The following is a 57,671-nucleotide window of genomic DNA, read 5'->3' as shown; positions in this document are numbered from 1 at the left end:
TATTACTATGGCCCTACATTTGAGGCCAAATATGTTTGGCCAAAGTTATACTCTCAAAATGGATCTACAGGGGGAAAAGACAAATATAAATCTACAGTAACAACTTCTTATTCTAAATGTTTTAATTATAGCTATGAAGCTGAGATAAATTTTCAGCCACCGGTAAAAGTATCATATACAATCACAGAACCTTTAATGCCTTGCAGTGATGGAAAAGTATCTATAAATGCTGCTGGAGGTACAGGATCTGGATATACGTATAATATAAGTTCTGCCGACGGCAGATTTACTTCTGTTGGAAATACAATAAAAATACTTGCTCCGGGCACTTATAAAGTGGAAGTTGAAGATGCATTTAGTTGCTCTGCAACAGCTTCAATTGTAATTCCCCCAGTTTTAAAACCCGAATATACGATTGATAAGACCGATAATGTCTGTTATGGAAATAATACAGGTAGCATAAAAATTAATGTCACTAATGCTAATGGCTACGAATTATCCTATAGTAAAGATAATGGACAAACATTTCAGATCAGCAATACATTTTCATATTTGGCATCTGGGACTTATGATGTTGTGGTAAAATATAACATAGGAAAATCATCCTGCCAAGATTTGAAGAAAATTACGATAGATGGCCCAACTTCAGCTTTAACAGCAATAGCAAAAATAACCGGATTATCTGGTTGCGGCCCTAAGGGAAAAGAATCTCAGGGAGTTGTAACTATTGCAAATCCGCAAGGAGGAGTGCCTTTTCCTGCCCCAAATTTATATCTGTATAGTTTTGATGGAGGAAAGACCTGGCAAACCTCTAATGTGGCTTTTATTAATCCTGGAGGACCATACACATTTTATATAAAAGATGCCACTGGTTGTATTTATCCAATGTCAGAAATTTATTTGGCGCCTAAGCCTCCTGCACCAGTTGTTACTATTGATCCAGTCTACAATTGTAATGGTAATGCAACAATAACTGTAAACATACAAGGAGAGGCTCCTGACTATGTTTACAGCTATCAATATTATATAGATGGAGTACTCAATACGAATAATACAAACCCTAATGTTTTTTTAGATGTAGTACCTGGTCCGCATAAAATAACAGTTGATTATAAAGAGACTAGTGCTTTGTTTCCTGACGCGGTGTCGTGTGGAACAAAAATGGATTATTCTATTCCAATCGATGCAACAAAAGCTTTTTCAGCAACAGTAATAAATCCTATAAATGTAAAATGTAGTTTAGGCACAGATGGAGGATTTACCATTACGGCTAAGAATTTTGATGCAGTATATGGTTTCGATTATTCTTTGGATGATGGACTTACATGGATCAATAGTAAGTTATCGCCTGTTATTATCACTGATAAAAAAGAAGGGATTTATAAAATAAAAGTTCGATACAATAACGGCGCTGATGGTTGCTTATCTTCATTCACGCAAGAACTTAAAGCTCCTGCATCTTTAGAGATAAGTAAAGTAATTATAGTAACTCCTGCCACTTGTCGTACAGGGGCGACTATTCAAGTGATGACCTCTGGAGGAACTCCGGCTTACCAATATCAATTACTGGATGGAACTACTTTTACTGTAATTAAAGATTTTCAAAATTCAAATATCTTTTCAGATGTTAAACCAGGAAGCTATATAGTTGTTGTAAAGGATAAAAATGGATGTCAATCGCAAAATGCTACGATAAATATAGTTATTCCTGCTCCTGATTTACCAGTTGCAACAATAGATTCAAAGGGGACATGTTTTAATGGTACTAAAGCGACAATAACAGTAAATATTACAGGAGGAGTAGCACCCTATACATATCAGGTTAAATACAATTCAGGAGCATTGAGTCCAAGTGTTCCTATTACTGGTTCTTCATTTACTTACGATGGTACTGCAATCGGAGATTATACTTTCGTGATAACTGATTCCTACGGATGTCAAACTACGGCTGTAACCCAGACAATTAACGCCAAACTTGCTGCAACTGTAAAAACTATAACATCTTTGACCTGCGAAAGTTCATCAACTGCAACAATAGAGGTGACGATTAAAGGAGGTACGGCTCCATTTACCTACATAGTTAAAAAAGGCAGTAAAATATTGTATACAAGTGAACCAATAGCAGGTCCACAGTTTACCTACAATACAGATAGTTCAGGTACCTATACATTTGTGATAAATGATAAAAACTCATGCCCAATAACGGTGACAGGAATTGTAAATGACATTACTAATCCTATAGTTAGTGCCGCGGTAACACCAATAACATGTAATAGTTTATCGAACGGTTCAGTAGTGTTAACTGGTAGTGGAGGATCAGGTGATTATATGTTTAGTGATAATGCTGTTACAGGATTTACAAAATCTCCTAATTTTTCTAATTTAAGTTTGGGATCTCATACGTTTTATGTAAAAGATAGCAATGGTTGTATGGGACAAACAACAATCGATATAAAACAACCAGATCTTATAAAGGCTTCGGCTTCCATAAAAACACCTTATACTTGCGAGACTAATGCAGAAATTATAGCTATTGCAGATGGTGGTAATGGTAAATTTACCTATGTATTAAGTGTAACTATAAATGGAATTACGACTGTAGTAGCAACAAATGATACTGGTATATTTAGTGGCTTAACAGTTGCTGGAGAATATACTGTTTCTATAACAGATACCAAAGGATGCTCTCCTTCCCCTGCAGTAATAGATGTGGGAGCTATTTATGATCTGACAGAACCTTCGGCTATGTTGATCAAAAATACAGAACTTAAATGCCCTTCAAATTTGGTTGATGTTACTATTGAGATGGTGACAGGTGGAAAGGCACCATTAGAATATGCGATAACAGCTCCTGCGGCATTAGTGAGACCATATCAGGAATCAAATCTATTCAAAGATTTAGCTCCAGGCACTTATACTTTTATAGTTAGAGACGCGAACAAATGTACATTTACTACAGTTTATACTATTGCAAAATTGCCAGTTATTAATCTCACAAGCAGTGTAGTTAATAATGTAAAATGTATAGGAGAATCTAACGGCTCCATAAAGTTTACTATTTCCGGATTAGGGAACGATACGCCATATTCTTATATTTTTGATGGAGGAACTCCTCAGTCAGGTGTCACACCACATACAGGAACTACTTTTGATCTTATTTTTACAAACTTAAATGCGGGAGAACACTCCCTAACAATTAAAAATGAAATAACTAATTGTGAACTAACAAAAAAAGAGAATGTATTAGCACCACCTAGTGCTTTAACTATAGTTTCTACAGTTGTTAAACCAGTTACCTGTAAAGATAAAGGAAGTGCTGTAATAAATGTTAAAGGAGGATGGGGAGGTAATGTTTATACTATAATAACTCCAGGAGGTATTACGATTGAGCAGACAAATAAGACGTTTAAAAATCTCGATGCTGGTAATTATACATTTTCAGTAACAGATTTCAATGGTTGTACTAATAATACTGGTGCTTTCACAATAGACACCAATCAAACTATTGATGCGGAAATTGTACCTATAGCCAATTTGTGCTTTGATACAACTGGAGCAACAATAAATGTGATACCAAATACAAAAACAAATTATACATACAGTCTTAATGGAGGAACACCACAAGATAATGGAACTTTTACAGAATTAACTCCTGGTAAATACACTGTTAGGGTTACAGACACTTCAACTGGATGTTATAAAGATTTAGATATGCAAACTGTTATTGACCCATTAACGGCTAGCATAAATTTGCAAAGTGGACCTAAATGTACTTCTGCAAGTATTGAGATAGCTGGTAAAGTAAGTGGCGGATCTCCTAATTATAGCTATACAGTAGCCATTAATGGAGATACAAATTTAGATCCAACAATATACACTATTACAGGTAATACTTTTACTTATGTCAACGAAGTTGCTGTAACTGCAACAACAGCAACAACCTATTCATTTACTATTAAAGATGCGACTGGATGTAGTACAACTCTAACAGAAATAGTACAGCCAAAAACAGATCCAGAAATAACATCTGTACTTCCGAGCGGTACTGTTAAATGTAATGGAGGAACTACAGGTTCTATTGAGGTGGTTATTAATCCAACAAAAGGAATGGGGCCTTATGTTATTAACGTTACTAAATTAGGAATTCCAGAAGTTGATTATGGCACAAAAACAACAGGCCTTCCAGCGGGAAATTATATAGTAAAAGTTACAGATGCCAATGGTTGTTTTACTAAAGCACCAGTTGAAATTATTCAGCCAAATCCTCTCGTGATAGATTTTGATAAAAAAGATTTAAAATGCGAAGATGGAGGAGTTGCCCAAGGGCAAATTATAATTAACAGTGTAAGTGGAGGTACCAAAAACTATGATTATTATGTAACAGGACCTAATGGTTATTCGCAACATATTCCCAATGTACCAGGAACAATGAAAGTTTTTGATGTTGATTTTGGATTGTATCAAATTAAAGTCGTAGATAATAATAGCTGTGACGTGGAGGTTGCAAATGTTTTGATCGCGGCTCCTGTAAATTATTTAGATATTGATATTGTAACAACTTCAACTTGTGCAGATGGCAGCGCTACAGTTACGATTGGATCTAAATTTCCAAGTACTGGACCTTTTCATTTTAATATTTATAAAGGAACAGGACAAGTATGGACTGCTGATGGTATTGATGGCTGGCAGGGAGAATTGCCATTTGGCAGTAAAACAACGACTTTTACGTCTTTGACTCCTGGAGTAATCTATTCTTTTATTGTATACGATGAAACAACAAAATGTTATTATTATCAAACTGCTGAGATGCCGATACCATCAAAATCTTCTTTAAAATTAGATGAGATAGTAATCAAAAATATTACTTGTAAAGATTCAAATGATGGCAATGTTAGTTTTGCAATTTCTAATGGTTATGATACCTCTGTAGACGTTTCCTATCAAATTTATGAATCACTTTCGAATTTACCTATAGCAGGAACTTTGGGTACTCAAACTATTGCAGCAGGAGCAACTTTACATGTTGATAATTTAGGAATTGGCGTTTTACCAGTAGGTTCTTATTATGTTTTGGTGAGGGAAACTTCGGGACCAAATACAGGATGTGGTGTGCCAACAGCCAGTTTTAATATTAAGGAATCTGCAGTTATGTTGAGCGTTACTGCTTCAGTAACCAAAAATGCAAATTGTAATTCAGGCGCAGGTATAATTGAAGTCTTTGCACAGGGAGGAACAACAATAAGTGCCAGTCCAGGAGTAAGGGCAGTTCCATATTTATATCAAATTTTCCCGACTGGTTCTCCAGTTCCAAGCGCAGATTCATTTTTGGTGGGATCACATACAAGTAATACGTTTAATGTAGATGCTGGTAATTATATTGTTTATGTAAGAGATGCATATGGGTGTGTTAAGTCTACAAATGTGACAGTTACTTTAGATCCTGCGCCAGTAATAAAAGCAGAAGTTGGAAATCAATGTACAGCAACAGAAGGAAAGTTTTCTATTGACGTTGATTTAATAACAGCAGGTATAGGGCAGCATACTTATAGTTTTGATAATGGGGCTTTCAAGCCAATCTCAACTATGTCATTTACCATTACTAATGTGTCTTCGGGTTCACATACTGTTCGAGTAAAAGATGCTAATAATTGTGTTGATGAAGTGGCTGTTCAAATATTGACGCCATTACAAATAGTGGCAAGTTTTACAACTCTGCCAAATTGTGAAGCAAAAGATGGTATAATCACAGCAATTGCTATAGGAGGTTCTGTTACAGGGAATTACCAATTTACTTTGCAAAATAATACCGTAGTTGGTGTTCCTAATATCGTACAGGATAATGGAGTTTTTAACAATATAGCGGCAGGAAATTATACCGTTACAGTAAAAGATCTTGATACCAACTGTGAAAAATCATCGATGATTGATATTGAAGTAAGAACTGCTATTGATTTTACTTTAGAATCTACATCGCCAAGTTGTGCAATAGAACAAGGAAATGTTAGTGATGGAACAATTGAAGTAAAATTGGTAAATACAGATAATTCTTTGTATACCTACATACTTACACCGACTGAGCCTGCTGGCGCTTCAAAAACGCAGGATACGCCTTTGTTTACAGGTTTGACAGCAGGCCTTTATAGTATAAAAGTTATTTCTGACAAAGGCTGTGATGATACAAAAACGATTAGAATAGATGATGCATCACCTATTACGGCGACATTGCTTCAGGATGATTTTAAATGCAATGGAAACGATCTGAAAGCTAAAGAGATTACTATTCTTCCGAATGGAGGTAACGGTACAGGTGCAATTTCAGATTATGTATATAGCAACGACGGAGTAAAATGGGGACCAACCAATACTTTTGAGGTAATTGATAACAAAACGATTCAGGTATTAACCTACTATGTGAAAGATAGTAAAGATTGTATTGGCAGTAATACAATAACAATTGATCCATTCCCAAAATTAACCGCGCCTGAAGTAATTTTTGGTCCGTCAATAGATTGTGAGAACGGAAAACAAGAAATTAACGTCACTATAAAAGGAGGTACAAATACTCCAAACCCATTTAGCTATTTGGTGTATCAAGATGGAGAGCTTATAACAGAAAAAATACCGGTAACAGGTAATAAATTTACCTACGATGCTTTAACAGCTGGCAGCTATTATCAATTCGAAATATTTGATAATAATACGAACTGTTCGATAATGTCTGATCCGTATGAGGTTCAGTTATTTAATAAATTGAAAGTGGTTGCAACATCGACTGATGTAGGATGTAACGGAGATAGTACTGGAACAATAACTATTAATGTTAAAGGATATTCTGGAGCATATACTTATGAGGTTTTTGATGGGCTTAATTTTGTCGTGAGAGGAGAAGGCGATACTACTTTGGGGGCAACTTTAGCGAGTGAATTGCGTGCAGGAAAAAATTACACAGTTGTAGTTAAGGAAAGTGGTTATCCGCAATGTTCTCAGACTTCGAATACTGTTATTATTGCTGAACCTCTTTTACCGTTGAGTTTAAGTAATGATATTACAATTGTAAATCAAAACTGTAATACTTTAGGGACTACTGTAACAGTTCCAATAACTTCAGTTACAGGAGGAACTCCAGATTACAGTTATGCATTTGTTCAGGAAGGAACTTCGCCAAGTGGTTTGTATAGTGATAGTAATATAGCGACACTTGACCCAGAGTTAAATACGAAATGGGATGTTTGGGTTATGGATAAAAATAAATGTACCGCTAAGACAGGTATAACTATTGCCAAAGATCCAATTCCTTCTGCAATTACAGCAACACCTCATAGTCAATGTTATGATCCTGATACAGATACTTATTCGATAAGTGTTACTGCTAGTGGAGTAGAACCTTTGCAATATGGTTTAGATAAAGAGAATTTTACAACAAATAATGTTTTAACAGTAAATTCACCAGGTACATATGATGTATATGTAAAAGATGCTAACGGATGTATTAGCAAAGCAGAAGATGCCTTTACGATTCTAGATATGTTAGAATTATCTGGAGAAATTACGACTTACCCAAAATGTAATGGTAATGAAGGAGTAGTTACACTCAAAGCTTCAGGAGGAACAGTTGCGCCAACAAATTATCAATATAGCTTAGAGACGGGAGCTTTTGGCGATTCTAATGAATTTAAAAATTTAGGACCGGGAACATATAGATTCTGGGTAAAAGATGTGACTACTGGTTGTACAAAAGATTTTGATATAGAAATTCCTACAGCAAATTTGATTCCGAGTATTCTTTTAACTTATACTGCCACCTCTTGTAACGAAGCATCAGATGGAACAGTAACTGTTGCAATAGATGGCAATGCCGATAGTGCTCACTATAAATATAGTTTAACAGGAGATAAAGGGCTCCAAAGAGGACTTCAGGAAAGTGCTGTTTTTGAAAATTTGCCAGCAGACAACTATACGGTGATGGTTATTTCGGATAGAGGTTGTGAAGCCGAAGAACAAGTAAAAGTAACTGAACCAAATGCAATTAATGTAGAGGTTGTGGATATAACCCAGTTTGGCTGTGAAGGATCCAATAGTCCTAATGTTGCCACTATTAATGTAAATGCAACAGGAGGTTCGGAAAACTTTACAATTTATGAATTTACTAAAATTGGATCTCCAAATAAAATTGTTCAGGCAGATAATCGTAACAAATACATTGAAACTGATTATGATGGAGGTTCTTATCTTGTAAAAGTATATGATGATAAAAATTGTGAAGGAACTGCTGAAGTTCCGATTACCATCAACCCATATATCGGCCTAGATAAAATAGAGGTAGATGTTTTAAAGTCAATACCTTGCATGAATAATGAAGATGTTCAGGTAAAAGTAAAAACAACAGATGGAACAATTATAACAGTACCATTAACATATAGCATTACAGGTATAGATTCAACAGTATACAATGATACTAATACAGATGGCTTGTTTACAGGATTAACAATAGGAAACTATCTTGTTTCGGTTAAAAATCCCGCAACAGATTGCGTTCTTGAAACATTTTATTTTGTTAAAGACTCAAATACATTTGAGTTACAAGTAAGTAATGTAGGCAACATTCAATGTTATGGAGGTGACGATGGAAGTGTTAATCTGAATCTAACTGATCGTCAAATAATTCCAACTAATAATACATTAGAATTTACCTATTTGATTAATGATGATTTAGGAAGTCAGGTCGCATCAGGTAAAAGTAAAACTGATGGAACGGCGGCAATTACAGGTTTAAAAGCTGGTAATTATACTGTTACGGCCACACTTGTAGATAAACCATTTTGTTCCGTTGAAAACACATTCACAATTGGAGAGCCAATTGCTAAACTACAAATCGAGGAAATACATAATTTAATTACATGTAATCCAGGTAACGATGGAATCATCACGGTAAAAGGCAGTGGTGGATGGCCAGGTAATTATGAGTATGCACTAGACGGACCAATAAAGGTAGCTTATTCAGAGCAATATGAGTTTATAGGTTTAACAGCAGGAATATACACGGTGAGTGTTAAGGATAGCAGAGGATGTGTTGCGACAACAGCGGTCACATTAAAGAATCCAGATCCAATAAGTGTTGTTGCAACAGCAAGTACGTTATTATGTTTTGGTGATGAAAATGGAGAAATAGAAGTAACGGCAACGGGAGGATTAGAAAATAACTATTACTATGTTTTAAATATGTTGTCTGTCGATCCTCCAATCTCAACTATAGGACAAACAATTCCTTTTTTCAAAGGATTAAGTGCTGGGGTCTATTCAGTAACAGTGACAGATGGATTGGATTGTGTTGGAACCAGTTCTGATATTGTAATAGCTCAACCTACTGAAATTGTTGCAACATTGAAGCTGGAAACTAGAAAGACTTGTCAGACTTCAGCAACACTTACTTTAAGTGCAAAGGGAGGTACAGGAATGTATGAGTATAGTAATGATCCGACTTTTACTACTACGATAGGTTCATTTACATCATCAATAACATTTGAAGCCTCTTTAGGGGATCACCAATATTATGTTAGAGATGCTAATAGATGTGTAGCATTTGTTTCTAATACTGTTACCGTTAGTGAAGTTGCGCCCCTATCGTTGGAGTTAAATTTAAACGGAGCAATTGTGTATTGTAAGGGAGATATAAGCGCTTCCATTGATGCAATTGCACTAGGCGGTTTAGGCAATTATAAATACACTTTGATTAATGACGAAGGCGATATAGTAAGATCACCTCAAATAGATACTTATTTTGGTTCACTTTCGGCAGGTAAGTATAAGGTAAGAGTGAATAGTGGAGATTGTCAATTTGATTCGGATTTAATTACTATCAATGAGCCGATAGAAGCATTAACCGCTAGCTCAGTAGTAACAGATGCGACATGTAACAGTGAAAATGATGGCAAAATTGTAATAACGGCAAGCGGAGGAACAGGAAAAATTAAATATGCTATTTCACCAAATTTAAGTCAGTTTGAGGATAACAATACATTTAATCATTTAGCTGCGGGCGTTTACACCATTCTAGTTCAGGATCAATTTTCATGCTTCAAAATATTAGAGTGTGAGATTAAAGAGCCAGTTGTGTTGACTGCAAAAGTCATAGGTCCTATTTTGCAGGAAACCTGTGATGGTAATAACGATGGCGCATTTAGTATTGCAATTATCGGAGGCACACCTCCATACAGTGTAAGTCTTGATGACAAATTTGGAGTTTATGTACCAGTTTCAGGAGCACAACATGACTTTGTAAACCTTAAAGGAGATAATCATACTGTATACATAAAAGATGCAGGCTGTTTGATTGAAATGGTAGTTATGATGGATAAGGCGGTTATATTGCAACCTAAATCAAAAATCAATACTGAGTGTGCCAACAATGCGGTACAAAATTCTGTGACAATTACAGTTGATAAAAGTAATACCAACTTGGCAGATATTGATTATTCTCTTGACGGAGCAGCTTTTCAGATTAGTAATGTTTTTACCAATATAACTCCAGGAACACATACTGTTACGGCAAGACACACTAATGGTTGCGAACAAACAACATTGCCATTTACCATTGATGAGGTTCAGCCATTAACGCTGTCACTTACAGATGGCCATATAAACGAAATTATTGCTACTGCAACTGGTGGTGGAGGAGATTATCAGTACACATTAGACGGGGAGTCCTATGGCTCACTTAATAAATTAATTATTTATAAAACTGGTACGTATACTATTACTGTTACCGATAAGAACGGATGTACTGCAACATTGTCCAAGTATATGGAGTACATTGACATTTGTATTCCAGATAATTTTACTCCAAATGGTGATGGGATAAACGATACCTGGGGACCTGGTTGTACGATAAACTATAAAGATTTGGTTTATGAAATCTTTGACAGATATGGCCGAGTAATTGCCAAGTACAGATACGGTCAAAAATGGGATGGGAAATATAATGGAATAGACCTGCCTTCTGGTGATTACTGGTATGTGTTAAAACTTAACAATAATAAAGATAACAGAGAGTTTGTTGGGCACTTTACCCTTTACAGATAACTAATGGCAAAATATTTTGTTATCTAAAATTAAAAATGCAATGAAAAAAATTATAATATCAATTCTGCTTATGGCTGTAACATCAGGTTACAGCCAAGAATTGAATTTGCCTGTTTTTACGCAATATCTTGCAGATAATCCATTTGTAGTATCTCCAACATTTGCTGGAATTGGTGATAACCTTAGAATACGTGCCAATGGATTAACACAATGGGTAGGAATTAAAGATGCACCCGATAACCAATCAGTTTATGCTGATATGCGTATTCTAGATCGCTCAGGAGTAGGAATCTCTCTTTACAATGATAAAAATGGATATACAAAACAAATAGGAGCTAAAGTTTCTTTTGCACATCACCTGATTTTGGATTATTATTCAAGAGAATACCTGTCTTTTGGGATCTCCTATAATCTCAATAATTTTAAGATTGATGTAGATAAATTTAGTACAACATACGAAAACCCATTTCCAGATCCTGGTATTACTAATAACAGATCTATTTCTAATCATAATTTTGATGTAGGTGTTTTGTATAGAAATAAATCGTTTTATTTTAGTTTAAATGCAAGTAACATTTTGAATAAACAACTTGATAAATTTGATAGTAATGAACCTAATTTGCTTCGAAATTACCAAGTGTATACTGGATATGTTTTTAAGGGAAAAGAAAATAATAAAATCGAGTTTGAACCATCTGTTTATTATCAATTGTTTGAAGGTGATAAACGTTCTAGTACCGATTTGAACTTTAAGTTTAGACAGTACAACCGCTTTGAAGATTATTATTGGATAGGCGTTTCTTATCGTTTTCTCAATGATCAAGCATTTAAACCTTTACTGGTTGGTCCAATGGCTGGTTTTAAGAAACTTGATTTTTATTTTGGATATTCTTATCAGGCATCACTTAATCAAATTGGAGCTTACAATTCAGGTACTCATGTTGTAACTATTGGATTTGATTTTCTTCAGTCCATTAGTAATTGCCCTTGTACTCAAAATCCAGTTCGTAACTAATTCTTAAAAAAGCTAAACTGGATGATGAAAAAGATTTTAGTAATATTAAAATGTCTTACAATTGAATACTTACTCTTTTTACAAAGTCATCTGAAGGTTTTCTATTAAAGAAGGAATAGTATTTTGATGAAAAATAACTTAATCTGTTGTAATTCAGTTCGTAAATTATTTCAGTTAAAGAGCTATAATTGCCACTTTTTAAAAGTGTATTTGATAAAAGCATTTTTTCCTGTGTAAAGAAAATATTTGGAGTTACCTTATATTTTAATTTAAATAAATAGATGTATCTGGATGATGACATATGCGCCATTTTAGATAAAAACAGAATAGAAGGAAATGGGTTATGCAGATTTTTTACAAGATAGTCTCTGGTCGCACTGATGGCTTTTTTTTCAGTGTCGGTAATTTCATTTTTTTCTTCTTTTAAATCGGAATAGCGATTTAAAAAATTCCCCAAAATTTTTAAAGAAGCGCCTTTTAAATAAGAGTCGAATAGGGATTCAATAAAAGATTTTTTCCTAATAGACTCAATCAATACAATGCTATTACTGTCAATAGTGTCATGATAATGAAGCGGTTCGTTGTTAGTTTCTATCTCTTGAATTAGAGGGCCTTCATTTTGATGGTTTTTAAGAAATCCGTTAAGTAAAATTTTATCAATTAGTAAACGTAGCACAAGTGTTCGACATCCTACAGGAGGACTAAAAGAACTATCAACATCACTACTTAAGATGGTTAAGCCAGAACTTTGTGATACTCCCGTTTTATAATCGATATCATTTATTTTTATAGAACTGGTTTTTTCACTTAAATCAAAATGAAAGATATAAAAGTCATTGTCTGATTTAGTATGATTTATTTTTATAGGTTTTGTTAAATTGAAGTCTATAAACAGTACAGAAATTCCTGAGGTAATTTGAGTAAAATAAGATTTCCCCTTACCAAGTGTTTCTGGTAAAACAATAATTTCTTTGTTTAGGATAGTATTATCTTTTGCGCAAGTCAGTCGATACTGCCACTCTGAATTTAAACTGTAAAAATGTGTGGACTTTCTCATAATTAGTAAAACGATTTTTATATTTAAAGGAAGTTTTGCTTTTACAATTGTTTAGCAAAAGCACTTGGCGAAAGCCCAAAATGTTTCTTAAACAAAAAGGAGAAATAAGAATGATTAGAAAATTTAAGCTTATCTGATATTTCGGCTATTGATAATCTTTGCTCTTCAATTAGCTCTTTGGAACGGTACAGTTTGTTTTCGATAAAAAAAGAGTTAGGAGTCAATCCAGTTATTTTTCTAAATAAGACCAGAAATTTAGATTCAGACATATTGGCTTTTTTTGCCATTAATTTGATAGAAGGAAAATGATTTTCGATATTTTCCATTAAAAATATTTGGCTCAAGATAATGCGTGATAAATCATCTTCATGGATAGTCTGAGAGATCATGGTATTGGTTGAAATTTTTTTTAAAAAATTACAAAGCAATATATGCACAGTTCCTCTAAGGTTCAAATCGAAAATGTCTCCTCCAACTTTTAGTTTACGCAAATCATTTATAAGGTTAAAGCTTTCACTGCTAATTCGATATAATCTTGTAGGGATGCTTTTTGATGAGTCGTTGCTGGTGAAAATATCTTGAAAAGGAATGTTGTTTTCTTCAGCAAAAGATCTAATCGTTTCTTTGTTTATGAAAATAGCCAGTAAAAAAGTTTTGGTCCCTGCATTCACAAGATATTTTGTTTGTAAATTACTGTCAATTACTCCAAAGTTATAATTCCAATGTCCAACTTTATATGTATTATCAGCATTAAATAGCGCTCCTTCGCCCTCTGTTAAATCGTAATAAAGGCTTATAAAATTATCAGTTGTATTTTCAGTAATAAAACAAAAATTTTCCTCATTAAAAGTTTCAACGTAATAGGCAGTAATTCCATCTTCGCAATTAAGAATGTATCTCGTTTTCGGTAATTTGTTGTCTTCTTTTGGAATTATAAAATTATTCTCAAACTTTCCGCCTAATTTCTGAGCTAATGATTCCGCCCAATTTAAGTCTGTACCGAATGAATGTTTAATTGTTCTCATAGAAATAATATTGCAGTATCAAATAAGAAGTATGGTAAATACAACAACAATCAATTAATTTGAGTTTTTCTATTTATAGATAAATCTTTAAAATAAAATATTTGGTGTCAACGGTGCAAAATTAGAAGGGTAAAAGGAGATCAATTGCTTCTTTAGGTTATAAGAGTATTAAAATAGGGTTTTGTTCTTATTGTAAAACTAAAACCATTTTTAGGACGGAAGATAACGGATTGATGTCGTTGAATTCGCTGTAAGATATGTGCGTATCATCGTTTTTACACTACTTCCAGGAATTATAGAATGTTATAAAATAGCTGGAGATTACAATTTTATGCTGAAGATTTTGGTGCAAGACATGACTAGTTATCAGGATTTTATAATGAATAAATTGTCAACGATCAAGAACATCGGAAACGCTAATAGTATTTTTGTAATGGGAGAAATCAAACACAGTAACGCTTTAGAATTTTAATTTTTTTTGCCATAGATTAAAAGGATTATAGCGATTTTTAGGAATGTGTTTAGATTTTATTTGCCACAAATTTCACAAATTTTCACAAATCAATATGTTTACAATAATTCGTGAAATTTGTGGCGAACAAAACATTTATTGTTTTAAATCAAATTAACTTGTGCCATATTTTATCCTAAAATAAAATGTATTTTTGAAGTCTTAAATCAAGATTTAGATCATTAATCTAAAATCTTTAATCTACAATCTAAAATCAAATGAACTGGGAACAACTTTTATCATTAAAACGTCAAGGAGATACAAGCAAAAGATTACGTGTAGAACAAGATGATACCCGTTTAGGATTTGAAGTAGATTATGATCGAATTATCTTTTCTGCTGCTTTTAGAAGTTTACAAGATAAAACACAGGTTATTCCGCTTTCTAAGACAGATTTCGTTCATACGCGTTTAACGCATAGCTTGGAAGTTTCGGTTGTTGGTCGCTCGCTGGGGCGTTTGGTTGGAAAAAAAATCATTGAAAAGTATCCTTATCTGAAAGAAGTTCACGGTTATCATATGAACGATTTTGGAGCTATTGTAGCTGCAGCTTCGTTGGCGCATGACATTGGAAATCCGCCTTTTGGGCATTCTGGTGAAAAAGCAATTGGAGAATATTTTTCTATCGGAAATGGACAAAAATACAGAAATCAGCTTACAGATAAACAATGGCAGGATTTGATTGATTTTGAAGGAAATGCCAATGGATTTTCAGTTCTTACAGCAAGCCGTCCAGGAATTGAGGGCGGACTTCGTATTTCGTATGCAACCTTGGGAGCTTTTATGAAATATCCGAAAGAAAGCCTTCCGAAAAAACCAACCAATAATATTTCCGATAAAAAATACGGTTTTTTTCAGTCTGATAAATTATTCTTTGAGGAAGTAGCCAAAGATATGGGAATGATAGCCAATAAATCTGGTGAAGATATTGGTTTCGAAAGACATCCATTGGCTTATTTAGTTGAAGCTGCAGATGATATTTGCTACACCATTATCGATTTTGAAGACGGAATTAATTTAGGTTTAGTTTCTGAAGATTTTGCTTTAGAATATTTAATTAATCTAGTCAAAGACAATATTGGGGTTTCTAAATACAAATCATTAACTACAAAAGAAGATCGTATTAGTTATTTACGAGCTTTGGCTATCGGAACTTTAATTAATGATGCTGTAAATGTCTTTGTTGAAAATGAAGAAGCAATTCTTGCAGGAAACTTTCCGTATGCTTTAACAGACAAAAGTAAATACAAAGCACAGATGAATGATATCATTAAACTAAGTGTTGAAAAAATCTACCAAAGCCGTGAAGTGATAGAAAAAGAAATTGTAGGTTATCAAATCATTCAAACATTATTGGATAAGTTCATCACAGCATTCAATAATAAATATGAAGGAACGGCTTCAAATTATGACAAATTGATTTTGAAAATGCTGCCAGAGAAACACCATTTAGATAAAACTAATTTATACGAACGTTTATTGCATATTTGTCACTACGTTTCGCTTCTTACAGACGGAAACGCACTTGAATTATACGAAACAATTCAAGGACAGAAAAAGCGTTAAATCGATTCTTCTACAATAAAAAATGCCTCTTTCAAAATTAACGAAAGAGGCATTTTTTATTATTCTTATTTTATTTATTTGAAAGCATAAACCAGACCAACTCCTAGAACTTGTCTTAATTGCATTCTTGGGCCGTCATTTACCTGAGTTGTTGTTCCTGTAGTTGGATCAACAACATCTTTTTTGGTTTTAATATCATCATCATAAATTAAGTGAACACCGATATTAGCCTTTACGTAAGCGTTAACAACAAGATCAAGTCGTGTATCATAATCAATATCGACATTTCCGAATTTGTTTAAGTAATCGGTATATAAACTTAATCTGTTTTCGTAAAAAACGTTTTTATAGATTTCGTTTTTCATATAAGCTGTAAAAAGTATACCAAATTCAGCTTTTACCTTTTGCCCATTTTCAATCAATATTTGCTGAGTAGGATCTAACGGATCTGGTGCATAAACCGCTTTCTTAACCCCGAAAGAACCTTGGTCTGCAAGATATTGATCAAGTACTAAAGTGGTTTTTAATGTAATAGGAGAGAAGTAAAATACTCTGTTTTTTTCTTTGTTTGAATTCTCTGCTCCGGCTCCCAGAAAGATATAAGCTGGTGCGAAAGGTTTAGAAATGGCAACATCACGGTTTGGGTAATTATAACCATCTGTAAATTGTGTGTTGAAATTTAATTTAGAAGAGTAGTACCAGTCTGAAGCAGTATCTTTTCTGAAACCATAAGTTGAGTTGAACTGAAAGGCGTCATCTGTTTTTCTTAACTCGATTCCGTCTTGTTTATTTAAACCATATTTTACAATAAGTTCGTTTACCCATTTATGATTTTTCTTTGTGTAAGTTCTTCCAAACTCACCTTTAAATAAACCTGAAATAGAACTTGTTCCCCCCGCACTCCAGTTTACAAAAGCAATTTCAGAAATGTCAAAACCAATCTGATTCTTTCTGCTCCAGTTGGACGGCGGTTTAGGTGCTTGATTTGGGCTTAAAGTGGTTTGTATAATCTGGGCAAAGTTATTAGAAGTACACAAAAGCAATAATAGCAAAAGGGTAGAACGCAATAATTTCATTAGGTAATTTTTTTTTTGGTGTCGCAAAATAATTATTTTGAACCGTTAGAAAAAAGATTTATTAAACTTTTAACGTCAATTTTACACAATTGTTGCAGTTGATTTACCGTTCCATGTTCGATAAACTCGTCTGGAACACCCAAAATTTCAATAGAATTTTTAAAATTATTTGATGCTGCAAACTCTAAAACTGCACTTCCAAAACCGCCATTTTTAACCCCTTCTTCGATTGTGATAATACGTTCGAAAGTTGAAAAAACAGAGTTTAATGTGTTGTAATCTAGTGGTTTAATAAAACTAAAGTTATAATGCGCAATCTCGTTAGAATTGATTGATTCTTTTAATGCTTCTATAACATTATTTCCAATTGTTCCGGCCGATAGCACAGCAACTTTCGTACCATCTTTCAGGCATTTTGCCTTGCCCCAATTTATTTTTTCGTAATGTCCGAAATTTTCTACTTCCCAATTTGGCAAGACTCCGCGGCCTCTTGGATATCGAATTGCGATGGGATGATCTATTCCTAATTGAACGGTGTATAAAATGTTTTGAAGTTCAATTTCGTTTAGTGGAGCATAGATAACCATATTCGGAATCGAACGCAGATACGCGATGTCAAAAACACCATGATGCGTTGCGCCATCTTCACCAACTAATCCTGCGCGGTCCAAACAAAAAATGACAGGTAAATTTTGCAATGCTACATCATGAATTACCTGATCGTAGGCACGCTGTAAAAATGTGGAGTAAATGTTGCAATACACAATCATGCCCTGAGTGGCCATTCCTGCTGCCAGCGTTACTGCATGTTGCTCGGCAATTCCAACATCAAAAGCACGTTCTGGGAATTCATCCATCATAAATTTTAAGGAACTTCCAGATGGCATGGCAGGTGTGATTCCGATTATTTTTTCATTCTTTTTGGCTAAATCTAAAATAGTCAAGCCAAAAACATCCTGATATTTAGGAGCAAGATTTTCTTCCGATTTTAAATGAATTTCTCCAGTTAGAGCATCAAATTTTCCAGGCGCATGATATTTTACCTGATTTTCCTCAGCTTGCTGCAATCCTTTTCCTTTAGTTGTAACAATATGAAGGAATTTAGGGCCTTTAATCTTTTTTAAGCGTTTTAATTCTTTGATTAATTTTGGAAGATCATGACCGTCTATTGGACCTGAATAATCAAAATTCAAAGATTTAATGATATTATTTTGCCTCGGATTTTTTCCGTTTTTAACTGAAGTAAGGTATTTTTTCAAAGCACCGACGCTTGGATCAATTCCGATAGCATTATCGTTTAGAATTACCAAAATATTGGCATCTGTAACTCCGGCATGATTTAAACCTTCAAAAGCCATTCCACTGGCAATAGAAGCATCTCCAATAACTGCAATATGTTCTTTGTCGAAATCACCTTGCAGTTTAGACGCAATCGCCATTCCAAGTGCGGCAGAAATAGAAGTGGAAGAATGTCCAACGCCAAAAGTATCGTAAACACTTTCGCTTCTTTTCGGAAAACCGGAAATTCCATCAATCTGTCTGTTCGTATGGAAAATTTCTTTCCTTTCGGTCAGTATTTTATGCCCGTACGCCTGATGTCCAACATCCCAAACCAATAAATCATCTGGAGTATTAAAAACGTAGTGTAAAGCAATGGTGAGTTCTACAACGCCCAAACTTGCGCCTAAATGACCTTCTTTTACAGAAACAATATCAATAATAAACTGACGAAGCTCTTGAGCAACTTGAGTGAGCTGTTCTTCTTTTAAAAGACGCAAATCGGCAGGATTGTATATGTTGGAGAGTAAATCGCTTTTCATTGTAAGGTAAAAAGCAAATTTACGGTTTTAAATTTAATTTTCTTGCGGAGTCTTATTTCAATAAAATAGGTACAGAATATTGCATTCTAACTTTTTTTCCGTTCGATTCTCCGGGTTGCCATTTAGGGCATAAACTTAAAACCCTGATAATTTCTTTTTGCAGTGATTCTTCAACAGCTGGCGAACATTCAAGAAAAGAAACCGAACCGTTTTTTTCTACTGCGAATGCGAGAGTGAAATTGAGTTTCCAATAGTTTACATCTTCTGGTTTTTTATATTCTTTCATGAAGAAGTTATGAAATTGTTCTATTCCGCCAGGGAATTCTGCATTTGTTTGAGAAGCTACTTCTCCTGTGGGAGAAGCATAAATGGCTGTTTTTGAAGTATTGGTTTTGTTTTCCTTTATTTTTTCAGATCGTATTGTTGTCGTTTGTTTTAATTCGGTTTTATCAATTTTTGGTAAATCTCGTGAAGTTTGGTCTTGTTTTTTCTTATTGATTGTAGTTGAATCTAAAACAGCTGTTTTTGTTGCTATCGTATCTGTGACAACTTCAACATTGTCAATTTTCGATTTTTTATCTTCTTTGTTCTGGCAGCCGAAAAAAAGTACAGTTATAACCGCAAACAGCATTGGCAGAATCAATTTGTAATTTGTTTGAACAGTTATTCTATGTTTTCTTTCCATATTCTATTATCACGATTTAAAAGTAATAAAAAATAAGTTCTAAAATCTTATTTTTGCATCTATGGAAAATCCTTTTACCGACGAATATTTTATGAAAAAAGCTTTGCAGGAAGCTGAAATCGCTTATGAAAAAGGCGAAATTCCTGTTGGAGCCATAATTGTCGTAGCCGATAAAGTAATTGCAAGAAGTCATAATTTGACAGAATTATTAAATGATGTTACAGCTCATGCCGAAATGCAGTCTATAACCGCAGCGGCAAACTTTCTGGGCGGAAAATATTTAAAAGACTGTACGCTTTATGTAACTCTCGAACCTTGCCAAATGTGCGCAGGAGCTTTATACTGGAGTCAGATTTCTAAAATCGTTTTTGGCGCACGCGACGAACAACGCGGATTTCTGAATATGGGAACAAAATTGCATCCTAAAACGACTGTTGTTTCTGGCGTGATGGCTAACGAAGCGGCCGATTTGATGAAACGTTTTTTTCTTGAAAGACGTAAATAAGCTTTAGATGCCTTGTAGGGTAGCTTATAAACTTCAACAAAAGTTAAATAATCATTATTAGAGAATTTTCCTCTTAAAGATTCGGAAAATATTTTACTTTTATACTAGTTTATTAACCAATAACTCTAGATAAAAGTGAAGGCAAAAGGATTATTTCTCGTATTTTTTGTGTTTTTTATTTTTCAATCCTGCGGGCGCAAATCAGCGGCCGATTTTAATTCCGATTTTTCATTATTCAAAGATTACATTACCAGTTTTACTGGCGGTATCGTTTCTGCAGATTCTGATATCCGTGTGGTTTTGGCTTTCGATAAAAACGATTGGAAACCAAATCAGGAATTAGATGACGATTTGTTTGATATTTCGCCAAGTGTTCACGGAAAAGTCATAGCGCTTTCAACAAATACTTTAGCTTTTATTCCAGAGAAAAAACTCAAAATGGGAACAGAATATCAGGTTACTTTAAACTTAGATAAACTGACTGCGATTCCGAAAGAGAAAGAAAAAGAATTGTCTAAATTCAATTTTACTGTTAAGACAGTAAAACAAGATTTTACCATAAATACTGGCGATATTCAATCGTACAGCAAAGAATACCAATATTTAAACTGCATTTTAAAAACAGCAGATAATATTGATTTGGAAACGGCTCAAAAATTAGTTGAAGCGAAGCAGAAAGGAAATAATCTTAAAATTAAATTTGAGAAAGTAGCTGGCCCTGCAAAAGAATTTCGTTTTATAATTGACAGCATTCAGCGTCAATCAGAAGCTTCAAACTTAGAGATTATTTATGACGGAAATGATTTTGATATTGACCAGAAAGGACAAATTGATTTCCCTATAACTAGTATAAATGAATTTAAAGTTATAAAAGTTGAAGTTCCAGATGGAAACAATCAGCAGGTTTTAATTAATTTCTCTGAACCATTAGAAAAAGGTCAGGATTTTGCTGGATTGGTTTCAATTCAAAACACTAATAATCTGAAGTTTTCGACTCAAGGGAATTTATTAAAAGTATATTTTACAAATCAAAATGCACCTAAAAAAGCAGAGCCAGTGACAGTTGTTGCACAAGAGCCAGTTGCAGTGGCAGTAGATTCGGCTGCGGTTATGGTTGATTCAGCCGCAGTAGCAGTAGATTCAGCTGCCGCAGTTGTAGAAGATGCTGTTGAATATGTGCCAGACGAAGAACCAGAGCAAGTTATAACAGGTGAATTATTGCTAGAAGTCTTTCAGGGAATAGAAAGCCAGTATGGTAAAAAACTGGAAAACAATTATAGCGAGAAAATTTCTTTTGACCAGATAAAACCAAACATTCGTTTCATTAAAAACGGAACAATTCTGCCAAGCTCAAATAATTTGAAACTGAATTTTGAAGCCGTAAATTTAAGTGCTGTAGATGTAAAAATATATAAGATTTATAAAAACAATATTCTGCAATTCCTTCAATACAATGAATTAAACGGCGGACAAAATCTCAAAAAAGTTGCACAGCCAATTGCCAAAACAACGTTGAATTTAAGGGAAAGCACGCTCGTAAATCTGGCAAAATGGAATACGTATGCCTTAGATTTATCGAAAATAATTAAACCAGAACCAGGAGCAATTTACAGAGTTGAATTTGTTTACAAGAAGAAATATTCGCTTTATAAATGCGAAACATCAGAAGGAAACGATGATGAAGCCGAGGAAGAAGAAGTTGATGAAAATGATGTAAACTACAGCGGAAACTCTTACGACGATTATTACTATTATGATGATTATGATTGGAGAGAAAGTCAAGATCCTTGTACAGGTTCTTATTTTTACAATGCCAGAATTGCAACCAATATTTTAGCTTCAGATTTAGGAGTTATTGCCAAAAGAGGAGAAAACAAATCGTACTTTTTTGCTGTAAATAATATTGTTACAACAGAACCAGTTTCGAATGCAAGAGTAGACTTGTATAATTTCCAACAGCAAAAAATAGCTACAGAAGCAACAAGCAGCGAAGGTATTGCATCTTTCCAGCTAGACAAATTCGCTTATTTTGCTATTGTAACTTTAGGAGATCAGTCGACTTATGTGAAACTGGATGACGGACTTTCATTGTCTGTTAGTAATTTCGATGTTGCTGGTGAAACTCTACAAAAAGGTCTTAAAGGATTTATTTATGGAGAAAGAGGTGTTTGGCGCCCTGGAGATAATTTGTATTTGTCATTTATTTTGAATGATGCCGCGAATAAACTTCCAAAATCACATCCAATTAAATTCCGATTAAACGACCCGAATGGTAAAACAGTTTATCAGACAGTTCAAAAAACGAACGATTTAAATCATTACGCTTTTATAGTGCCAACGAACCAAGATGCTCCAACAGGAAACTGGGAAGCAATGGTAAGCGTTGGAGGTGCTAAATTCTACAAGAGTATTAAGATTGAGACGATCAAACCGAATCGTTTAAAAATTAAAAATACATTTAGCAGAAAAACACTTTCAGCTTCGTACCCAAATACAGACAATCTTGAGGTAACATGGCTTCACGGGGCAATTGCTAAGAATTTGAATGTGGAAATGCAGGCTAAATTCTCTCAGCAAAGCACGACATTTAAAGGTTATGAAAAATATACTTTTGATGATTTAGCACGCCAATTCAGTACAGAAGAAATCAATATTTTCTCTGGAAAATTAAACGAAAGCGGAAAAGCATCAGTAAACATTCAGCCAAGATTGCAAGGTCAGGCACCGGGAATGCTTCGCGCTTCATTCATTACAAAAGTGTATGAAGAAGGAGGAGATTTTAGTACAGATGTAATGTCAACGACTTATTCTCCGTACAAAACGTATATTGGGCTTAAAACGCCGGAACTGAATAAGTATAGTATGCTTGAAACGAGAACAAACAATCGTTTTGATGTAGTAACAGTTGATGAAAATGGAAGACCAAAATCGGTTCGTAATCTCGAAGTAAGAGTTTACAAAGTAGACTGGAGATGGTGGTGGGATTCTTCAAGCGATAATTTATCAAATTACAACTCTTCAAATGCAACGACTTCATACAAAACCTTTGTTATCAATACTGATTCAAGCGGAAAAGGAAGTTTTCAATTTGCTCTGACAGACGAAGAATGGGGACGTTATTTGATTCGTGTTGCCGATCAGCAAGATGGTCATGCAACATCTTTGACTGTAAATATCGACTGGCCAATATGGTCTGGAAAAACACGTAATAGAGACGCTTCTACAGCTAATATGTTAGTTTTTTCTACCGATAAAAAGAATTATGCGGTTGGAGAAAAAGCACAGATTTCTTTCCCTTCAAGCGAGGGCGGACGAGCTTTAATTTCGATAGAAAATGGTTCAAGAGTTGTGCAGACTATCTGGGCTGAAACGAAAAATGGAGAAACAAAAGTTGAGGTTCCAATTACCGGAGCAATGGCGCCAAACGTGTATTTTAATATTACATTATTACAGCCACATGCTTCAACCAAAAATGATTCTCCAATTCGTATGTACGGAATTGTGCCAATCGAGGTGGTAGATAAAAATACCATTTTGGCCCCAACTCTAAATATGCCAGATGTATTAAGACCAGAACAGCCGTTTACGGTAAAAGTAGGAGAGAAATCGGGTAAAGAAATGACGTATACAATTGCAGTTGTAGACGAAGGTCTTTTGGATTTAACTCGTTTTAAAACACCAAATGCGTGGGATAGTTTCTACGTTCGTGAAGCTTTAGGAGTAAAAACTTGGGACGTTTATGATGATGTAATTGGCGCTTATGGCGGAAAAATAAACCAAATTTTCAGTATTGGTGGTGACCAGGATTTAGGAGGCGGAAAAGCTAAAAAGGCCAACCGTTTTAAACCTGTAGTATTGTATTGCGGACCATTTAAATTAGGAAAAGGAGAAACAAAATCGCATGAATTAAAACTTCCAAAATATATTGGTTCAGTTCGAACAATGGTTGTAGCGGGAGATGCAAATACAAGCGCTTACGGAAGCGTTGAAAAAGCAACTCAGGTTAAGAGTCCGCTAATGGTATTGGCTTCGTTGCCAAGAAAAATTTCACCATCAGAAAAAGTAACATTGCCAGTGACGGTTTTTGCAACTGAAAACAAAATCAAAAATGTTTCGATTCAGGTAAAAACAAGCAACGGATTGAAAGTAGCTGGAAGTGCTGTTCAAAAACTAAGTTTTGCACAGCCAGATGAGAAAATGGCTTATTTTAATTTGGTTGTAGGTTCTGCAACTGGAATTGCAAAAGTTCAGGTTATTGCAACATCTGGAAGTGAGAAATCAACTTATGACGTTGAGATTGATATGACGAATCCAAATCCGGTTACGAGCACTTTTACAGATGTTGTTTTAACGCCAAATAGCACTAAAACAATTTCATGGAAAACTTTTGGTATTTCAGGAAGTAATAAAGCAAGATTAGAAGTTTCATCTATGCCATCAATGAATTTGAATGGAAGATTGCAATTCTTGATTCAATATCCGCATGGATGTGTGGAGCAAACGACTTCATCTGTTTTCCCACAATTGTATTTGGGCGATGTAGCTGATATTGATGCAAAACGTAAAGATTTAATTCAAAAAAATATTGCGGCTGGAATTCAGAGATTGGGTAATTTTCAGTTATCAAATGGAGGAATGCCGTACTGGCAAGGAAATGCAATTGCAGACGATTGGGGAACTTCGTATGCTGGACATTTCTTGATAGAAGCAGAGAAAAAAGGATATGTATTGCCAATAAACTTCAAATCAAAATGGTTAGGTTATCAGCAAAAAGAAGCAAAACAATGGCGTTTTGAACCGAAATACGGAAATGATCTAGCTCAGGCTTATCGTTTATACACTTTAGCTTTAGCAGGAAATGCCGATTTATCATCAATGAATAGATTGCGTGAAACAAAGGGTATTTCGAATGAAAGTATGCTTCGTTTAGCAGCAGCTTATGTTTTAGCAGGTCAAAAATCGGCGGGACAAAGTTTATTCTTGAAAACCAGCATTGATGGAAGTTCAGATGAATACAGTTATTACTATTATGGTTCAAGCGAAAGAAACAGAGCAATGGCTTTAGAAACGATGCTTCTTTTAGATCAAAAGCAAAAGGCGTTTGTAACAGCAACGAAATTGGCTAAAGAAATGTCGGCTAATCAATGGATGAGTACGCAGACAACGGCTTATTGTTTATATGCAATGTCGAAATTTGCGGTGAGCAACGGTCCAAAAGGAATCAACATTCAGTTTAATAAGAACGGAAAAGGAGAGACCATAAACACAGGTAAATCAGTTGCAGATCGCAGTTTATCTGTTGCTTCTGGAGCAAATAGTATTACACTGAAAAACAATAAAGCTAATACCGTTTATGTTCGTGTATTGAACACGGGAATATTGCCTATCGGACAAGAAAATGCGGTTCAAAGTGATGTTACGGCTTCTATTGTTTTCAAAAACAGAAAAGGAAGTGTAATCAATGTTTCAAGAATTAATCAAGGAACTGAATTTGTTGCGGAGGTTACAATTAAAAACCAAAGAGGAGAAAGCGTTCAAAACGTAGCGTTATCACAGATTCTACCTTCAGGATTCGAAATTGTAAATACTCGTTTCACAGATTACGGAGACGCAGTAAACAATATCGCGGATTATATTGATATTCGTGACGACAGAACGAATTTCTACTTTGGAATGAAAGCCAGAGAGACAAAAGTTTTCAGAATTCTGTTAAACGCATCGTATTTAGGAAACTATTATTTACCTGGATTGCAATGCGAAGCAATGTATGATAATACTTTCTTAGCCCGAACAAAAGGATTCTGGGTTGAGGTTGTGAAATAATTTTTTTTGCCACAGATTATACAGATTAGCACAGATTTTAAAATCTTTTTTAATCCTTTAATCTGTGGCAAAAAAAATCTTTGTGATAAAAGGGCTCCCGCAGATTTTGCAGATCAAGCAGATAAAAATAAAATCTGCCAAATCTGCGAGAGAAAAACTTTGTGTCCCGATAGCTATCGGGATTGCGAATAACTTAGCGTCTTTGCGGTTAAAAAAATAAGCATTGAAAAATAAAATTAAAGCGTTTTTCCAACGCATCATAAACTGGATAAAAAGAAATAAGATTAAATCAGCAATTGCATTTCTGCTCTTGCTGATTTACTATTTTTCGATACCTCGAACTTTGTTCAAAGAACCGTATTCTACAGTAATTGAAAGTAAAGAAGGAGAACTTCTAGGAGCTAAAATTGCCCGAGATGGACAATGGCGTTTTCCGGCACAGGACAGTGTTCCAGATAAATTCAAGAAATGCATCGTTTATTTTGAAGATGAATATTTTTATAAACATCCCGGTTTTAATCCTGGTGCGATGATCAATGCTTTTAAACAAAATAGAAAAGCAGGAAAAGTTGTCAGAGGCGGAAGTACATTAACACAACAAGTTATTCGATTATCAAGAAAAGGAAAAAATAGAACGTATTTTGAAAAACTAATAGAAATTATTCTCGCTACAAGATTAGAATTAGGTTATTCTAAAAATGAAATTCTCGAAATGTATGCGGCGCATGCGCCATTTGGAGGAAATGTTGTGGGATTAGAAATGGCTTCATGGCGTTATTTTGGAGTGCAATCCAATCAGTTATCTTGGGCAGAAAATGCAGTTTTAGCCGTTTTGCCGAATGCACCAAGTTTAATTTATCCAGGAAAAAATCAGATTAAATTACTAAATAAACGAAACCGACTTTTATTAAAACTGCATCAGGAAGGCGTAATCGACAAGCAGACGTATGAACTTTCTGTAGAAGAACCTTTGCCTCAAAAACCGTATGATCTGCCTCAAATCGCACCTCATTTGTTGCAAAGAGTGGCAAAAAATGAAGAAGGAACTAGAGTAAAAACGACGATTGATTATGCTTTGCAAAATCGTGTCAACCAAATTGCGAGATATTATTACAATCAATATAAGCAGAATGAAGTGCATAATCTTGCCATTTTGGTTATTGATGTTCAAAGCAGAAATGTAATTAGTTATGTAGGGAATTCTCCAACTGATTCAGATCATCAAAAAGATGTAGATATTATTGATGCGCCAAGAAGTACTGGAAGTATCTTAAAACCGCTTTTATATGGCGCAATGCTCGATGATGGCGAATTGTTGCCGAATACTTTAGTTGCGGACATTCCAACGCAGATTTCAGGATATACACCTCAAAACTTTAATTTAACTTTTGATGGAGCTGTGCCTGCACATCGTGCTTTATCACGTTCGTTGAATATTCCTGCGGTTTTAATGCTTCAGGAATTTACTGTAAACAAGTTTTATGAAGAACTTCAGAAATTTAAATTAAAGAACATAAATAAAACCCCAGATCATTATGGTTTATCGCTTATTTTGGGTGGTGCCGAAAGTAATTTATGGGATTTATGCCGAACGTATGCAAATCTTTCGTCTACGGTCAATTATTACACTAAAAATAAAGGGCAATATAGAACCAATGAGTTTGCCGAGCTCAATTATAAAAACGATTTTAAGCCCGATTTTGGCTCTGAAACTGATCAAAAGAATATCTTGGGCGCAGGATCTATTTGGCTAACGTATAACGCAATGGAAGAGGTTAATAGGCCAGAAGGAGATGAAGCCTGGAAGTTTTATGACAGTTCTTTAAAAATTGCATGGAAAACGGGAACAAGTTTCGGAAATCGAGATGCGTGGGCTATTGGAACAAATTCAAGATATGTAGTTGGAATTTGGGTTGGAAATGCTACAGGTGAGGGAAGGCCAACTTTGACCGGAGTAACCAGTGCTGCGCCAATTTTATTTGATGTTTTTAATTTACTGCCGAGACAACGATGGTTTGATGCTCCGTATAATGATTTAGCGGAAGTTGAGGTCTGCCGTTTAAGTGGCTATCTGGCAAAAGACAATTGTCCGAAAATTAAACAATGGGTTACTAAAAAAGGAAAAACGACTAAAGTTTGTCCGTATCACAGAACAATTCATTTAGATAAAACAGAACAATTTCAGGTTAACAGCAGTTGTGAAAGTGTCGAAAATATTGTGACTAAAAATTGGTTTGTATTGCCTCCTGTTATGGCATGGTATTATAAAAGCCAGCATATCGAATATTTGCCGCTTCCTCCATTCAAAGAGGGTTGTGAAGGAACACAAACCACTACAATGGATTTTATTTATCCAAAAGCAAATAGTAAAATCTATTTGACAAAGGACTTTAACAGCAACGTGCAGCCCGTAATTTTAAAAGTAGCATATTCTGAAAGAGATAAAGAATTATTTTGGTATGTAGACGATGTGTATAAAGCCACAACCAAAACATTTCATGAATTACCCATTACGCCAACAACAGGAATACATTATATTACGGTTGTAGATGCTTCGGGAAATGAAATTAGAAGGAGAATTGAGATTGTCAGGGAGTAATTATTACATCATTTTAAGGGAGCTATAGACCGTATTGCTATTGGTAAATCTAAAAGTAGCGCCAAAGGTAAACCCTTTGATTACAGGGGTTGTGTTGTTGTTAAATTGTTGTGAATAGCCAAAACCTAGATCCATCATATTAAAAAGTGAAATTCCTGTCAGTGCGTAGGCATGTTTATCTGAAACTCCACCTTTAATAAATAAAAAATAAGCTGCGTTGTACGATAAATGCAAATCTGGTAAGCCATAATAGGTGCCATTATAAGATGTTATTCCGTAGCCCGCGCCTAAAAATAGTTTATTGTCATTTTTACAATCCAAGCAGATTTCGAGTCCACCTATAAATTGATTTTTTGTTGCAATCTTATAATCTAGATATAGAATTGGCCATTTGGGGAATTCGAATTTGTTTTTATTGTAATTTTTATAATTAAAATCTCTTGAATCGAGAAGATTATTGTTTTCGCTGAACCATTCTGCTTTGCCCACTAAATATTCTCCGTCATAATCTGTCGAATATCCTCTAAATTGAAGTTTGTTATCAGTGAGGTAATAGTCATTAATTACAAAAAGAGAGTCGGTATCTTTTATTTTATAGCCTATGGCATCTTTGGTTTTAATTTTAGAAGGCTTAATTCTGTAATAAAAAGCGGCTTCTTTAGTAGATGTTTTCCATTTTTTATCAAAAAAGATAGTATCGTTTTGTGCAATCACTTTCGAAGAAAGCAAAAAAAGGATTATTACGAGAGGGTAAATAACATGTTTTTCAAAAATATAAGCCATAACAATTTTCATTTCTTATCTTTTAACAATGATATAAACTTACTTTAAAATATAAATATTTTGTAAAGACATAGGCTTTTTTATTGTTAGTATACGACAAAAAGATTTTGCAAAAAAAAGCACAAAAAAACCGCCAATCTCATGAAAGGCGGTTCTTTGTTTTTTATTCTGTAATAACATTTCCTTTTTTATCATAGAAATGGTATTCTAAATACGTGTAAGCGTCACGAGGTATGATTTTCACCCATTTTTTATGTTCAAAAAACCATTTTGAACGTAATGATGGAAAACCTTTACTGAGGTATGCAGCCACAAACGGATGTGTATTAAGCACAACGTTGTTGTGGGTTTTTAGAAGTCTTTCTAAATCAGCAGTGATCTTATCAATGATTAAAATGGGAGCTTCAATTTCACCATTATGTTTGTTAGGATCTTCTTCTCTGGTTTTGATATTAACTTCTGGTCTTACTCGCTGTCTTGTAATCTGGACTAAACCAAATTTACTAGGCGGTAATATTTTATGCTTTGCTTTATCGTCGCTCATTTCTTCTCGCAAGAAGTCGAACAAAACTTTCCTATTTTCAGGATTAGACATATCGATAAAATCAACTACGATTATACCACCCATATCACGAAGACGAAGTTGTCTTGCAATTTCTGCAGCGGCAATCATATTAACTTCCATGGCTGTGTCTTCTTGGTTGGTTGCTTTATTGGAACGGTTTCCGCTATTTACGTCTATAACGTGAAGAGCTTCGGTGTGTTCTATAATAAGATAAGCACCTTTACTCATGGAAACAGTTCGGCCAAAAGAAGTTTTGATTTGTCTCTCTATATTGTATTTCTCGAAAATTGGGGTGTCATTTGATTGATAAAACTTAACAATCGATTGTTTTGAAGGAGCAATTTCTTGCAGATATTCCTTCGTTTGATGGTACAACTCTTCATCATCTATTTGAATACCACTAAAGGTATCATTGAATACATCTCTTAATATCGAAGAAGCTCTGTTAAGCTCTCCTAACACTTTTGATGGATGATGAGCAGTTGGTAATTTTTTACACATTGCAGACCATCTGCCTAGCAGGTTCTGCAAATCTTTTTCTAATTCGGCTACGTTTTTGCCTTCGGCTACTGTTCGAACAATAACACCAAATCCTTTAGGTTTGATCGATAGAACAAGTTTTTTTAGACGATCCTTTTCTTTTTTGTCTTCTATTTTTTGAGAAATAGAAACACGATCAGAAAAAGGAACTAGAACGATAAATCTTCCGGCAAGAGAAAGCTCAGCGCTTATTCTTGGACCTTTGGTCGATATAGGTTCTTTGACTACTTGAACTAAGACAGATTGATTGGCACTTAAAATATCAGTAATGATGCCATCTTTGTCAATCTCTTTTTCAAACTGAAAGGTTTTTAGGGAGAAATCTTTTAATTTACCTGCGCTTACAAGTTTTATGAATTTCAGCTGAGAAGCTAGATTTGGACCCAAATCATGATAATGTAAAAAGGCATCTTTTTCGAAACCTACATTTACAAAAGCAGCATTAAGTCCGGCAACTGGTTTTCTGATTTTAGCGATAAAAATATCGCCAACCTGAAAGTTGCTTTTTTCTTCTTCTTTGTGTAATTCAATTAGTTTTCCATCTTTTAATAAGGCAAAATCTACTGCATCAGAACTAGATCTAATGATTAATTCTTTATTCACACTGTAAATTTTTATCCGTGAATTGGTTGTCGGTTGCTTGTTTATAGTTGTTGGTAAAGAAACCAAAAACAAAAAACAAAAATCATCAACTTCTACAAGGATGGATTAAACAATATTTTTAACAGGTATTAACCCGGTGGAGTTAGTTATCAGTTTTCAGTGGCAGTATGCAGTTTTAGGCTGCAAACTGTAATCTGTGACTGAGATTGTCAAACTCCAATTTCAATGAACGTTTAAAAAGAAAAAAGTAGTTTAAAACTACTTTTTCTTTTTGTGGCGGTTAGCTCTCGCTCTTTTTTTACGTTTGTGAGTAGCTACCTTATGTCTCTTTCTTTTTTTACCACTTGGCATATTGTGTCGATTTATGTTAATTAATATTATTTTGCTTCGTTGTTTGTTTTAACCCCTTCTACAAAAACTTTTGCAGGTTTAAACGCAGGAATGTTGTGTGCTGGAATTTTAATAGTAGTGTTTTTAGAAATGTTTCTTCCAGTTTTTTCAGCTCTAGTTTTAACGATAAAACTACCGAAACCTCTAAGGTATACATTGTCTCCAGTTTCTAAAGAAGTCTTCACTTCTTCCATAAAAGTTTCTACTGTTGCTTGAACGTCTCCTTTTTCAAGACCTAGTTTCTCTGAAATCTTCGCTACGATATCTGCTTTCGTCATTTTCTTTCCTATTTTATTTTATAAATGGTGTACTATTTTTTTGAGTTTGCAAATATAGGAATTAAAAAAATAATTAATCAAGCTAATTCGTTAAATTTTAATTACATAAACATTTACTTTTGCAATCTAAGTATTTTGCAATGGATTTTCATAACATATTGATAAAATGGTATTTACAGAACAAGCGTGATTTACCGTGGCGAAAAACGGTTGATCCATACCAAATTTGGCTCTCAGAAATTATGCTTCAACAGACTCGAGTTGCGCAAGGAATGCCATATTTTTTTTCGTTTACTAAAGAATTTCCTACAGTAAAAGATTTGGCAGATGCTCCAGAAGAGAAAGTTTTGAAACTTTGGCAAGGTTTGGGATATTATTCTCGTGCTCGAAATCTTCATAAAACGGCTCAATATATAAGTAATGATTTAAATGGTGTTTTTCCTGATTCTTATAATGAACTTTTAAAACTAAAAGGAGTTGGAGAATATACGGCGGCGGCAATTGCTTCCTTTTCTTATAATGAATCGGTTCCTGTGGTAGACGGAAATGTGTTTCGAGTATTATCTCGTTATTTTGATATTGAGTCTGATATTGCGCTTCCTGCAACTAAAAAAGAGTTTGCTGCTTTGGCTCAGGAATTAATGCCTAAAGATAATCCTGCAGTTTTTAATCAGGCGATAATGGAGTTCGGCGCACTGCAATGCGTGCCCAAAAGTCCTGATTGTTCTGTTTGTGTTTTTAACGAAAGCTGCGCCGCATTGCAAAAAGGAAAGGTAAATATGCTTCCAGTAAAATCTAAAAAACTTAAAGTAACCAATCGTTACTTTAATTATTTGATTTTAGAAGATGTTTTAGGAAATACATTGATTCAAAAAAGAACGGCAAAAGGAATTTGGCATAATTTATATGAGTTTCCACTATTAGAAACAGAAGCCATTGCCGATTTCGATTTGGTTTCTAAAAAGGCTAAGAACGAAATTTTTTCAGATTATACTATTATAAGTATAGAAGATTACAGCGAATCGACCTTAATACATAAACTTTCACATCAGCATTTACACATGCAATTCTGGAAAATTAAAGTAAAAGAGGAAATTAAAAACGGAGTGGATTCTCAAAAATTAAAAACTTTTCCTTTTCCTATTGCGATATATAATTTTATAGAAAAGCAAGAAATAAATTGCTAAAAAAATGTATCTTTGGGAGAAATACCACCAAAAACTATGAACGGAACATTAAATAAAGTGATGCTTATTGGCCATTTAGGCGATGATGTAAAGATGCATTATTTTGATGGAGGAAACTGCATCGGACGTTTTCAATTGGCTACCAATGAGGTGTATATCAATAAAACGACCAATGAGAAGATTACTTCTACAGAATGGCATAATTTGGTTGTGCGTAATAAAGCCGCAGAAATTTGCGAAAAATATCTTTCTAAAGGAGATAAAATTTATGTCGAAGGAAGAATAAAATCTCGTCAGTGGCAGACGGAAGATGGAACGACAAAATATACTACAGAAATTCAAGTTACAGAGTTTACTTTTCTGACTACCAAAAAAGAAACTGCATATACAAAACAAAACCAAGATGTAGAGTCAGCAAAAAATACTAACTTTGATGCTGCTAATGAAGGGCTTCCGATTAATGATCTGCCTTTCTAATAGATGTCTAACTAATTTTATGCAATTTGGACCCAGAGCCCAGTTTACTTTTTTCTACCAATCTTGACGCCAATCTAATTATTGGTTTCGTCGGAATTTTTATTTTGTTATTTCTTTCAGCAATTGTTTCAGGAGCTGAAGTGGCTCTTTTTTCTTTATCACAGCAAGACATCGATGAGACTTTAAACGATAATCTTGCAAAAGGAAAAATTATTTCAAATTTATTAGAAAAGCCTAAAAAGCTTCTCGCGACTTTATTGGTAGCCAATAACTTCTTTAATATTGGCGTAGTAATTCTATTTGCTTATTTAGGACAGAATATTTTTTCCAATGTTAGTTCTCCTGCTTTTAAATTTACGCTCGAAGTAATCTTGGTCACTTTCCTTATTTTGCTATTTGGCGAAGTGCTTCCTAAAGTTTATGCAAGTAGAAATAGTGTTCGTTTTGCTAAACGTGTTGCTTATCCGCTGGCATTTCTAGATAAAGTGCTTACTCCGATCAGTTTGCCAATGCGTGCTGTTACGATATATTTTCAGAATAAGTTAGGAAAGCAAAAAAGTAATTTTTCTGTCAATCAACTTTCTCAGGCATTGGAACTTACAGATTCGGAAGGAACTTCAACGGAAGAGCAAAAAATTTTGGAAGGTATTGTTTCTTTCGGAAATACTGACACAAAACAGGTAATGAGTCCAAGAATTGATATTTTTGCATTGGAAATATCAGAAACATTTCAAGAAATTTATCCTAAAATAATAGAGACAGGTTTTTCGAGAATTCCGGTTTATAGAGATAATATTGATCAGATTGAAGGTGTGCTTTTTGTAAAAGATTTATTGCCTCATATTGATAAAGAAGAATTTGACTGGACTTCTTTAATTAGAGAAGCTTTCTTTGTTCCTGAGAATAAAAAGTTAGATAATCTATTAAAGGATTTTCAAAGTTTAAAAAGCCATTTAGCAATTGTGGTTGATGAATACGGAGGAACTTCTGGATTGGTTTCTTTAGAAGATGTTATCGAGGAAATCGTTGGTGATATTAGTGATGAATTTGATGATGAAAATCTAAACTTCTCACAAATCGATGAAAATAATTTTCTTTTTGAAGGAAAAATAAACTTGAAAGATTTCTACAGAATTGTAGATGTTGACGAAGATGTTTTTGAAGCCCACAAAGGTGAAGCCGAAACATTAGCTGGATTTATTCTGGAGATTTTAGGTAATTTCCCGAAAAAAGATCAAAAAATACCTTTCGAAAACTGTATTTTCACCGTAGAAACAGTTGATAAAAAGCGTGTAAAACAAATAAAAGTAACCATAAATTAAAATGCTTAATAAAATACTTTCAATATCAGCAATTTTGCTTGCGCTAACGGTTATAAGCTGTAAAAATGATGTTTTGCCAAAACCAGCGAGTTATCTGAGATTAGATTATCCAGAAGCAAAATATGTGAATTTTGAAAACACTTGCCCGTTCACTTTCGAGATGAATGAAGATGCTATTATAAAAGGCGAAAAAGAATGCGGTTTCGCAATCACCTATCCAAAGATGAAAGCGACCATTTATTTGACTTATAAGCCCGTAAATGGCAATATTGATAAATTACTACGCGACGCTCAAAAACTCACTTACGAGCACGTTATTAAAGCCGATGATATTTTGGAACAGCCGTATCTAAATCCGCAGAAAAAGGTTTACGGAATGTTTTATCAAGTAGACGGAAACGCAGCCACAAACTCTCAGTTCTACGTTACCGACAGTACAAAGCACTTTTTAATTGGTTCGATGTACTTTTACGCCAAGCCAAACTTTGATTCGATTATGCCTGCGGCGAGTTATGTTAAAAACGATATGCAGCGTTTGATGGAAACATTAAAATGGAAATAAAAATATAGAGGGATTCAATTTGAATCCTTTTTTTGTTTTAAATGTAAGAAAAATTATATTTTTGTTTAAAGTTGATAGACTGAATCTGTAACATACCAAAATAGTGATGTTTTTTACGGATTGCTTTATTTTTTATTCCTAATTATTACCTTTGAATTATGAGCACATTAACGAAACCAAGTCATATAGGGCGAAAAATAAGCCGCATTCGTGAACTGAAAGATATGAAGCAGGAGGCATTAGCTCAAGCTTTAGGAACTAATCAACAAGCTATTTCTGCGATGGAAAACAGTGAAACTATTGATGATGATAAACTCAAAGAAGTAGCAAAAGCTCTTGGTGTAACTGTGGAAGCAATTAAGAATTTTTCTGAAGAAAATATGATAAATTATTTTAATACTTTCACTGACCAAAGTGCTGGAACTTTCAATAATCACTGTACTTTTAATCCGTTAGATAAAATGATGGAACTTGTAGATGAAAATAGAAAACTATATGAGCGTCTGTTAGAGTCTGAAAAAGAGAAGAATGCTTATTTAGAGAAATTGTTGAAGCAGAAGTAATTTTTTGATGTATAATTTAGGGGAATCTAATTATTTAGATTCCCCTTCTTTTTAAGTATAGATAAATAAATTTTTTGTACATCTAAGTAAAAGAATATTCTAAGAAGAAAACTTTATTTTATAGCTACATGTCCTTTAATATTATTGTAAAACACTTTAATGTCATCATAATTTTTTGGGTTAATTTCAATTGTTACGGTTTCATTTGAAATTAGACCATTAAAAACTATTTTTTTACGGTTTGCTTTCTTGAATTTAATATTATAAATGCTATAATTGTATAATTTTAGGTTTAAGAAACTCAGAAATGTAACAGGTTTTTTTTTATCAAGTCTAAAGAAATGAGATATCGGACTTTTAAAAAACATTCCAGAAATGAATAGGATTTCTTTGCCATTTATTGCAATTAAAAACTTTTCGCTAAAGGGGATGTAGCCACAATCAAACTTATCCACAATCAAATTATCTTGTGAGTCAAATTTTAAATATGAATAGTTATTGTTTGATATCTTAAAAAAAGTATATTTTTTCTCTTCAGGAAATGAAATTGTTTCAACTTCACTTTCTATTCTAAGATTCCAACCAAAAGTAGGTAAAAGGCATTCATAGTTGAATTTGTATTCAGAATCAATCGTATGAGACAAAAAAAATATTCTGTAGGTAAGGATATTTTTTTTAATTAAATCTAAATGATAATCATCTAGATTTTGTCCTGAAATTGATGAAGAAATTAACAAAAATACAATTAAATTTTTCATTTTAAAAACTATTTATTACTCGCTTTTCGTGCCATTTCTCTAGCATGTAAGCCATTTGGATTGTAAGTTCCATGACCAGCACCATTTGCTAGGTCATATTGATCTATAATATTCCAGATCCAAGCAGAAAAAGGATTTTTTATATAAAACTCTGCATGCCCCAATTCGTGAAAAGCAGTCTCTAATTCATCAAGAGGGTTTGCTTCAATTCCATTCTTCATTTGAATGTTTACTCGGTCAATTTTGTATTTCATTTTATTGATAAAGAAGTCATTAGCTACGTTAAAATTACTAGTGTTTACAACATTCTTTATTAAAGGAAACTGGCTATCGTGAGTAATTAAGGAGTAAGACAATGGTCCATATGTCGTATTCCCAATTCGTAGATCATTTGGAATGATGTCAAAATTAGGATGGCTATTTGCTACCGGAATTGCTTGTCCATGTACACTATATTGTCGATTATTATGCATATATGTCTTTAGTGTGTTGTCATATGATATATAGATGTCTGTGCTTAAATTTTCTAACATATTGAAATAAGCCAAATCTTTGCTGGCCAATCTTTGTTTTAAACTCTGTACTCTAGCAAAATCTTTTTGACTATAAGGTCTAATTGTATCACCAGCTTTGTCAACAAAATATATCGGGTTGTTCCCCATACCTAAGTAAGGACTTGCAAATTCACCCTGTGGATCTGGATTTAACCATCTTCCTAAACGTCCATCCCATAAACGTAATTGAAATGTTTCCATTCCTATAGCTTGATCCAATTCCTGTCCTTGAAACGCATAGCGGGAATTTGTTATAGATACACTTCTGCCAGGAAGTTGCTCGCCAAAAGGATAATAATCAATAGACGATTGTGTAATATTACCGCTAGAAGGTTTGCGCACTATGGCTCTAACATTTCCTAAATGGTCGGTAATCTCGTAATTAAATACATTTGGTACTGTGCTGTTGCAATTTCCTAAACGGCTCAAGCCATAAATGTTATTTTCTCTTGAAAGCAATACCCCACTATTAGAAAAATTATATATAGCTAGTGCATTGCCAGAAAGCTCTACTGCATAAAATGTAGTTTTATCTAAACCATATGGGTTAGCAGTTGCATAGTTTTCTTTTTTTACTAAATGTCCCCTTTCATTATATAAGAACTTTACAAGTGTATGGTTGTCTTTTTGTATTTCACTAACCAATCCTTGTGTAGTGTAAAGATACTTTAAGTTTTCTGAAATATTTTGTGTTAATTGGCCAATTTCATCATATTTGTAATTATCCAGATTTTGGTTACCAAGATCAGCAGAATTGGTAGGAGAATTGGTAATATTGTCTTTAACATAATTTAATTGATTTTTCCCAGAGTAATAGCCGTAATTTAGATCATCCTGAGTATTCCCTACAGCATTGCTGCGTTTCATGGTTAAAATATTACCATTAGGGTCGTAGGTAAGATCACCTTCTTTATAACTGCCCGAAGGAGTTATTATAGCATTATTAGGGTCTGCACTTCCGTATGTGGCATTGCTTAGCCAATTGTTACGATTATAGCTATATAAATATGCTTTTGGTTTAGCAGTTCCACCAGAGAAATCATCATTAAAACCTTTATTGGTCCAACGAGCAGCTTTGATATTTCCGTTATAATCTGCGCCTGCTGTTGGAGAAGAAGTTATATTTCTCCCGGTTCTCAAATAGTCACTTGGATAATAGTCTAGTGTTAATCCAAATACATCATTACTGTCTCCTCCAGGATCTTTAGATGCTTCTAAACTAGGATGATTAATACTTTTAAGTTGCCCTCCCAGAGTATATACATAATCAAGGCCTTGTGTTCCTTGTCCAATGTTTATTCTTTTTAATTCGCCAGTTTTGTAATACGTATAATCTGCATGGGTTGTAAAGTTTTCAGGTGATAAACTGGTTGCCGTTTGTACTGTTGTTAGCTTACCATTGTTAGAATCATAAGTGTATTGATGTACAAACTGTTCTGAAGCATTACCTTTTTGGAATAATGTTCTTTTAATATTTCCATTGTGATCGTATTCATAATAAGTAGTTTTGATGCCAATACCATCAGTATATTGAGCAATCCATTCTGTTCTACCATAAGAATCATAACTGTACCAGGTTATGCTATTTATTGTATTGCCTGTATCTGCTTTGTATGTTATAGCAAGATTTCCTGACAGATTTTTCTGTGAATTAGTCAAAGAAGGGGCTAAAGTTGCTAGACTTAATGAAGAAGGAATGGTTAGAGAATATGGTGTTGGCAGTGAATTGTCATCATTTGTAATGTTTTCTGGATAGTCATAAATTGCAAATAATCTTTCAGAAGTGTTTGTTGATATTGCTACATCTGTATCTGCCGAAGTTGAAGCTAATGTCCATACTCCTGGGGCATCAGTAATTACACCGCTTTCTATAGGTCTGCCAAGACCATCATAATTTGTATAAGAAACTTGGGAGTTTTTTGCTTGAAGAGCATTTTGAGAATAACGAATGTTACCGTCTTTTCTATAAACAAAGTTGCTTATTCCTTCATCAGAGCTATTAACTGTAGTCAGTTGTCCTAAAGAATTGTAACTATATGTTGATGAGAAATTTGTGCTGGCCATATGGCTAGGACTGTCAACTATTGAAGTGTTATTGGTATAGCCATTAGGTTGTATAGATTTTGTTAATTGACCAGTTTTGTTGTAAATATTCACAGCATAATCATAATAATTTACATTGTAAGTAACTCCAAGATCTTCTGCTACAACATTGTTAATGCTTTTATTTGTTTTGTTGATGTAAGTTAGTCCTAGTGCAGAAATTGGTTTATTTGTTAATTCAATTCTATAAACTCCAGATGGTATATTAGATTTTGAAGTTACTAAACTGCCTGTTTTTAAATCATAAACATTATACAAAGATGAATTTCCTAAGAAATTAATACTTCCACCGCAACCTATTGGCAAATGTATATCTACATAACCTTGAGGACCAATTAATGATTTTACTAAATAAGGTAATGTTCCACCAGATTTTGCTGTTGCCAAAATTTTTCCTTCAATATCAGTAAATGAAACATTTTCTACACCATTTGCATCAATTGAAATTGTTTTGGCACATTTTAAATCAACAATTAGGTTGTTTGTGTCGTTTGATACATTAATAGTCTGGTTTAATGTATTTATTTCGCTAAAAGTGTTCCAACTGCCAGCTAAAATTGTCAAAGGATTATTTACATCAATGTTATTTATTCCGGTTGTGTTTCGGTAGCTTATTTCGTTAAAAACTTGAACTATTTTAGTTTCCCCATTTATAATCATTTTGTATAATTTTCCTCGTTCTAATGGCGAATTTGCCTTTACAGCATATGAATATGCTCCTAATTGCATCATAATATTAAAATTAGCACCAGGTATTGATTCAACAGCAAGAACGTTGCTTTCTGATGTTATAATCTTTAAAAAGTATGCTGAAAGACCAAAATTATCATATTGAGGATATTCTTTTTTTGAAACATATAATTCAATATCTTTTGAGGTATCAAAGAAGGAGGTACCATATACATAATACATTTCTTGCGCCGCAGGAACTGTGTATGAATATCCAGTTTTCCATTCTCCATTTATTTTATTTCCTCCTACAACATTTATTGCATTTTCAGGATCTAAAGAATCGTAATTCATTTGAGAAAAAGGATGCGTTGCTGTAGCCTGATATGGCTCATCGGTATTATTATCGCTATAATAATTGGCTAGACTCGAATTGGCTGAATTATCTGATAAGTATGCTGCTGTCGCTTTGAAAGCACTTCCTGTGGTAGCCGTAATACTAAATCCATCACTTAAAATAATGGAAGGTGCTGTTAAAGTAACATTTAGTCCAGAACTTACTATACCATTTGCAGTTATTGTTTGTGTTGCCTTATAATTATTGCTTGATGTAATATTTGTAAGCGGAAGACTTGTGGGCGAAGATCCAGCTGCTGCTTCTGCATTACTTTTTAAAAAATTTGTTTTTTCAAATGTATTAAGAGGTGATGGAGCTATAAAGGATGTTTTATCAGGTCTGCCAAAATTGTCATAAATTGTTTCAGTGCCCCAAACTTTATCCCACGCAAAATCTTTTACTAAACTAACATTAGGTTTGGCTAAATTATCAAAATAAGTTCTTGAAGCTCCTATTGCTTTTCCTTTTATATCGTAAGTGGTTTCATGTATCCAATGATTGTTTTTATCTATAGCTAAGGAATAATAATTACCTGTTGGTTTGGTACAGCTTATGATTGGCGAACCGTCTAAATCAGATACAATTCCATCTCCGTTAGTGTCTAAATACCATTTTGTATTAGGGTTAATATCTTTATTATTATCATCACAATCCAAATTATTAGCAACATAGTCTGTAGGCGGATTGCAGCCATATGCTGGATAATTGGGATCACCAAATCCATCATGATCTTTGTCGTAATACCAAACGTAATAAGTTATATCTATATTGTTATCGTTACAGTCATTGTTGTTGCTGACCCATTTTCCAGGTGGTTTAGAACAGGCCATTTGAGAATAATTAGGGTCTCCAGCTCCATCACCGTCATTGTCATAAAACCATGCGTACTTTTCGTATTCCTCGCAATCTGGGTCGATGGGCTCTATGATCCGTTGAGTTGTGGCTGGTTTTGATGTTTCTTGAGAGTAAGAAATGGTGAAATTTAAAAAACCGATTATGTACAGTATTATGTAAATGTATCTTTTCATAACTTGATTAATTTAAATATCTATTATTGTATATATTGGTTTTTACTACTTTGAATCCTCCTGCGGTCACACCATTTGCAGCATCATCTACTACTTCAACGGATGTTTTGATAACTCTGCCTGCAGCATCATATTCAAATTTAGTTGCTAGTCCACTGTTATTTACAGTATAAGTTAATTCTCCCCACTCATTGTATACATAACCTACTATAGAAGAAGAAACTGGACGAATCATTAGGTCATCAAAATACACTTTTGAAGCATCAAGTGAACAAAAATCAATTGTACATGTTGTTTTAGGGAGCTGTACATAAGCAGTTTTAAGTTGCCAGTTTCCTGCAGTAATGTTGTCATTAACAAGTGGAATTGCAATATCGTTTACTTTTATAACTGCTTTTGAGCTATTGCTCTTTTCGACCCAAACAGATATTTTGTATCTGCCAGACTTATGTTCGTTGTTTTTCATGGATACTGTCATTTTTAATGTTGATGTTGTTTCAACTGACTGCTTACCTGTATGAAAAGTAAAGCCACTCAACATAGATTTATTAGTTACAGATATTTCAGGATCTATCCAGATTCCATCATTATCATTGGTTTCTGCACTAGAATAAAAGATTTCACCATAGCGTGCATTTCCACTTACGGTTAATTTAGAATCAAAATTTCCCATTTTACTTGTGACATAATTTTTATTTATACCTTTTATCTCAAGAGGATTTGAATAATGATCATACATAGTAATTTCTGATACTTGCTTCCATTGAGGAGATTGGGTAACATCAAATCCAGCTGCTGAAGGTACTAACCAATTAAACCCATCATCTTTGGTTGTTTGTGTATCTGTATAATTTAGAAAAATACCATTGGCATCTTTACTTCCGTTCCAAACATAAGACTTGTGTTTTCTCCAGATTTTTTCTTTTGTATTGGAAGGTTCCATTTTATTGCCAGCAATATCTTTATAAGCCCAGACATTGCTCCACGTCGTAATATCAACTCCTGTTATTTTAAAAGAGGTTCCATCTTTTAAGTAGGTGTAATTAGCAGCAGTTTGAGATAACATATTTTTGCTTTGGTAGTCGTCTACTCGGGATCCCATATTATAATACTCAGGCTTGGTGTAAGCAGGAACAATTTTATTTTTTATTATTTTGCCATCGCTAGTTGTTGTGGTAGTTTCTAGGGCTAAGCCAGTTAAAAAATCAATTTTGTCAAATATTATACTACTCGTATATCCTTTTTGTGTAGTAGTAGTTTTTGTTAATTGGTTTGAATAAGAAGTTTTACTTACAGAATTAACTGTGTAGTATTGCTTACCAGGCACAATATTGTAAAGTGATAAAAAAGATTCTTGTTTCGTTCCGAATTCATCTTGAGAATCAGTTGAAACGCGATATTCATTTTTGAGCGAATATGAAGTTTGATTTTTTGAATTGTACCTTTTAACAGAAAGTAAACGTCCTAAGTTGTTAATTCTATTTTTGATATCATATTTTGTAAATCGCAAATCAACACCGTTATTAGGAATACTTGTTGCTTCATCCTGTATTTTATTTATGGTTAAATAATTTCCAATATTATATACAGAGCCTGAATTTTTGCTATAATTGGTTAGGGTTTCAAAAGTATAATCTGTTTTTGAGACAGTATTATTATCGGCATTTGATTCCTCAACGGAGACGTTACTATACATGATAACAGGAGGAGGGAGCTCAGAGGCATATGGTAAAATCATAAAATCTTTTGAAGGAACAAAAGAGGTTACTCCAGACGATTTATAATTTGTGTCTGAAGGATTTTTATTAAAGCCAGTTTGATTATAATAATAATTCGTTTTATTAGTGATATTAACTCCATCCGAGTAGCTTATTTCTTTAACTCTTATACCTCCGCCTTTTCCGTAATTTGGAGTTCCGGTTAAGGTATATGATTTTGCTGCTACAGCATTATAGTCATCAGATTCATATTGGATGTTTATTTTAGAGCCCATTGGAGTTATTATTTCATTGAGGCACCATGCTGCTGGTTCAACTTTATTATATCCCCAACCATCTTCATTGTTAATGTTAAAAGGTGTAGATGTATTATTATAATTAAATTGGTATTTAGGTATGCAAGCAATGCCTTGATGACCTAAAAACTCAACAGCTTTTAAAGTAAGCTTTCCTTTATTTGTTGCAGAAGAATGAAACGAATTAGGCATTAAAGAATAATTAGCATCATATTGAAAATTAATTATTTTTTCTGCGTTTTGTTCAATACTTGAACTTGTAACATCATTTGCATCTATAACATTTTCATTTTGGTGTATGGGAATTTCTTTAATGTTAGTACTTGTGTCAGCTAAATAAACTCCGTTTAAATTGCCAATTGTATGGTAACCAGGGCTTCCTGGACTATCTTCAATTAAGCATGATATAAGCTGAAAGCCTCTATTTTCATATAAATATGCTTTTTTATTAGAAGTTAATACTGCTCCGGATGCTTTATTAATACTTAAGTTTTTATCATTTTTTAAGAGTATAATTTTGTCTAATTTCAATGAATATTGTGTTGGAAAATCTGCATATCTATATGAAGCTTTATACCCATTTACAGATCCAACCTTCTTTGCAACACCGTTTTCTTTATATGTTGATGGTAATCCATAATTGGAAATAACAGGTGCTACTTGGTAAAATTGCAATAAGTTTGATGTAAATTTTTTGGGACTTGAATTTTTGTCAAAGCCAATGCCATTAGGTGCTTGCGTTGTATATCGCATGAATGCATCTGATTGAGCATCTTTTCGTAAACTTTTTACAAAATAGGCAGTATGGGTTCTGGTTTTTACAGCATCAAGATAATAAATTTGTTTTCTACCTCTGTAATATTCATATCTATCGTCATTTCCTGTACTTCCTTTAACAGTATCGTAATTTCCAGAGCTTCCATTCCAGATATAGCCATCAGACCATTTGCCATAATCAAATTCAACCCAGTATCCGTAATCTTGGGGATCAACTTTATTATTTCCATTAATGTCCACATAGTCAGGTCCAGTGATAGCGGTCAGTAACCAATCAGTCGCGTATGGGACATTTGATTCTCTTTCCATAAATTTAGAATCTTCATTAGTTGGGACAATAAAATTTTTGTACCAAATTTCGAAGTTAATTACGGGTAAAGAATAGTGGTATACTTTACCGTCAATATCAGTAATTCTATACCCGCCAATTGATTCTGGTCTATATATTTGTGGTTGGTTTCTATTTAAATTATTTGCTTCAATAAACGTACCTGCAGTAGCTGAAGTTCCGGATAAAATTTGTGAATTAGTAAAAGCTTCAACAGATTTTCCAGTTCTTTTACGATTAGTTCTGGCATCAACTTTTAGTAGTATATTATCATTTGTATAAGTTTCATTAAACTTATCTGTTTTTTGGGTCTTTGCATATTTTTGGCCAAGATAAGTCTGATACCCGGATCTTGAATAATCAGGATCAATAATTTCACTACCTGTATCCCTTTTAATGATAGATCGATCAATTCTAAGAAATGAAGAATTTGTATTTTCAAACTCGAAGAAAATTTTATAGTTTAATTTTAAAGATGTATCATCATTGTTAAAGTTGTTGTAAAATATACTTTGATTAGGGACATTATAACTATTTGAGCCGTTAGTTACAGTTGTATATTCTCCTGTATATATATTCTCATGCTTTAATCTTGTTTCTGAGGTAAATGCAGGTGTTATAGATCCCGAAAGGCCTTGAGCTTGAACTTTATATTTGTCATAATTTGGCAGTAAAACATTGTCATTCAAGTAGTCTTTTGTTGAATCTCCCAAGTCAGAAATATTGCTAACTCCATCATTATAAATAACTAATTTATTTACATCATGATTTAAGCCTAAGTCAGATCCACTATTTGGGTATAATATCCCAGTGTATTTTTTTATTTGTTCTTCAAATAAACTATACTTTACTTTTGTATGGCCATAATAAAAGTAAAAACCAGCAATTCCCATACTATAATTTTCCGAGGATGTCTGTACATCATAATTGTTTAATGAAAATGATCCTATATTAGAGCTTGCTCCTGTCCCTTGTGGTCCCATATAAGAGCCTTGGTCTTTTAATGAGTTAAATGATACTCCGGTAGAGATATTTGACACTACATTGTCAAGACTGCCACCATAACCAAGACCTACAGTAGGGCCAAAAGTTCCCGTGCCTACAGTAACTGCATAACCCCCTACGCCTAATGAAACACTTCCTCCGAAAGTTTTGTTAGAACCCCAGTAAGCCCCTAAACCGGCACTAATATTATAAAAAGTCATTCCGACTCCAGCATCGTAATAATTTGCTGTTCCTCCTTGATCATATATAAATGTATTATCATTACCTATTTCTATATCATCTGGATAGCCATTAACGCTTCTATTAATTGCTCCTGGATTTAAACTCCATCCAAGTCCTACCCAAGAAGCTTCTTGAGCCATTGCAATACCTGCGTGATTTGATAACGCCAGCGGGTAGCCTCCTTCTGGACTGGGAACATTTAATAACGGAAGTACATATGACATATCTCCGGTTACTAAATTAACCATATCTGCAGCATCAACAGGTTCAAAGTTTGCGGCTTCAAACGAGTTAGGGCCATTATTAGTAGCAAATAAATTATTAGGTAAAAGTGTTGGGAAAAAGATCAACAAGAAAAAAGTAGCAATAATACGATGGCGTTTTTGGAATTTGGTCATGGTAGTGGTATTAAAAGACTAATTGAGGTTCGTTTATTAAGGCTTTGGTATTGAGTTTGAATTTAATATCTCCAGTTTGAAGGCCTAAATCTTCTATTACAAAATTTAGGTATTCTTGTTTTAGGTATTTTTCATCACGAGGATATACAATCATAATAGAAGTAGAATTGCTCATGCCATACATTCTTGGATAAATGAAGTCGGCTAAGGCTAGGGTGTCTTTGGCCGGGGTATACACATGAAGTTTTTCCTCCATGCCAAAAGCTAATTCGTTTACCATTTGTCCGAATTTGGCTTTGTCTTGAGCGACACCATTTAATAATTCTTGATCGTTTTTTGACATAGAGAGATTAAAATACATGTACTTGCCGTATTGTTTTCTGAATTTCTCTATTTGAGCCGGATTAGGTTTGTCTCCTAATTCTTGTTTTACAAGTAAATCAGTTGGCCTATATTGTAAAACATAGTCGACATCGGCTACATTTTTTTTGTAAACGTAACCATTGTCTTCATCTTGTATATAACTGTTCATTTCCTCTTGCGTATCAAATTTTTTGTTGCAAGAGGAAATAATTAGTGTTATAAGAAATAGTAAAAGTCTATTTTTTATCATATTCAGCATTAAGACCTTTTAACACTTCTTCTGTTAAGTCAGTTGAGTCATCGGCATACATTATATTTCCTCCACCACTCGCACCGAATATGATTTTGTAGTTATGTTCTTTTCCATATTCTTTGATATAATCGTTTATATCGTTAATTACGGTTTGGGTTACTTTTTTATCTTCTTCTTGAATTTTTTTCTGAATAGCTTCTTGATAGCCATTAATTTGCTGCTGTTTGTTAGATAGTAGCTCTTGTTTTAATTTCAGCTCCTTTGGAGATAAGGCAGTTCTTTCTTTTTCGTAAGTTTTTAATTCGTTTTGCCAATTACTGATCAAAGAATCTACATTGGCTTTCATTAAAGAAGCTTTTTTATCAAATTCAGCTTTAGCGATTTTTGTTTTACTATAGCCAGTAATCAATTTGTTAACATCTACATATACTAATTCTGAACTTGATTTTGCAAAATAAATTGCTAGAATGCTTAAAAAAACTGCAAAACCTGCAGCATACAAAGGTAATTTTTTCATTTTTGTTCTTGGGATAATTTTAACAAATCTAGCCAATTAAATGTTAATTTAATAAGTTGTATATTGTTATTTTTTTAAGTTTTATAATTGATTGATTATTTGTGGTTTAGTTTTGATACGTAAAATTTTAAATAGGTCAAATGTTAAAAATGTTAAATTAATGCAAATATTAATTATTAAAATCATATTTCATTACGGGAAACCACATTGAAGCTATTTTTTTTTGAAAATAAAAACACAAAAAAAGGCACTCAAATTTGAGTGCCTTTTTAAGTTTGTTAATTTAGAGTTTAAGACTTGAAATTCGAAACTTTATATGTTTTTCCGTCTCCAGTTTCTTGAACTACTTTTGTTAAAGATTCTGAATTTTGAATTGTTTTGTCAAAACTTACCGTTGCTGTTTTCTTGTCAAAATCGACAGTTGCTTTTTCAACTCCGTCAAGATTGGCTAATTCTTCTTCAATGGTTTTAGCGCATCCAACAGCGCAAGTCATTCCGTCAATTGTGAAACTTGCAGTTTGAAAATTTTCAGCTGCGATTGGTTTGTGTTCTTTTGGAGCGCTTTTTTCTTTATTTACCACTTCAAGACTTTTGTCTTCTGCTTTTTTACAGCCAACAAATACTAAACCAGCGATTGTTGCAGCGAATAAGATTTTTGAAATTTTCATTATATATAAATTTAAAAATTGCGAATAAGATTCTTGCAAAATTAATAAAAAGAGAATGCTTAGTTCGTAAAATAATTACAAATTTGCAGTAAAATGCAATTTATGGAAACAAAACAGTTAAAGTGGATTTACTTGACTATTCTTTCTCTTATTTGGGGAAGCTCTTTTATTCTGATAAAAAAAGGACTGATAGGTTTAAGCGCTGTTCAGGTAGGATCGTTCCGAATTATTTTTGCTGCTTTGTTTTTGCTAATTGTAGGTTTTAATAGTCTGAAAAAGATTTCGCGCCGTCAATGGAAATATGTTGCGATAACTTCACTGTTCGGAACTTTTATGCCAGCTTATCTTTTTGCTATTGCCGAAACCCAAGTAAATAGTTCTATTGTAGCGATTTTAAATTCGCTTACACCTTTAAACACTTTAGTTTTGGGAATTATAGCTTTTGGAATTCAGTTTCAAAAACGACAGGTTTTAGGCGTCTTTGTTGGACTTGTGGGCTGTCTGCTTTTAGTTTTAAGCGGAGATTCTGCAAGTGGAACTCAAAACTATTTATATGTTTTATTGGTGGTTATTGCGACGCTTAGTTATGCAATCAACGTGAATCTGATTAAGAAGTATCTTCATGATTTAAATTCTGTAAGTATTACAACAGGAAATTTTGCGGTTTTGCTTTTACCTGCATTAATCATTTTAAGCACAACCGATATCAGTCAAAAAATACATTTTGCTGAAACACAGCATTCGATACTTTTTGTGGCCATTCTTGGGATTTTAGGAACTGGAATTGCAAATATTCTTTTCTTTAAATTAATTCAAATGTCGTCGCCGGTTTTTGCAACGTCAGTAACGTATTTAATTCCGATCGTAGCATTTTTCTGGGGATTGTTAGATAACGAATTCCTAACGCCAATTCAATCTGTGGGAGCTTTTATTATTTTGATTGGGGTTTATTTGTCGGCGAAGAAGTGATTTTTTTGAGTTATGAATTATGAGTTATAAGTTATGAATGGCCTTCGACTCCGCTCAACTTGACAAAACCTAGTAAATAAAAAAGCTTTGTCAAAGTTTCAAACTTTGACAAAGCCTTAAAATCTTTAAACACTTAGGAGCTTAGTATCTCAGAACCTTAGCATCTTAAAGAAAATCTTTCTCAGAAACTCCTTCGTTAATTTTAATATCAGACATTTTAATATCTAATTCAAAACCAACATTCTGAACTAGGTTAAAAGGAACTTTAACACCTTTTACTTCTCTGTAATCATTGAAATTAGTGATTTGTTCCACTGATTTTCCGCCTTGCTCGCGAACTTTAGATTCGGCAGTTTTTAAGCCTGATTTAACGTCGTAATAATATTTTGTTTTACCATCTTTAATTACGTAAGCATCGCTTCCATTGATTGGTTCAATTCCTTCTACTTTAAGATCAGTTCTTTTTACAAGTTGCAGTTCTTCAAATGGGGCTGCGTTAGCTTTCATTTCTGCTAAATCTTCGCCTTCAAGGTTTTTTCTCTGGCCTTGCTGTTCAACGTAAGCGCCTTTTTCATTAACTACCTGTTTCATTAAATTCATTGTTCCCATAGAAAGCGAAACCATCATTTTTCCTTTTGAATCTAATTTAGAAGTAAAAGTTAATGGAGTAGGAGCTTGCGGAATTGTTGTTGAACCGTTCATATATAATGTTTTTGCTGCGGTAACAGCTTTTTCTCCACCAATGGCATTAATGTAGTTTTCGAAAACTGTTTTTGCACTAATATCTTTTGGGGCTTCTTTTTTTGTTGAAGGTTTTTCAACTGGATTTCCATATTTGTCGAAATATGAAATCGGAATTTGTAGTTTTTCTAATCCAGGAATCACATCAGAACCTTTTCCAACAATAACAATTCTCATATTGTCCAATAAAAAATATTTGTTGGCAACACGATAAATATCGTCAGCAGTAACATTATTGATGGTTTGAATGTATTTTTCGTAGAAATCTGCAGGAAGTTTTTCTGTTTCAATGTTTAGCGCATAACGTGCAACAGCTTGAGGTTTTTCAACCTGCATTACAAATCTTCCAATATAACCTGCTTTTACGTTTCTTAAAACTTCTGGATCAACTCTTTCAGTTCTAATTCGTTTAATTTCTTTTACAAATTGTACAACTGCACTATCTGTAACTGTATTTCTAACCGCCGAAGAAGCTTTAAATTTAGTTACATATTTACCGCTTCCAATACTTGAGTTAGCTCCGTATGTCCAAGCGTGCTGCTCACGAAGATTCATGTTTAAATAACTGTTGAAATCACCTCCAAGAATTTGATTAGCAATAACCGCTGGGAAAAAATCTGGATCGCTCATTTTTAAATTTAAAGTATTTACCAATGAGATTTCAGATTGAACCGCGTTTGGAACATCAACAAAATCAATTTGCAAATTTGAAGGATTTGTAGGATTAGGATAAGTGTTTTTTGGAGCACTTTGTTTTTTCCATCCGCTGAAAAGTTTTTCAACAGCCGTTTTTATGTCTTTAAATTTGACGTCGCCAATAACTACCAAATAGGCATTTTCTGGAACAAAATAAGTGTTGTAATTGTTTTGAACATCTGCTAGTGTGACATTTTTCACGGTCTCTTCAGAAAGATATTCTCCGTTAGGATGGTTTTTTCCAAATGCTAACACATCAACCACTCTGTTTGAAATGGCAGGAACGCTTTTTTCATCGGCTTTTAAACCTTCTAAAAGTTTTGCTTTTTCTTTGTCGAATTCTGTTTGAGTGAAATTTGGCTGTAAAGCACCTTCTGCCAAAAGTTCTAAAACACGTCCAGAATATTTTGATAATGTACTAGCATAAGCACCTTGAGAAGTAAAATTAATATTAGCTCCGTAAAAATCAATTTCTTCGTTAAAAGCTTCTTTAGTTGTTTTTTTTGTTCCATTTCCAATCAGACTGCTGGTCAATTCGTCAACACCTTTTTTATTGCCTTCAGTAAATGGAGCATTGTCTAAAGTAAGTGTGTAGCTCACTCTAGGTAATTTGTGGTTTTCAACAACTAAAACCTTCATTCCGTTTGCTAAAACAAAGGTCTGCGGTTTTTTGATGTTGACTACTGGGGCATTTCCTGGTTTGGGTTGTGGACGATCTTGTGCTTGCATAATTCCAGTTAGGAAAATAAGGATTAAAAAAGTATATATTTTTTTCATGATTCGATATTCTTAGTTTTGAGATTTGGCTGTCGGAATATAATCTAAAATCAAACGCTGATTCGGGTTCAAATACTTCTTAGCAACTTCTCTGATTTCTTCTCTTGTAATAGAATGATAGATGTCAATTTCAGTATTGATTAAATTGACATCGCCATATAGAAGATAGTAAGAAGCCAGATTTTCTGCAATTCCCTCTACGCTTGCATTGGCATTTACGTAATTGTTATCGAATTTGTTTTGTAATTTTTCATAATCTTTTTCAGAAATAAGATCGGTTTGAATTTTTACAATTTCTTCATCTATTTCTTTTAAAATATCATCAATTGTGTATGGAGCCATTGGCAGACCGTAAAGAATATACGTTCCGTAATCTTCTTGGCTAAATCCTACAGCGCCAATCTGTAGCGCCATTTTTTTGTCGTCAACTATTTTTTTGTAAAGTTTAGAGCTTTTTCCATCACTTAAATAAGATGAAATAAGGTCTAAAACTCTAGCGTCTCTAGTTTTCATTGAAGGTGTTCTGTATGAAGCAACAATCATTGGAATCTGAATATTGGGATCTTCATAAGTAGCTTTAATGGTTTGTGTGATTGGCTCTTCTGTAAAAGTTTGTTTTTTAACTTCTTCACCTTTTGGAATTGGTCCAAAATATTTCTGAATCCATTCTTTTGTTTTTGCTTTTTCGAAATCCCCAGCAACAACCAAAACAGCATTGTTTGGTGTATAGAATTTTTTATTGAATGCCTGAAATTCTTCAAGAGTTGCTGCGTCCAAATCTTTCATGGAACCAATAGTGGTCCATCTGTAAGGGTGGTTTTTGAACATGTTTTTCTTAACCTCTGCCAGAATATTTCCGTACGGCTGATTGTCGTAACGCATTCTTTTTTCTTCTTTTACAACTTCATTTTGTGTGTCAACGCCTACCTTATTAATAATAGGATGCATTAATCTTTCAGATTCCATCCATAAACCAAGTTCTAAACTGTTAGAAGGAAAAACTTCATAATAATACGTTCTGTCATCAGATGTGTTAGCATTGTTAACTCCTCCATTTGCAGTAACAATTTTCATCCATTCCCCACGTTTTATATTTTGGGTTCCTTCAAATAATAAATGCTCAAAGAAGTGTGCAAAACCTGTTCGATCAGGGCGTTCATCTTTTGATCCAACATGATACATTACCGAAGTGATAACAACTGGAGCAGATGGGTCATTGTGTAAAATGACATGCAGTCCGTTGTCTAAATCGTATTCTTCAAAAGCTACTTTTTGGGCATGAGCCACTCCGCCAAGCATTAATGCAGCACTTAACATCATTATTGATTTTTTCATAAAGATTAATAATTTTAAAATATCAACAAGAGTAGGTCGACAAGAGTTGATTTTGGTTACATCAAAAATAGTTTTTTTTAGTTATGTATTACAGAATTGTTTTTAAATAAACACTATTTTAACAATCTTTTACTTTAAATTAATTTTGTTTTATATGCAGAACTGCTTGAAAAACAAGGTTTTTTTAGGTAGAAATATTTTTGCTTTTATAGGTTGCATAGTAAATTATTAGTTGTATATTTGCAACCTTAAAATTCAATAAATCAATTTGATATGTATGCAATCGTAGAGATAGCAGGGCAACAATTTAAAGTAAGCAAAGACTTAAAGGTTTATGTTCACCGTTTAGCTAATGAAGAAGGTTCAAAAGTTTCTTTTGACAAAGTTCTTTTATTAGATGACAATGGAAATGTAACTTTAGGCGCCCCAGCTATAGAAGGTGCTTCAGTAGAAGCTAAAGTGTTACAACACTTAAAAGGAGATAAAGTTATCGTTTTCAAAAAGAAAAGAAGAAAAGGATACAAAAAAAGAAATGGTCACAGACAATATCTTACTCAAATTGTAATTGAAGGTATTACTGCAGCAGGAGGAACAAAAAAAGCAGCAGCTAAAAAAGCGGTTGTAGCAGAAGATGCAGCAGCTACTGAAGAAGTAGAAGCAGCTCCAAAAGCAAAAAAAGCAGCTCCAAAAGCAAAAAAAGAGACTACTAAAGAATAATAACAATATTTAAACTCATACGTCATGGCTCACAAGAAAGGTGTCGGTAGTTCGAAGAATGGTAGAGAATCAGAATCAAAACGTTTAGGCGTTAAGATTTATGGTGGTCAAGCTGCTATTGCTGGGAACATCATCGTTAGACAAAGAGGTTCAAAACACAATCCAGGTGAAAACGTTTACATTAGTAAAGATCACACTCTTCACGCAAGAGTTGCTGGAGTTGTTAAGTTCCAAAAGAAAAGAGATAACAAATCTTATGTATCTATTATTCCATTCGAGGCATAATAATCATAGATTACTTTTTATAAAAAACCCGTTCTGAAAAGATCGGGTTTTTTGTTTTTAGCTTAAGACGATTTAGTGAAAAATTTGTATTTGCAAGACTGAGGATAATTAGATATCTTCAAACTCTTTTAAATATTATAAGTTGAAAAAAATAGTCTTATTTGCCCTTTTGTTCTGTATAAGCACTTACGGTAAAGTTGTGTCAGATAGTATTGCCATTCATTTGAGTGTACTAAATGATAAGCAGAAAAATGTTTTGTATGAATTTGAGGCCATTAAAAGTAATGGTTTCAATACAGATCAGTTTTGGAAGGCACATAAAAATGAATTTCCTAGTTTAAGTGATAATCTTAGAGACGAATTAGCAAAGGAAGTTTTTCTAAATTCAGATATTGTTTATGCACCGCAAAAAGATTCCACAGTACAATTATGGATGCAAACAAAATTACTGACCAATTGGATGTTTTATCTTTCTGCATTTATAGCTATTTGCGCTATTGTTGCTCTGTTTAAAAGGTATTGGAGACTGCTGATTCAGTTTTTAATTCGTCATATTGCTCCAGTATTAAAGATTCTATTTTCGGCAGTTTTATTAACTCTTGAATTGCTTTTAATAGGAGCAGCGTGTATAATTTATGGCTGCATGGTGGAGGAATTTGTGTTGCGAACCATAGTTATACATTTGGGCTTGTTTTTATTATGGAGCCAGTCTACGGCTTTATTTACAAAAGAATATTGGATTAAGAAATATGTTTATGAAATAGAAAATAACTTTTGGGGTAAAGATTCTTGGGAAACCATAAAAACAATTTGTTTTCCAGCTTTTATAGTTACGATTGCTATTTTATATGTATTGTATAAAGTTCCTACCGATGCTTTTTATAACTACGAAGTGGTTTTGTCGGGAATCGCAGCGGTTTATGCTTTGCCTTTCTGGCGTTCATTAGAAAAGTATATTTATCCTGTTTTATTTCCTTTTTATAAAGAAAATTATAGAGAGAGAAGCATTAATTCTCTGGCTGCATGTACTGTTGTTGCGATTGTTGTCACAATACTATTTGTGCTGCAAGAAAATCTTATTTTTAGTAATATTATCTCGGCTCTGCTAAGTTTATTGATTTTGTCATTTTTAATTTTGTCATTAAAAATGAATCATAAACGCAGTTTAAGAAACTATTATTTTATACAATTTGTAACGTTTCTTTTTTTTAGTGCAGTTTTTATGTACGGGTTTTATTTTCAGTTAAACGAAGTTATTTGGTTTGCGATTATAGGATCAACCATATTTGTAATAGTAAAGTATATGGAAGCTTTTTCTTTTTTTTCAGATTGGAAAAGAGGAAAAGGCTGGGCTTGGAAATTGCTTGGTTTAGCTTTGTTGCTATGGGTTATGGGTAAAGGAATTTTGTATGTTTCGAAACAAATGTTTATACTATAATTTTCTGTAAAAGAAAAAAAACCTTTGTCAAAGGTTTAAACTTTGACAAAGGTTAATATGTAGAGATCTGGTATGGAATTTTGAATTTCCAGAATTAGAGTTTTATTTATTCGGTATCTTTGGTTTCTTCCAAATCTTCCGTTTTCTTACCTACTTTTACTTTAGGGTTATCTTGTGTTCCAGTTACAGTCAATGGAATTCCGAAAATACCAAAAGGAGGAAGTCCTAAACGCATTTTTAGGTTTAATTTTCCATCTAGGCTTGTTGTTCCTTCAATTCTTGGTCTAAAGCCTGCAAACTTAAATTTAAAGCGCTCTACAGTTATGATATTGTTCTTAACTGTCGTTTTGATATCAACTTTAGAAAGATCTGGGTTTTTCATCGATTCAGAATTGGTTTGTTTGCTTACAGCATTAAACATTTTCAAACCTCTTACTTTTACATCTTTTACAGAAAGTGTTCCACCTCCAACAAGCGAAGGATAAACAGGATCCATATTTCCGTTTAAACGGCCTTTTAACTGATAATCTAAAGAAACAATTCCCTGTGCTTTCTCTGCAGCGCTTGCCATTTTTCTGAAAACTTCAATCTCATTATAAGCTCTCTTAATGTCAAAATCTGTAGCTTTTATAGCATAATCAAAATTAGCTTTTTGTGGCGTTACAGCTTGGTAATTGGCATTCATGGAAACGTTGCATCCAATTAAATTAAAACCAGTATTTTGCATGGTTAATTTGCCATTTTTCATAGACAAATTTCCAGTTGCATTTTGAAGATTTAATTTGTCAAAATATACTTTTTGAGCGTTGGCAAATAATTGTAAATTTAAATTGGTTGGAATAATTATAACACCAGTCTGAGTGTTTTCAGATTGTTTCGTTTCGGTTTTAGGAACAGAACTCTGTGTTACAGGCGTATTTGGGTCAACGCTAGACATGAATTCGTCTACATTGATATATCGAGAAGTAACTTTAAAAGAGCCTTTTAAAACGCCTGTATTTGTGGTAACATAATTGATAACATTCTGTAAATATCCATTCATTTTAAAATCAGACTGCCCGTATGCAGCTAGGAAATTATTGAAAGACATTTTGTCCTGATTGATTTTAAAAATTCCTTCTTTAATGATGAATTTTTTCGGAAGATATTCAGAAGCTATTCCGATATTTCTTAGCTCAAGCGTTCCTTTGTTGTTTAATTTGCTGTAATTTCCTTTTTCGGCATCACTTTGTTTTCCTTTTAAGACTAAATCGGCTTTTACAAAACCGTCTAAATCAAGACCTTTTTGCGAAAAGACTCTGTAAATTCTGCTAATATCCAATTCACCTTTAGCTTTTACATCATAACTCAAATCGTCAAAATTGCTTAAATCGGCTTGTACAAAAACAGGTTTTCCTTCAAAAGTAAATTGCGTTGGCTGTAAATTTACTTTCAGGTCGGCAAATGTTCCTTTCTGGTTTTCGATTTTCGATTTAATCGTAATGTCAGTAATCGGATTTGGATAATATGGAGTTTTTAAATATCCATTTTCTAAATTAAGAACTCCGTTTGTGAGAGGAAAACGCTTATTCTTTTGGTCAAATATTCCGTTTGTTTTTACGTCACCAGTTAAAGTTCCTTTCAGTTCAATATCTGGAATTCCAAGCGCTTTAAGTAGTTTCTCAAGATCGATTTTGGCCTTAAAATCAGCATTAATATCTGGTGTGTTTACACCTTTAACCAAAAATTTCGATTTTAAATAATCCTGATTGATGTTTAGCGATAAGTTTTTTGCATCAACAATTACCAAATCTGGATTTAGAGAAGGAACGGTTGTTTTAACATCTAAATTTAAGTTTGAAACCGGAAATGCGCTTTTGTTATAATTGACAAAGCCATCAGTTACTTTTACATCCAAATCTAGATCGGGAGCTATATTTTCAGAAGTAATATACTTTCCTTTTAAAGTCAGAAGCAGATTTGTGTTTCCTTTTAATTCGGTTTTAGAAAGCCAAGTAATATATTTTGGAGGTAACGCTGTAAAAACATCATACAGCTTACTGTTTTCAGATTTAATAACAAAATCCATATTATAGCCATCTTTCAAAAAATCAAATTTCCCTTTAAAATCAACCAGTAGCTGGTTGATTTTTAGATTGTTCTGCTGAAAAAAGAAAGAAAGTGAGTTGATGTTTACTTTTGTAATTAAATCTGCATCAACCTTTTTGTTCATTAAATAAGGTTCATCTTCATAAACAATATTTAATTTTTCGATGTTTGCTTTAGAATATAAATCAAAAACGGCTTTGTTTAAATCTCCTTTTCCTAAATAGTTAAATCCGTATGCGTCAAAATGGACTTTAGTAGACTTGTCGTCATAAACAATTTTGCTGTTTAAAATTTCAATTCGTTCCAGTTTAAGAGCGGTATCACTGCTGTCTTTGGCTTTAGAAGCTTGTTCCTGCGATTTGTAAATGTTGTAATTCGCTTCTCCGTTCGCATTCACTTTTACATTTATAAAGGAATCCGATAAATAAATCTGATCAATTTTTACCGATTTGCTGAAAATTAGACTCGCCACATTTATTCCAAAAGAAACCTCTTTCGCAGTGATGAATTTTTCTTTTGTATACGGAGCTGAGCCATTAAG

Annotated in this window: 33 protein-coding genes (2 of these 33 running past the window's edge); 16 read left to right on the top strand and 17 right to left on the bottom strand. The window is 33.6% G+C overall.

What is annotated here, in order from left to right:
* Positions 1-11,079, top strand: the 3' portion of a protein-coding gene (locus tag LPB248_RS08585) for a T9SS type B sorting domain-containing protein (protein WP_177211064.1). 960 nt of this gene lie to the left of the window's left edge; only the last 11,079 of its 12,039 coding nucleotides appear in the window; the start codon falls outside the window, past its left edge; its stop codon occupies positions 11,077-11,079.
* Positions 11,080-11,119: 40 nt separating this feature from the next.
* Entirely contained in the window at positions 11,120-12,094 is a 975-nt protein-coding gene (locus LPB248_RS08580) for a type IX secretion system membrane protein PorP/SprF (RefSeq protein WP_177211063.1), read from the top strand.
* A gap of 55 nt (positions 12,095-12,149) precedes the next feature.
* On the opposite strand, the gene LPB248_RS08575 is transcribed toward LPB248_RS08580, so the two are convergent.
* Together LPB248_RS08575 and LPB248_RS08570 are read right to left on the bottom strand one after the other, a co-directional pair.
* A complete protein-coding gene (locus LPB248_RS08575) occupies positions 12,150-13,151 on the bottom strand; it encodes a helix-turn-helix domain-containing protein (protein ID WP_177211062.1) in 1,002 nt (333 codons plus the stop codon).
* A gap of 41 nt (positions 13,152-13,192) precedes the next feature.
* Positions 13,193-14,176, bottom strand: a complete 984-nt coding sequence (locus LPB248_RS08570) for a helix-turn-helix domain-containing protein (RefSeq protein ID WP_177211061.1) — start codon at positions 14,174-14,176, stop codon at positions 13,193-13,195.
* Positions 14,177-14,435: 259 nt separating this feature from the next.
* On the opposite strand from LPB248_RS08570, the gene LPB248_RS08565 reads away from it, so the two are divergent.
* Together LPB248_RS08565 and LPB248_RS08560 are read left to right on the top strand one after the other, a co-directional pair.
* Positions 14,436-14,648, top strand: a complete 213-nt coding sequence (locus tag LPB248_RS08565; protein ID WP_255462896.1) for an Lrp/AsnC ligand binding domain-containing protein — start codon at positions 14,436-14,438, stop codon at positions 14,646-14,648.
* A gap of 257 nt (positions 14,649-14,905) precedes the next feature.
* Positions 14,906-16,252, top strand: coding sequence for a deoxyguanosinetriphosphate triphosphohydrolase (locus LPB248_RS08560; protein ID WP_177211060.1), 1,347 nt, complete (start codon positions 14,906-14,908; stop codon positions 16,250-16,252).
* 74 nt (positions 16,253-16,326) lie between these two features.
* Here LPB248_RS08560 and LPB248_RS08555 read toward each other — a convergent pair whose 3' ends face one another.
* Genes LPB248_RS08555 through LPB248_RS08545 form a run of 3 tightly spaced genes read right to left on the bottom strand, consistent with a single transcriptional unit; the run spans position 16,327 to position 19,833 of the window.
* Positions 16,327-17,328, bottom strand: a complete 1,002-nt coding sequence (locus tag LPB248_RS08555; RefSeq protein WP_177211059.1) for a DUF3078 domain-containing protein — start codon at positions 17,326-17,328, stop codon at positions 16,327-16,329.
* Between the two features lie 32 nt (positions 17,329-17,360).
* Positions 17,361-19,148 carry a 1-deoxy-D-xylulose-5-phosphate synthase gene (locus tag LPB248_RS08550; protein ID WP_177211058.1) on the bottom strand — a complete coding sequence of 596 codons (1,788 nt, stop codon included), beginning with the start codon at positions 19,146-19,148 and terminating at the stop codon, positions 17,361-17,363.
* A gap of 52 nt (positions 19,149-19,200) precedes the next feature.
* Positions 19,201-19,833, bottom strand: coding sequence for a hypothetical protein (locus tag LPB248_RS08545; RefSeq protein ID WP_177211057.1), 633 nt, complete (start codon positions 19,831-19,833; stop codon positions 19,201-19,203).
* A gap of 61 nt (positions 19,834-19,894) precedes the next feature.
* Between LPB248_RS08545 and LPB248_RS08540 the strand changes: the two genes are divergently transcribed.
* The 3 genes from LPB248_RS08540 (at position 19,895) to pbpC (ending at position 28,760) form a co-directional block, all read left to right on the top strand.
* A complete protein-coding gene (locus LPB248_RS08540) occupies positions 19,895-20,338 on the top strand; it encodes a nucleoside deaminase (RefSeq protein ID WP_177211056.1) in 444 nt (147 codons plus the stop codon).
* Positions 20,339-20,473: 135 nt separating this feature from the next.
* On the top strand, positions 20,474-26,161 hold the full coding sequence (locus tag LPB248_RS08535; RefSeq protein WP_177211055.1) for an alpha-2-macroglobulin family protein: 5,688 nt from the start codon (positions 20,474-20,476) through the stop codon (positions 26,159-26,161).
* Positions 26,162-26,384: 223 nt separating this feature from the next.
* Positions 26,385-28,760 carry a penicillin-binding protein 1C gene (pbpC, locus tag LPB248_RS08530; protein WP_177211054.1) on the top strand — a complete coding sequence of 792 codons (2,376 nt, stop codon included), beginning with the start codon at positions 26,385-26,387 and terminating at the stop codon, positions 28,758-28,760.
* 3 nt (positions 28,761-28,763) lie between these two features.
* Here the strand turns inward: pbpC and LPB248_RS08525 are convergent, their stop codons facing one another.
* The 3 genes from LPB248_RS08525 to LPB248_RS08515 all read right to left on the bottom strand — a co-directional run bounded on the left by LPB248_RS08525 (position 28,764) and on the right by LPB248_RS08515 (position 31,919).
* Positions 28,764-29,555, bottom strand: coding sequence for a hypothetical protein (locus LPB248_RS08525; RefSeq protein ID WP_255462891.1), 792 nt, complete (start codon positions 29,553-29,555; stop codon positions 28,764-28,766).
* A gap of 151 nt (positions 29,556-29,706) precedes the next feature.
* Positions 29,707-31,251 carry a ribonuclease E/G gene (locus LPB248_RS08520; RefSeq protein ID WP_177211053.1) on the bottom strand — a complete coding sequence of 515 codons (1,545 nt, stop codon included), beginning with the start codon at positions 31,249-31,251 and terminating at the stop codon, positions 29,707-29,709.
* A 377-nt stretch (positions 31,252-31,628) separates the two neighbouring features.
* Positions 31,629-31,919: an HU family DNA-binding protein gene (locus LPB248_RS08515; RefSeq protein WP_007805026.1), complete on the bottom strand. Its 291-nt coding sequence runs from the start codon at positions 31,917-31,919 to the stop codon at positions 31,629-31,631.
* Between the two features lie 140 nt (positions 31,920-32,059).
* Between LPB248_RS08515 and mutY the strand changes: the two genes are divergently transcribed.
* The 5 genes from mutY to LPB248_RS08490 all read left to right on the top strand — a co-directional run bounded on the left by mutY (position 32,060) and on the right by LPB248_RS08490 (position 36,030).
* On the top strand, positions 32,060-33,106 hold the full coding sequence (gene mutY / locus LPB248_RS08510; protein ID WP_177211052.1) for an A/G-specific adenine glycosylase: 1,047 nt from the start codon (positions 32,060-32,062) through the stop codon (positions 33,104-33,106).
* Positions 33,107-33,142: 36 nt separating this feature from the next.
* On the top strand, positions 33,143-33,583 hold the full coding sequence (locus LPB248_RS08505) for a single-stranded DNA-binding protein (RefSeq protein WP_008466647.1): 441 nt from the start codon (positions 33,143-33,145) through the stop codon (positions 33,581-33,583).
* Positions 33,584-33,609: 26 nt separating this feature from the next.
* Positions 33,610-34,905 carry a gliding motility-associated protein GldE gene (locus tag LPB248_RS08500; RefSeq protein ID WP_177211051.1) on the top strand — a complete coding sequence of 432 codons (1,296 nt, stop codon included), beginning with the start codon at positions 33,610-33,612 and terminating at the stop codon, positions 34,903-34,905.
* A 1-nt stretch (position 34,906) separates the two neighbouring features.
* Positions 34,907-35,467 (top strand): gliding motility lipoprotein GldD, encoded by a 561-nt coding sequence (gene gldD, locus LPB248_RS08495; protein WP_177211050.1) that lies wholly within the window; start codon positions 34,907-34,909, stop codon positions 35,465-35,467.
* A 158-nt stretch (positions 35,468-35,625) separates the two neighbouring features.
* Positions 35,626-36,030 carry a helix-turn-helix domain-containing protein gene (locus LPB248_RS08490; RefSeq protein ID WP_177211049.1) on the top strand — a complete coding sequence of 135 codons (405 nt, stop codon included), beginning with the start codon at positions 35,626-35,628 and terminating at the stop codon, positions 36,028-36,030.
* A 113-nt stretch (positions 36,031-36,143) separates the two neighbouring features.
* On the opposite strand, the gene LPB248_RS08485 is transcribed toward LPB248_RS08490, so the two are convergent.
* The 6 genes from LPB248_RS08485 to LPB248_RS08460 form a co-directional block, all read right to left on the bottom strand.
* Complete coding sequence (locus tag LPB248_RS08485; protein ID WP_177211048.1) at positions 36,144-36,788, bottom strand: hypothetical protein; 645 nt, start codon at positions 36,786-36,788, stop codon at positions 36,144-36,146.
* An 8-nt stretch (positions 36,789-36,796) separates the two neighbouring features.
* Complete coding sequence (locus LPB248_RS08480; protein WP_177211047.1) at positions 36,797-41,539, bottom strand: RHS repeat domain-containing protein; 4,743 nt, start codon at positions 41,537-41,539, stop codon at positions 36,797-36,799.
* Positions 41,540-41,546: 7 nt separating this feature from the next.
* On the bottom strand, positions 41,547-46,283 hold the full coding sequence (locus LPB248_RS08475; protein ID WP_177211046.1) for an RHS repeat protein: 4,737 nt from the start codon (positions 46,281-46,283) through the stop codon (positions 41,547-41,549).
* A gap of 10 nt (positions 46,284-46,293) precedes the next feature.
* Positions 46,294-46,815, bottom strand: a complete 522-nt coding sequence (locus LPB248_RS08470) for a hypothetical protein (protein WP_255462889.1) — start codon at positions 46,813-46,815, stop codon at positions 46,294-46,296.
* Positions 46,816-46,882: 67 nt separating this feature from the next.
* Entirely contained in the window at positions 46,883-47,416 is a 534-nt protein-coding gene (locus tag LPB248_RS08465; protein ID WP_177211044.1) for an OmpH family outer membrane protein, read from the bottom strand.
* Between the two features lie 290 nt (positions 47,417-47,706).
* Positions 47,707-48,084, bottom strand: coding sequence for a heavy-metal-associated domain-containing protein (locus LPB248_RS08460; RefSeq protein ID WP_177211043.1), 378 nt, complete (start codon positions 48,082-48,084; stop codon positions 47,707-47,709).
* A gap of 102 nt (positions 48,085-48,186) precedes the next feature.
* Here LPB248_RS08460 and LPB248_RS08455 point away from each other — a divergent pair, with 102 nt between their 5' ends.
* Positions 48,187-49,053, top strand: a complete 867-nt coding sequence (locus LPB248_RS08455) for a DMT family transporter (protein ID WP_177211042.1) — start codon at positions 48,187-48,189, stop codon at positions 49,051-49,053.
* A 165-nt stretch (positions 49,054-49,218) separates the two neighbouring features.
* Here the strand turns inward: LPB248_RS08455 and LPB248_RS08450 are convergent, their stop codons facing one another.
* Together LPB248_RS08450 and LPB248_RS08445 are read right to left on the bottom strand one after the other, a co-directional pair.
* Positions 49,219-51,267, bottom strand: coding sequence for a M16 family metallopeptidase (locus LPB248_RS08450; RefSeq protein ID WP_177211041.1), 2,049 nt, complete (start codon positions 51,265-51,267; stop codon positions 49,219-49,221).
* Between the two features lie 12 nt (positions 51,268-51,279).
* Complete coding sequence (locus LPB248_RS08445) at positions 51,280-52,602, bottom strand: M16 family metallopeptidase (RefSeq protein ID WP_177211040.1); 1,323 nt, start codon at positions 52,600-52,602, stop codon at positions 51,280-51,282.
* A 273-nt stretch (positions 52,603-52,875) separates the two neighbouring features.
* Here LPB248_RS08445 and rplU point away from each other — a divergent pair, with 273 nt between their 5' ends.
* From rplU to LPB248_RS08430, 3 genes are all read left to right on the top strand, one after another.
* On the top strand, positions 52,876-53,319 hold the full coding sequence (gene rplU, locus LPB248_RS08440; RefSeq protein ID WP_008466656.1) for a 50S ribosomal protein L21: 444 nt from the start codon (positions 52,876-52,878) through the stop codon (positions 53,317-53,319).
* 24 nt (positions 53,320-53,343) lie between these two features.
* Positions 53,344-53,604 carry a 50S ribosomal protein L27 gene (rpmA, locus tag LPB248_RS08435; protein ID WP_012023622.1) on the top strand — a complete coding sequence of 87 codons (261 nt, stop codon included), beginning with the start codon at positions 53,344-53,346 and terminating at the stop codon, positions 53,602-53,604.
* Between the two features lie 142 nt (positions 53,605-53,746).
* Positions 53,747-55,042, top strand: a complete 1,296-nt coding sequence (locus LPB248_RS08430) for a hypothetical protein (protein WP_255462888.1) — start codon at positions 53,747-53,749, stop codon at positions 55,040-55,042.
* 106 nt (positions 55,043-55,148) lie between these two features.
* Here the strand turns inward: LPB248_RS08430 and LPB248_RS08425 are convergent, their stop codons facing one another.
* A protein-coding gene (locus tag LPB248_RS08425; protein ID WP_177211039.1) for an AsmA-like C-terminal region-containing protein crosses the window boundary here: on the bottom strand, positions 55,149-57,671 show its 3' portion. 237 nt of this gene lie beyond the right edge of the window; only the last 2,523 of its 2,760 coding nucleotides appear in the window; its start codon lies beyond the right edge, outside the window; it ends in the stop codon at positions 55,149-55,151.

The organism is Flavobacterium sp. LPB0248, from assembly GCF_013388355.1.
GTDB lineage: Bacteria > Bacteroidota > Bacteroidia > Flavobacteriales > Flavobacteriaceae > Flavobacterium.
The sequence above is the reverse complement of the archived record's forward strand: the minus strand, read 5'-3'. Positions and strand labels throughout refer to the sequence as shown.

Coding starts and splice junctions, on each gene's coding strand:
- LPB248_RS08580 (WP_177211063.1), top strand. CDS start 11,120: ATGAAAAAAATTATAATATCAATTCTGCTTATGGCTGTAACATCAGGT.
- LPB248_RS08575 (WP_177211062.1), bottom strand. CDS start 13,151: ATGAGAAAGTCCACACATTTTTACAGTTTAAATTCAGAGTGGCAGTAT.
- LPB248_RS08570 (WP_177211061.1), bottom strand. CDS start 14,176: ATGAGAACAATTAAACATTCATTCGGTACAGACTTAAATTGGGCGGAA.
- LPB248_RS08560 (WP_177211060.1), top strand. CDS start 14,906: ATGAACTGGGAACAACTTTTATCATTAAAACGTCAAGGAGATACAAGC.
- LPB248_RS08555 (WP_177211059.1), bottom strand. CDS start 17,328: ATGAAATTATTGCGTTCTACCCTTTTGCTATTATTGCTTTTGTGTACT.
- LPB248_RS08550 (WP_177211058.1), bottom strand. CDS start 19,148: ATGAAAAGCGATTTACTCTCCAACATATACAATCCTGCCGATTTGCGT.
- LPB248_RS08545 (WP_177211057.1), bottom strand. CDS start 19,833: ATGGAAAGAAAACATAGAATAACTGTTCAAACAAATTACAAATTGATT.
- LPB248_RS08540 (WP_177211056.1), top strand. CDS start 19,895: ATGGAAAATCCTTTTACCGACGAATATTTTATGAAAAAAGCTTTGCAG.
- LPB248_RS08525 (WP_255462891.1), bottom strand. CDS start 29,555: ATGAAAATTGTTATGGCTTATATTTTTGAAAAACATGTTATTTACCCT.
- LPB248_RS08515 (WP_007805026.1), bottom strand. CDS start 31,919: ATGACGAAAGCAGATATCGTAGCGAAGATTTCAGAGAAACTAGGTCTT.
- mutY (WP_177211052.1), top strand. CDS start 32,060: ATGGATTTTCATAACATATTGATAAAATGGTATTTACAGAACAAGCGT.
- LPB248_RS08505 (WP_008466647.1), top strand. CDS start 33,143: ATGAACGGAACATTAAATAAAGTGATGCTTATTGGCCATTTAGGCGAT.
- gldD (WP_177211050.1), top strand. CDS start 34,907: ATGCTTAATAAAATACTTTCAATATCAGCAATTTTGCTTGCGCTAACG.
- LPB248_RS08490 (WP_177211049.1), top strand. CDS start 35,626: ATGAGCACATTAACGAAACCAAGTCATATAGGGCGAAAAATAAGCCGC.
- LPB248_RS08485 (WP_177211048.1), bottom strand. CDS start 36,788: ATGAAAAATTTAATTGTATTTTTGTTAATTTCTTCATCAATTTCAGGA.
- LPB248_RS08480 (WP_177211047.1), bottom strand. CDS start 41,539: ATGAAAAGATACATTTACATAATACTGTACATAATCGGTTTTTTAAAT.
- LPB248_RS08475 (WP_177211046.1), bottom strand. CDS start 46,283: ATGACCAAATTCCAAAAACGCCATCGTATTATTGCTACTTTTTTCTTG.
- LPB248_RS08470 (WP_255462889.1), bottom strand. CDS start 46,815: ATGAACAGTTATATACAAGATGAAGACAATGGTTACGTTTACAAAAAA.
- LPB248_RS08465 (WP_177211044.1), bottom strand. CDS start 47,416: ATGAAAAAATTACCTTTGTATGCTGCAGGTTTTGCAGTTTTTTTAAGC.
- LPB248_RS08460 (WP_177211043.1), bottom strand. CDS start 48,084: ATGAAAATTTCAAAAATCTTATTCGCTGCAACAATCGCTGGTTTAGTA.
- LPB248_RS08455 (WP_177211042.1), top strand. CDS start 48,187: ATGGAAACAAAACAGTTAAAGTGGATTTACTTGACTATTCTTTCTCTT.
- LPB248_RS08450 (WP_177211041.1), bottom strand. CDS start 51,267: ATGAAAAAAATATATACTTTTTTAATCCTTATTTTCCTAACTGGAATT.
- LPB248_RS08445 (WP_177211040.1), bottom strand. CDS start 52,602: ATGAAAAAATCAATAATGATGTTAAGTGCTGCATTAATGCTTGGCGGA.
- rplU (WP_008466656.1), top strand. CDS start 52,876: ATGTATGCAATCGTAGAGATAGCAGGGCAACAATTTAAAGTAAGCAAA.
- rpmA (WP_012023622.1), top strand. CDS start 53,344: ATGGCTCACAAGAAAGGTGTCGGTAGTTCGAAGAATGGTAGAGAATCA.